Here is a 54,737-nt window from a genome sequence, read left to right on the forward strand (position 1 = left end):
CTCGCGACAGTTGCGCTCCCGGCCACCCATAAACATTGACCGGTTCACCGCACCATGGTGCGCTGATCGACAACGCCACAGGGAGGAAGACTGCCATGACAAGAAACACAAAACTCGATCGGTTTGCCGCAGGGGCGGCGCTGGTGATCGCGGTCGGAACGATGCCGCAAATTGCGGCGGCCGAAGTGACACTCAAGGTTGCAGATACCTTTCCGCCCGGCCACTACATCGTCGAGACCGGCACCACCTACTGGATGGACCGCGTAACCGAGCTGACCGATGGCGAGGTCAAGTTTCAGTATTTCGGTGCCGGTCAGTTGGGTTCGCTGCGCGATATGTTCTCGATGGTGCAGACAGGCGTGGTGGACATCGGCTATGTTCCGCCGGCCTATAACGGGGGCACGATGCCGCTGGCGGGCGTGCACACGCTTCCTGGCCTTTTCTCGCAGAGCGTTGTCGGGACGCCCGCTTTTTTTGAAACGGTGACGTCGGATCCGATCCTGCAAAACGACTTCCTGGCCAACGGGATGCGCCCAGTCTGGGGTGTAATGACCTCGACCTACAACCTGTTCACCCGCGACCAGGATGTTAGCGGCATTGATGACATCAAAGGGCTGAAACTGAAAACCATTGCCGGGAACATGGCGGAGTCGGTCAAGGCCCTAGGGGGCGCGCCGGTTGATATTCCCAGCCCGGAAACCTATCAGGCCATCCGCACCGGCACCGTCGACGGCACGATCTTTCCCACCACCAGCATCTATTCCTACAAGCTGGACGAGGTAATCGATACCGCCGTTCTGGGTCTGGATGTTTTTGTGTATTGGGCGCCCTACGCGATCCGCGAGGAGGTCTGGCAGGATCTGTCGCCAGAGCATCAACAGGCCATTCAACAGGCGTCGCAGGAGGCGATGCAGCGAGTTGCCGAAGAAACCGACCGATCGGCCGCCGAGCTTGAGGACAAGATGCGGGACAGCGGTATCGAGGTCATCGTTCTGGATGAAGCGCAGCGCGAAAAGGTCAAATCGGCCACAGCGCCGGTGTTCGATGCCTGGGTCTCTGGTCTGCAAGAGCGCGGACTGCCTGCGGGCGAAGTGCTGGAGATGTTTCGTGCGAACATCGAAAAGCACCAGACGCAGTAAGGCGCGCAACCGTGTCCCGTCACGATCTTGATCCCCGAGAGGACGCCGTGCCGTCGCCGAGAGTTGGATTGCACGGTCCTCTGGGCCGAGCGATGGACCGGGTGGATACCGGGATGAACTGGCTGTCGCGCGCTGCGATGATGGTCATGCTGGTGCTGATCCTCATACAGGTCTTTACGCGCTATATCCTGAATGACCCGATCGAAGGGGTCATTGGCGCTACAGAGCTATATCTGATGCCCATCATCGTGTTCGGAAGCCTGAGCTATCTGGAAATGTATGATGGCCACGTGCGAGTGGGGATAGTGTTTGATGCTCTGCCCGAAGGGCTGCGGGCCGGTTTCAATGTCGTCTTGCGATTGGCAGCGGCCGCGTTTTTTGCGCTGATCTGTTACGGTGCCTCGCGCGAGGCGCTTAAGGCGTGGGACTTCGGATATCGCACATCCGGCGACATCGACGCGCCTCTCGTCACCACGCTTGTGATTGCGCCGATTGGCTGCGTGCTGATCGTTCTGCGCCTTCTCGTAAATGCGGCGGGTGACGTTCAGCACCTTCGCGGCGCTTCGGATCGGATTGGCTGAGTATGGAATTTCTTGCACCTGTGTCGCTATTGCTGGCGGGGCTTCTCGTCGTCGGGATGCCGATAGGCTTCGCGATGGGCATCGCCGGCACCGTCGGCCTGTATCTGATCGGCGGGCTCAATCTGGCGCTCGGCATCCTGTCGGTGGCCCCGTATCGCAACACCGCCTCTTGGCTGTTGACCGCCATTCCCTTGTTCATCTTGATGGCCGAGATCCTGTCGGCCAGTCGGATTTCGTCGGACATGTTCCGCGCCGCCAACAGGTGGGTGGGCCATTTGCCCGGCGGACTGGCCGTGGCCACGGTCTTTACCAGCGCAGGCTTCGGGGCGGTTTCGGGCTCGTCCACCGCGGCGACGGCCACGATGGCGCGCACCGTCGCGCCCGAGGCTGAGAAATATGGCTATGACCGCGGCATGATCGTAGGCACGGTTGCGGCCGCCGGGACGTTGTCGATCATGATCCCGCCTTCGGTTGTGCTGATGGTTTACGGTATCATCACCGAAACCTCGATCGGCGGGCTGTTCATTGCCGGCATTCTGCCGGGTCTCATTACCGCGCTCAGCTTTGCCGGGATCACGATGGTCTGGGCGACGCTGAACCGCGATCTGGCGCCACCAGTGCAAAGCCATGGGTGGCGTGAGCGCTTCGCGTCACTGCGCGACATCTGGCCGGTGGTTCTGCTGTTCGTCTTTGTCGTGGCCGGGATTTATTCTGGCGCTGTCACCGTGACCGAAGCCGCCGCGGTCGGCTGCTTTGGCGCGATCATGATTGCCGCCGTGTTGCTCAGACGTATGGGCTGGCGCGAATTCATGGGGGCGCTCGAACGTACAACGCGCCCGACTGCAATGATCTTCACCATTATTATCGGGGCGCACATTTTCGGCTATTTTGTCACCCTGACCATGGCACCGCAGGCGCTGGTTTCGTACGTGCAAGGGCTTGAGATCGGGCCGGGCGTGGTGATTTTAATCCTGATCCTGATCTACATCCTGCTGGGCTGCGTGATGGATCAGCTGGCGATCCTGATCCTGACCATGCCGATCGTCTTTCCAATGGTCATGGAGCTTGGCTATTCGCCGATCTGGTTCGGCATCCTGGTGACCAAAACGGTCGAAATCGGGCTGATTACCCCCCCAATCGGAATGAACGTTTTCGTCGCCAGCTCGATCACCGGCGTACCTCTTAAACGGGTCTTTGTCGGGGTGCTGCCTTTCGTGCTGGCCGAGTTCGCGGTCTTGGCCCTGATCGCATTCTTTCCCGAGATCGTAACCGTGTTCTCGGGCGAATACTGACAACCTGAAGGAGCGTAACTTGGAACTGGGACTAAAGGACAAGGTGGCTATCGTCACCGGATCGGGTCGCGGGATCGGCGCAGTGACCGCCCGCGCGCTGGCCGAAGAGGGGGCGAAGGTGGTGATCACCGATATCGACCCCGAAACCACAGAAGCCACCCGCGCCGCTCTTGAGGCCGACGGATACGACGCGATCGGCGTGGTCTGCGATGTCACGAACGAGGCACAGGTCGAAGCCCTCGTCTCGCGCACGATCGAAGCATTTGGCGCCGTCCACATCCTGGTCAACAATGCCGGATTTCCGCGCGACAACTACATCACCAAGATGCCCGAACAGGACTGGGACGCTGTTGTGGGCGTGATCCTGAAGGGTGCCTATACCTGCTCGCGCGCCGTGGTGCCGTACTTCATGGAACAGAAGTGGGGCCGGGTGATCAACATCTCCTCTCGCGCCTATCTCGGCAATCCGGGACAGACCAACTATGCCGCCGCCAAGGCCGGCATCATCGGCTTCACCCGGGCGCTGGGGATGGAACAGGGGCGCTTCAATGTCACCGTAAATGCCATCGCGCCGGGGTTCATCGCCACCGAGATGATCGAGGCGCTTCCAAACTACGACCGGATAAAGTCGCGCGCTCTGGCAATGAATACCGTGCAGCGCCTTGGCAACGAACGCGACATCGCCAACGGCGTGGTGTTCCTCGCCTCGGATGCGGCGGAATACATCTCGGGCGAGACGCTTCACATCACCGGGGGGCGATATGGCTAAACATGTCCCGGCCTCCGCCTGTGTCGAGGATCAAGAGACGCGGATGCTGCGAGACAGCATCCGGGGCTTCATGGCGCGCGAGCTGACCGAAGAGCGCATCTCGCAATGCGAGGCGACGGGCGATCTGCCCTGGGCGATAATGGGCGAGCTACGCCAGTTCGGCTATCTTGGCGGGCTTCTCTCGGAAGAGGCCGGTGGCTACGGCCTCAGCTATCGCACCTGGGCGATGATGATGGAGGAAGCAGGATACCGCTGGCTTTCACTCCGGGTTCTGCTCAACACCGTGAACATCGTGATCGCACTGTTCCACCACCTGGGCGATGCGCGCCAGAAGGAAAAGTGGCTGAAACCCGTCATGGCTGGCCAGATGCCGGTCTGGGTGGGGATCACCGAACCCGACCACGGCTCTGATGTTGCCTCGGTGCAGACCCGCGCCGAGGACAAGGGCGACCACTGGCTGATCAATGGCGGCAAGCTGTGGACGACGAACGGCGTCAACGGCCGGGTCGGAATCCTGGTGGCACGGACATTCACGGAAGGCTGTGATGGCGATCTGAGTCTGTTCATCGTGGACCTCGAGGAGACCGATTTCGAAGCTTCGCGGGTGGGCACGATGTTCATCAAGGCCACCGCGACATCGCAGCTGGCCTTTCAAGACGCAAAGGTGCCAAAGGAAAACCTGTTGGGTCCTGCGGGAAAGGGCCTCAAGGCGATCCTTACGGGGTTGAATTATGGCCGGCTCAACGTGGCGGCGGGCGCGGTGGGCGCGGCGCAGCGGTCGTTGGACCTGTCCACCGATTACGTCAAGACGCGCAAGCAGTTCGGCAACGTGATCGGAAGCTATCAGCTGGTGCAGAAGCTGATCGTCGACATGACCATCCGCACCGAAGCGGCGCGCGCGTTGACTGACCGTGCCGCCCAAGCGCTGGACGCGGGTCTGCCTGGGCGCAAGGAATGCTCGATTGCCAAGCTCTATGCCAGCGAGGCGGCGCATGAGGTGGCCTCGATGGCGCTGCAGGCGCACGGCGGGCTGGGCTATTCGACCGACTACCCCGTCGAACGGTTGTTCCGCGACACGCGCGGCGGGCTGATCCCCGAAGGCACATCGGAAATCCAGACATTGATCATAGGGCGCGAGGTTCTCGGGATCTCGGCCTTCACCTGAGGAGGCGGCCATGCCGATGACCTTTCTCCAGGCCCTGAGGTTGAACGCGCGGCGGTTCCCCACGAAACCCTCGGTGGTGTTCGAGGGGAGGAGCCAGACCTATACGGATTTCCTTGACCGGGTGGAACGGATGATGACGGTGCTGGCGCGGCGCGGCATCGGACCGGGCGACAAGGTGGCGGTGATCTCGGAAAATCATCCCGATTTCCTTGCCGCCTATGTGGCGGTGACGGGGCTAGGCGCAATTCCCGCACCGATCAACTATCGCATCGCGCCCGAAGTCATGGCCGATGTGGTTGCCCGCTCGGACAGCAAAACCCTGCTGCTGGGCGATGCGGCGCTGGATCATGCCGATCTGTTCCGGACCGTGGTGGACGACATCGTCACCATCGGCGACGGGGCCCCGCAAGGACTGCCGCGCCTGTCGGACCTTCTGGCAGACACACCGCCCGATCCGCCGCAAGGGCAGGACGGCACCACGATCATGCTGCACACGTCGGGGACCACCGGCAAGCCCAAGGGCGCGCTGCGCAGTCTCTTCGGCATGGAGGAACGCGCCATCGAGCAGCGTTTCCGCCCCGACGACCGGGCGCTGTCGGCGCTGCCGATCTGCCTGTCGGCCGGCTGCACCTATACGCTGCTGCCGCTTTATCTGGGTGCCAGCGTCTATCTGATGCGCCGCTTCGACGGGGCCGCCGCGCTACGGCTGATCGAAGACGAGCGGCTGACCGCCACCATGCTGCTGCCCGCCATGCTCCAGCGGATGGTCGAGGCCGAGGGGTTCGCGAGCGCCGATCTGTCGTCGCTGGGGACTTTGCAATCTGGCGGCGGCGAGATGTATCTCGACCTCAAGCGTGCCGCGCTCGACAAGTTCGGCGATGCGCTGATGATCTATGCCGCCTCCAGCGAAGCAGGACCCTATGCCAACCTGACCGCTCGGGATCTGCGCCGCAACCTTGCGGGCAACTGCGTCGGCCGCCCCTTCTTCGGGGTGGAACTCAAACTGCTGGACGACGATGGAAACGAGGTGCCGCAGGGCGAGGTCGGCGAGATCTGCACCCGCAGCGAAAGCCGCTACGACGGGTATTACAAGGATGAGGCGCTGACCGCTGAAACCCGGCGCGGCGACTATCTGACCGTGGGCGATCTGGGCCGGATCGACGACGAAGGGCTGCTCTGGTTCACGGGTCGCAAGCGCGACATCATCAAGAGCGGCGGCATCAATGTCTACGCCCCCGAGATCGAGGAGGCGCTGGCCGGCCACCCGGCGATTGCCGAGGCGCATTGCATCGGCCTGCCCGATCCGCACTGGACCGAGGCGATCTGCGCAGTGATCGTGCCCGCGCCGGGCGCGCAGCTGACAGCGGCCGATGTGATCGCCCATGCCGAAACCCGGCTTGACCGATACAAGCGCCCGCGGCGCGTGGTCTTTATGACGGCGGTGCCGCGCAACCTGACCGGCCGCGTTCTCAAGGCTGAACTGAAAGAGGCAGTGCTAGCGCTGCCAGAGGAGGAAACCCAATGACACGGCCCGATCTTTCGGCCCTCAAGGGCCAGCAACTCTACTGGGAGGACCTGAACGAAGGCGACCAGTTCGATAGCCCCACCCGTACCATCACCGAGGCCGACGTGGCTAATTTCGCCTGCCTGTCAGGCGACTTCAACCGGCTGCACGTCGATGCCGAATATGCCGCCGATTCGGCCTTTGGCCAGCGTATCGCGCACGGGCTTCTGGTGGTGTCGGTGATGTCCGGGCTGACCACGCGGATGCTGATGAACACGTTCCTGGAACCCTCGCTTCTGGGGTTGCTCGACATGCAGTGCAGCTTTCCCAACCCCACCTTCATCGGCGACACGATTGGCGTGCGCGTTACCGTAGCCGAGAAGCGCGAGACTTCGAAACCCGAACGCGGCATCCTGTCGTTCCGGCGCGAGGTCATCAACCAGCGTGGCGAAACCGTGGTGGAAGGGGTCTGGAAACTGCTCGTCCGGCGGGCGCCGCAAGGTGGCTGAGCCGGTGGTCGCCCGCGACTTTCCCGATCTTTCGCGGCTCTTGTCGCCACGCAGCGTGGCGATCCTGGGCGCCAGTGAAAGGCCCCGTAGCGTGGGCAGCGACACCTTGCTGAACCTTGCCGAGCATTCCGACTTCGATGGGCAGATCTTTCCGGTCAACCCCGGGCGTGAAAGGGTGCATGGTTTGCGCGCCTATTCTGCAATGTCGGCCTTGCCTGGCCCCGTCGATGTGGCGGTGGTGTGCCTTCCAGCCGATGCGGTGGTGGGCGCCTTGCGCGATTGCGCGGCAGCAGGAACGGGGTTTGCGGTGGTCTTCACCTCTGGCTTTGGCGAAACCGGGGATGAGGGCCGTGCCGTCGAAGCCGAGATGGCTGAAATCGCCCGGCAAAGCGGGATGCGCATCTACGGGCCGAACTCGCCAGGGCTGAGCAACATCAACCGCCGCCTTGGGCTGACCTTTTCACCGGTATTCAAGAACGACACGCTGGGCGGCGGCATTGGGCTTGTCACCCAGGGCGGCGGACTTGGCCGCGCCTTCATCCAGGCAAGCGAACGGGGTATCGGCGTTGGCCTGTGGTGCTCTACCGGCAACGAAGCCGACCTGACCATGGCCGATGTCGTGTACCACATGGTGGGCGATCCCGACATAAAGGTAATCGCCCTTCTCGCCGAAGGCTTCCGCGACGGGCCGCGCTTTCTGGCAGCTGCCCGCGCCGCTGCTCGCGCCGGCAAGCCGGTGGTGGCGATGAAGGTGGGCAAGTCGGACTATGGCGTTGCTGCCACCCGTTCGCACACCGCCGCGCTTGCCGGATCGGCGGCGGTCACCTCGGCACTGTTTCGCCAGCATGGCATCGTCGAGGTGGAGGATCTGGACGAATTGATCGATACGGTGGCGCTGTTCGAGCGCGTCGGCATCGCCCCGCGGCGGGGGATCTGCGTCTATTCCTTCTCGGGTGGCACAGCGGCGCTGGCCGCCGATATGGTGGGCAGCGCCGGGCTGATCCTGTCCGAACTGGCCCCCGGCACCCGCGCGGGGTTGCGTGCGCTGGCCCCGTCTTATGCGGCGGTCGATAACCCGGTGGACCTGACCACCCAGGTCTTCACCCAAGACAAGCTCAACCGCGATTGCCTGTCGCTGGTGGCGCGGGACCCGGCCACCGATGTTGTGCTTCTGCCGATTCCCGCCGACTACGGCCCGATCACCGACCGGTCCGCCGACGACATGGTCGCGCTGGCGCCGGACAGCCCGGCTCTGCTCCTGCCGGTCTGGATGAGCGGGCATCGCGCCGCTGGCTATGCCACGCTGAACGCGGCAGGGCTGGCGCCTTTTCGCAGCCTCGGCAAGGCAGTGACGGCGTTGAAGCGGCTGATCTGGCGCGGCGACTGGAGCCCCTCGGGGACCTCCACGCTTGCTCTACCCGCATTTCCGCCCGGCGAGCTTGACGAGGCTGCCGCCAAGGCGGTGCTGGCCGACCTGGGTCTGACCGTGCCCGAAGGACGGGTCGTGACCAGTGCCAGACAGGCAGGCGAGGCGGCGCGCGGGATCGGCTTTCCGGTGGTGCTCAAGGCGCTGGTGCCCGGTCTTCTGCACAAGACCGAAGCCGGGGCCGTGGCCGTCGGGCTGATGGATGAGCAGGCGCTGGCGGCGGCCTGGGGCGCGATGATGACATCGCTTTCAGCACAGGGGCACAGGCTGGAGCGCGCTCTGGTTGAGCGCATGGAACAGGGGCCGGGCGTCGAGGTGATGGCGGGACTGCACCGCGATCCGGTGTTCGGCCCGGTGGTGAGCTTCGGCCTCGGCGGCGTGATGGTCGAGGCGCTTTCTGACGTCACGCACCGCGCCGCGCCCTTTGGGCGGGACGAGGCGCTGGCGATGATCGACGAGATCCGCGGACGCGCACTGCTGGGTCCGCTGCGCGGCCGCCCCGGCGCCGATCTGGGCGCGCTGGCCGATCTTCTCGTGATCCTGGCCGCCCTGGGTGCGCGCGGCGACATCGCGGAGATGGATCTCAATCCGGTGCGCGCCGGTCCGGCGGGTGCGACGGTGCTTGACGCGGTGATCCTGCGCGCTCCGACCGAGATAGAAGGAAAGGCAAGGCAATGACGGTAAAGACGGACATCGGTTTCACCACCCGCGACCGCATCTATGTGCGCGGGCGCGATCTGGCCGATGAGATCCTGGGCAAGATGGATTTCGTCGACATGATCTATTTCACCGCCACGGGGAAAGAGCCGGATGCCCGCACCCGCGCGATGACCAACGCGATCATCGTCACCGCCACCGATCACGGCCTTACCCCCAGCGCCATCGCCGCGCGGATGACCATTCTCGGCGCGCCGGAATCGCTTCAGGGTGCGGTGGCCGCGGGCTTGCTGGGCGCGGGGAACCATTTTCTCGGCACCATGCAGAACGCCGCGGCCTTTACCCGCGACGAGATCGGCGAGCTGTCCGACAGCGACGACGACGCAGCCTATGCCGCCCGCGCGCAAGAGGCCGTGCGCGCCTTTCGCGCGGCGCGCCGGATCGTGCCAGGCCTCGGTCATCCGATCCATGTCGACGGCGACCCCCGCACGCCGGTCCTGCGCCGGATCGCCGGCGAGAATGGGTTCGACGGGCGGCACTGGCGCTTCATGGCGGCCGTCGAGGCCGCCGCCCGCGAGGAATATGGACGTCTGCTGCCCATCAACGCCGCCGGCGCGGTCGGGGCCACCGTTTCGGACATGGGGCTTGCCCCGATCTGGGCGCGGGCCTTCGCCCTGATTGGCCGATCCGCCGGGCTTCTGGCGCATCTGATGGAAGAGCTCGAAAATCCGCAGGGTCAGAAGATCTGGGACATGATCCTGGAACAGGACGACTCGGCGGAATGCGCCGGGATTGCCGACCCGGACCGCGCAGACAGCACAGGAGAGCAAAAATGACCGGCACTGCACCGCTTTCGGGGCTTCGCGTTCTCGATCTGACCGAGCTTCTGCCTGGGCCCTATGCAACGCAGCAACTGGCCGAGATGGGGGCCGAGGTCATCAAGGTCGAACGTCCTGCGGGCGACGCCGCGCGCGCCATGTTCCCCGGCCTCTTTGCCGCCGTGAACCGCGGCAAGAAAAGCATCGCCCTGAACCTAAAGGATGACACAGACCGCGCGGCTTTCCTGCGGCTGGCCAAACGGGCGGACGTCGTGATCGAGGGTTATCGCCCGGGCGTGACCGCGCGGCTGGGCATCGACTATGAGACGCTTTCGGCGCTCAATCCCGGCCTCGTCTACTGTTCGGTCAGCGGCTATGGTCAGACCGGGCCGGCGCGCGACTGGCCGGGGCATGATCTGAACTACGCGGCGATGGCGGGCGCGGTGGCGATCTCGGGCGCGCCCGACGGACCGCCTGAATACACGACGGGCGTGCCGATCGGGGATCTCTCGGCAGCCATGTATGCCATCATCACCATTCTTGCTGCGTTGCACGGACGCGACGCCACGGGGCGGGGCCAGTATCTGGACGTGGCGATCACCGACGCGCTGGCCAGCTGGGTCGCCCCGCGCTACGGTGTGTGGGACGCCGGACGCCAGGCCGGGCGCGAGATCACAAAGGCCGATATCCTGCGCCGCGCCGCCTATGGTATCTTCGCGACCGCCGACGGTAAATACATCACCATCGGCGCGATCGAGACGCATTTCTTCCGCCGCCTGATCCGTGCCACCGGGATGACGGGCTTCGACGATCCTGCGCTTGACGACTTCGCCGCACGCACCGACCGCACGGATGATATCCGCGCCGCCCTGACCCCGCTGATCGCCGCGCGTCCCTATGCGCATTGGGCGGAGATCTTCGAGGCCGAGGATGTTCCCTTCGCCCCGGTCAACGGGCTGGAGGATCTGGCCCGGGACCCGCAGCTCAAGGCGCGCGGGATGGTGCGCTCAGCCGGCGCGGCCCAGGTGATGGCCTTCCCGGTGCCGATGGCTGGGATGAGTGATCCGGCGGGCCACGTCCCGGCAGTGGGCGAGCATCAGGCCGAAATTCTGGACCAAGCCGAAAAGCTGGAGTGAGGACCGATGCAGTTTGAGCTGGACGACTGGCAGGAAACGGCGCGGCGCAGCTTCCGCAAATACCTTGACGCCGAGGTGGCGCCCCTGGTCGAGGCGCACGAGGATGCCCACCGTCCGCCGCCGCCCGAAGTGTTGCAGAAGATGGGCGAGTTCGGCCTGCTGGGCGGTCTTTTGCCAGAGGCGCAAGGCGGTGCCGGGCTTGATTATCTGACATATTGCGCGCTGCTGTGCGAGCTGTCTCAGGTATGGCCGTCGCTGCGCAGCATCGTCAGCACGTCGAACCTTGTCCTGATGATCGTCGCGCAGCATGGAACGCCGGAGCAACAGGCAAGGTGGCTGGGCGATCTGGTTTCGGGTCGCAAGACAGCCTTTTTTGCGCTGACCGAGCCGAACGTCGGCTCGGACGCCAGCAACGTGGAAACACGGGCCCGGCGCGACGGTGATGGCTGGCGGCTGAACGGACGCAAACTGTATATCTCCAACGGGACCGGGGCCGATCTCGGGGTGGTTTTCGCGCGGTCGGGCGACGGCGAACGCGCGGAGGTATCGGCCTTCGTGGTCGAGGCGGGAACAGCAGGGTTTTCAACCCGAGAGGTCCGCAGCATGGGCATGAATTCATGCCCGCTAGGCGAGCTGCTGTTTGAGGACGTATTGCTGCCCGCAGACCACCTGATCGGCGCCGAGGGCGAGGCGTTCGCCATCGCCAAGCATTATCTGAACGTGGGGCGCTGTTTCGTTTCTTTCACCTGCCTGGGCCTGTCAATTGCCGCCTATGAGGCGGCGCTGCGATATGCGGGCGCGCGAGAACAGTTCGGACGCAAGATCGGCGGGTTTCAACTGGTCCAGCAGATGATCGCAGATATGTTGACTGGCGTGGAAACCTCGCGGTTGCTGGCGTGCCGGGCCGCTGACGCGCTGGATCGCGGGGCACCGGATCGCGGCCGGGCCTGTTCCATGGCCAAGCGTCACAACTCCGATACGGCTCTGCGGGTTTGCGAGACTGCCCTGCAAGTGCACGGCGGGGCCGGATACACCCGTGATTTCCCCGTCGAGCGCTATTATCGCGATGTGCGACATCTCACGATCGCTGAAGGCACCAACCAGCTTCAGGCGCTGCTTCTGGCACAGGGGGCCCTGGGCATCTCGGCGCTACGGGGCTGATCGGTCCGCAGTTTGCGCACGGTCTGTCGCCGCTGCCGGTCTGAATGGCAGGCGGAATGCGGGCACAGGGCGGGTCAGATTCCCAAATACGAACGGCGCACGTGATCGTCGTGGCGCAAGACGTCAGAGGCTGCGGCGAGGGCGATTGTCCCGTTTTCCAGAACATAGGCGCGGCTGGCGAAATCCAGCGCCATGTAGACATCCTGTTCCACCAGAAGAATGCTCAGGCCGGTGCGGCGCCGACCGTCGAGGGCCTCGTACATCTGCTCGACCATCAGAGGCGCGGGGCCGAGCGACGGCTCGTCGAGCATGATCATGCTGGGCCGGGCCATAAGCGCGCCCGATCGCCAGCATCTGCTGCTGACCGCCTGAGAGCCCTCCGGCAAGTTCGCGGGCCTTCTGGCTCAGCATCGGAAAGGGCGTCCTTTCGGTCTTTCGCGTCGAGTGCGGCGCTCGCACCCACGATCAGATTTTGCTCGACCGTGAGTGACCCGAAGACGTGCCGCGCCTCAGGAACATGGACGAGGCCGAGGCGCGGAATCTCGCTGGCGGCAAAACCGCCGATTTCCTTGCCATCGTGGCGGATCGCTCTGGAACGGGCGGCCACAAGGCCCGAAATCGTGCGCAGAAGGGTGGATTTGCCCGCGCCGTTCGGTCCGATCACAGCCACGACCTCGCCCTCGGCCGATCTCGATGCTGACGCCGTGGAGCGCGTCGAGCAGACCGTAACCGGAGACGAGAGACTCGATCGACAGCTTCATCTTGGGCCCCGGTTATAGTTTTCGCATCAGTTCAGAGGATTGGGCTCTTCCACAGCCACCTCTGGCGGCCAGATCGTGACCTTTTTCGTGCCGCCGTTCTTCCATTGCGCGATCAGGTTCTGCGATCCGACGTTCCTGCCGTGTTCGTCGAATTTGATCCGCGAGAACGGCGAGATCAGCTGATCGCCGGGGATGTCGATCTTAAGGATGGCGGCGCGAAGGTTCTCGGTCGTCAGTTTCTGGCCGGACTCAAGCGTCTTCTCCAGCACGGCCTTCAGCGTGTAGACACCGCGGTTGCACATCGACGCATAGCTTGACGGCACGATGCCGTGCCGTTACTCGTAAGCCTTCACAAAACGCTGGGCGCGGTCCATGTCGGGATTTAAGTAGTCCACCGTGCTGAGATTGACGTCCTCGACGAAGCCCCTGTCCACCAGTTGCGGGGTGCGCACATCAACCGGACCGCCACTGATTCCGACAATGTAGGGCTTGAAGTCATGCTGCTGCATTGCCTGGAGCTTGGTCACCACATCTTCGGTGTAGCCGGCCCAGATCACCATGTTGGCACTCGATGTCTGCACCCGCTTGACCGGCGGCAGAAGGTTGCGATCGCTGCGCGAATACGGCGCGCTGGCGGCGATCTCGATGCCCCGCTCCTCCAGCAGAACTTCGATCCGCTCGATGGTTCCGGCGCCGCGCGGGCTGTCTTCATAAAGCAACGCCGGGACGACGTCGCCTTGCGTCATCAGGTGTTCGAAGAATTCCACGACCGTGGCCGCCTCGGTATCGGCTGTGATCTGATCGGAGAAATACCATTTGTAACCGCGCTCGAGGAGCTCGGCCGACACCGCCGGCGAGTTCAGGTGAGGAACCCGCGCCTGCTCGGCGAACTGCGCCGCAGCCGATGTGCCTGCGCTGATCTCGCAGCCAAGGATGACCGGAGCCCGCTCGAGGCGGGTCAACCGCTCCATCACCTGGCGCACCACCCCGGGATTGCCCTGTGTGTCGTAAAGTTGGATCTTCAGCGGCCGACCGGCGACGCCGCCATCGGCGTTGATGTGCTCAAGGGCAACTGCGATCCCCTTTTGCGCATCCTGTCCGGTCACGGCGATCGCTCCCGACATGGCGACGATCGCCGGCATCACGATTTCTTCGGCTTAGGTGTTTGATCCCACGGTTTAATGGTGTGATCCTTTCGCAGGAATGGAAGGAGGCCCTATGGGACAAGTTCGTCACGGAAGCGCCACGACCACGCACGCCGTCAGAACAGCAATACAGCGATCGCAAGCTTCGCTCGCGGCGCTGCGCCCTTGGGTCGCGGGTCGACTGACCGCCAGACTACGGCGCGCATTGCTGACTCGAAGGGTGCGATACCGCAAAGGGAAAAGAAAATGGACAGTCAGCCGCAGCAGCCAGCCGAGGGGGACGGACCGCTTGCGGGTTACAGGGTGCTTGATCTTTCGGTCAACGTGCTTGGACCGGTGGCGATCCAGATCCTCGGCGACATGGGGGCCGACGTCATCAAGATCGAGTCACCCGACGGCAACTACACACGCCAGGTGGGACCGTCGCGCAACCCGAAGATGGGGGCACTGTTCCTCAATACAAACCGCAACAAACGCTCGGTCGTGCTCGACCTGAAGAAACCCGACGCGCGGGCCGCGCTCCTTGATCTGGTGCGTTCCGCGGACGTGCTGGTGCATTCGATACGCCCCGGCGCCGCCGAACGGCTGGGCGTCGACTACGAGGCGATCCGCGCGGTCAATTCCCGCATCATTCATGCCTCGTCTTCTGGCTTCCGGCTGGATGGTGAGCGCCGCGACTGGCTTGCTTTCGACGATGTGATCCAGGGCGCCAGCGGCGTAGCCGGGATGATGGCCCGGGCCACCGATGAGCCGCGCTATTACCCACGGTAATCGCCGACAACTATGCGGTTACATCCAGGCATCGTCCATCGCGATGGCCTTCGTCTGGCGCGAGCGCACCGGCCACGGGCAGCAGGTAAACGTGCCGATGATGGATGCGATGGTCAACTTCAATCTGATCGAGCATCTCTGGGGCGCAACGCTCGACCGGCCCGATCTGGGCATGGGTTACAGCCGGGTATTCTCGCCCCATCATCGGCCTTATCCAACGCAGGACGGGCACATCTGTGTGATGGCGGCGATGGACAACCAGTGGCTGCGTCTCTTCGACGCCATAGGCCGGCCCGAGCTGCGCGACGATCCACGATTTGCCACAGCAGAGTTGCGCACCGATCACATTGACTAGTTATATTGGTTCCTCGCCGAGGCAATCGCGGGGAATACAACCGCCGAGTGGCGCCGCCGGTTCGACGCGGCCGACGTGCCGAATGGACCGGCCAACAGCCTGGAGGATCTGCTGGTTGATCCCTATCTGGTTCAAACCGGGTATTTCGAGCGCCACGAGCACCCGACAGAGGGCGCCGTCGTGACGCTCCGGATACCGGTCCAGTTCTCGGACAGCCCCGGCCGGGTGCGCCGGCTGCCACCGCGGCTGGGCGAGCACACGGAGGAGGTTCTGTCCGAAATCCGCCTTCCGCGCGCCGACGCCTGACGGAACCAGGCCAGGCGGGCAGCCGGTGCCCGGCTGGCCAGGATCGGTTCGCGGCCAACCGGACCCGCCTGTCCCAAGCTTCCGGCTCCGCCCATTTTACTGCGCGGTATAGCCGCCATCGACCACCATTTCGGATCCGGTCATATAGGATGCCTCGTCGGACGCCAGAAACGGCACCGCCCCGGCTACTTCTTCCGGTTGGGCCGGGCGCTGCATGATCGTTGTCCCAAGTATATCCTTCTGACCGTCCGGGTCAGCCAGTCTGAAAGGAACCATCGCCGGAATCAAATGTGCGGAAGATCCTGTACGTTATCCATCCAGGATTTCTTTCGAGATGGTCATTCATGCGTCCTTTCGATGAAGCATGGACCGGATCAGTCATACACAAAAGGTCGGACACTCTCGCTGCCGCCCATCTGCGCCATATCGCCGAAACCCAATTCGCCCGCGCCGTTCGCGCATCAACTCGTCGCCGAGATCGGGACCGGCGAGGCGCATCTACGCCAGATCAATGTGGCCGAACGTATGCACGGCTCGCCCGGACTTCAGCTGCATAACGGACGACCAGGCTGAGTGTCGAAGGGCAGGATTCAGATGCACCCACCGGCTGACTTCTGCGCGTTTTTGGTGGCCTGGCCCGACACAGGAGCCGGGCCGACCACGATCTGGTATCAGTTCCTTTTCAGCGCGGACCGGAAGGCTTCCAGGATCTCGGTTCCGGGCTTGCCTTGGGCATCGAGTTGCTCGGCCCATTCGGACCCAACCGTCGACAGGATCTGGTTCAGCTTTTCGACATCTCCGGCGGGCAGGTCAACGAAGGTCACGCCCGCCTCGGCGATCTGCTGCTTGACTTCAAGGTTCTGGCGGTCGGCAGTTTCGCATCCTTCCCTAGTCAAATCTTCGCCGATCTCGGTGATCGCCTGCTGGACGTCTTCGGGCAGACTGTCCCACTTTTCCTGCCTGATCACGTAGGTCGCGACAAAGGAACCAAAGTTCATCCCCTGCGTACCCCAGTCAAGGAATGTTTCCATTCCGTAAGGGGTGACACTGGGATAGGGGAAGAGCCCGGCGTCGATCGTCCCGCGCGACAGCGCCTCGCGCACTTCGGGCGCCGGCATCTGCACCGGCACGCCGCCGATTTTCTGGACGGTCAGGTCAAGCGCGCCGCCAGTGCTGCGGATCTTCAGGCCGTCCATGCTGTCCAAACCGGTGATCTCACGGCTCGACGTCAGCAGGTTGTAGGGCGGCAGCACCATCGCCATCAGCAGGCGCACGCCGTTCGGCGCGAATTCGGCCTGGTCTAGCGCGCCGCCGGGCTTGGCGATCTCCCAATAGGCCATCGTGCCCTCACACGACGTCGAAAACGCCTCGGGCAACTGCCCGACCGCCGAAAGGGGCATCTTGTCGCTGACATAGGAGGGGCCGACATAGCCGATATCGGTCACGCCGGTCTGGGTCAGCGAGAGCAGGTCCTTGGCCTTGCCGAGTTGCTGAGCCGGGAAGTACGCGAACTCGGTTTTCCCGGTCCGCTCGCTCACCCGTTCCATGAAAGGTTCGATCAGGCTCTGGGCAATGTAATGGCCGGTGGGCAGGCTGTCGGCCGCGCGCAGTTCGATCTCCTGCGCTGCAACCGGCTGCACGGCGAGCGGTAGCAAGGCAACGCTCAGGGCCCAGCCCGCTGTCCGTAAGGGCGATGGGAATTTGGATATTCTGGTCATGATTTCATTCTCCTCCTGTCTTTTAGGGTTATGGACTGGCGCTATTGCGCAGGCCGACGTCGTCAGTTCATTGTCGAGGGCAGCCACAGCACCAGCACGGGAAATGCAGTGAGCAACGCGATCACCAGCAAATGCGCCAGAACATGCGGAAACGTCCCGCGAAAGATTTCGCCCAAGGGTCGCCGGGTATATCGGGCCACCACAAAGACATTCATGCCCAGCGGCGGAGTGACCATGCCGACCTCGGCCGTCACCACGACGATCACCCCGAACCAGATCGGGTCGAAGCCCAGCGACAGGACCAGCGGCAAAAGCACCGGCACCGTCAGGATGAGGATGGCGATCTGGTCCATGAAGGCACCCAGAAAGACGTAGATGATCAGGATCACCACCATCACCCCCATCGGCGAAATACCAAGGCCGCCGATCCATTGGGTCAAATCGTTGGTCACCCGCGTGAGGGTGAAGAAATAGCCAAAGATATGCGCGCCGAGGATCACGAAAAGGATCATGCAGGTGGTCTGCGCCGCCCGTCTCAGGCAACCCCAGGCTTGGCTGAATCCCAGTTTGCGCTCGTGCAGCGCCAGCAGCATCGCGCCGAAGGCGCCGATCCCCGATGCCTCGGTCGGCGTGGCAATGCCCGAGTAGATCGTGCCGGTGACGGCCAGGAACAGCAGCAGCATTGGCCCGACACGCGACAGCGACGCAAATTTATCGCGAAAGCTGTAAGGCTGGCCGGCAGGCGCGACCGAGGGATCAATCCGCACCAGAACCGCGACCGTGGCCATGATGGTCAGAGCGACCAGAATCCCCGGTATCACCCCCGCCACCAGCAGCTGTCCGACCGAGACATCGGCAATGATCCCATAGAGAATCAGCGCCACAGATGGCGGAATCAACATCGCCAGTGTGCCCGAAATCGCCACGACGCCGCTGGCCAGCTTGGGGTCGTAGCCTTCGTCGATCATCGCCGGGATCGAAGTGGATGCCAGCGTTGCCGCCGCTGCCGTGCTCGACCCCGAGATCGCGCCAAAGCCCGCCCCGGCTACCGCGGTAGCCATGGCCAGGCCGCCGCGGAGACGGCCGACCCAAATGGTTGCAGCGCGAAAGAGATCTTGCGCCACGCCCGAGATGATCACGAATTCGGCCATCAGGATGAACATCGGGATGGTGATGATTTCGTAGGAATTCGCGGTACTTAGGGGTGCAGTCTTCAGGATGCCGCCCAGTACCGCCATGCCGCCGAACAGATAGAGCCCTACAGACCCCGAAATCGCCATTGCCAAGGCCACCGGCAGCCCGATCACAAGCAGCCCGGCCAGAAGCGCAATTACCAGAGCCACCGTCACAGGACGTCCTCCCCTTGGAGCGCGGTGGTCTCGGGCGGGGGCGGCATTTCAACCAGATCGTGGCGCGAGAAGATGGAAAACGCGTGCCCGACCACCCGGTAGATCAGGCGCAGCGTCAGCAGCGCGGTGCCAATCAGGACGACCAGATAGGCCGGCCAGGTCAGCCATGGGACCAGCGCGGCGATCCGGTCCTGCCCGGCATAGGCGCTCTGGAAGCGGCCCCAGGCCTCGAACGCGATCAGCGCCATGACAACTGCCCCTGCAGCATAGCCCACCGCCTGCCCCAGATGGCGAACCCGTCGCGGAAGTATGTTTTGGAACAGATCGATTGCCACGTGCCCGTGATGATGGAGTGTGTCGGGCAGCATCAGGAAGAATACCGTGACCACAAGGTAGAGACCGATCAGGTCGTAGGACCAGCCCAGTGGCATCGAAAGCGCGTAGCGCATCGCAACATCCACGACCACGATCAGCATGATCACCGCCAGTGCGACACAGGCCAGCGCCGCAAACCCGGTCTCTAGCACGGCCAGCCCCCGCGAAACGGCCAACAGGCCGCGCGCGCCCCCCCTTTTCTTCGGCGGTTCCATTGCGGCCACCCCCCCCCTTTTTTTTGGCGCTATTTCGGGCCATTTCCATCGGCGATTTCCACGCCGGAAACGAGCCGCCTTAGCCTCATTGTGGCGCCAAACTTAGCAAGGCCCCCTTGCATGTCAACGCTCCCCGTGCAAAAAAACTAGCAATACAGTCTTTTAGTCTTTTGTAGCGTGCGGTCGGTGCAGCCGATCCGGTGCCGGGGGGGGGAATCATGTTTCAAATGCTCGACGGGGTGCGCGTGGTAGAGCTGGGCCATATTCTCCTGGCCCCCTACGCCACCCAGTTCCTGGGCGATTTCGGCGCTGATGTGATCAAGGTCGAAGCGCCGGAAGGCGACTATTATCGGCGCCTCGGCGCCTCGCGCGTGCCGGGTATGACCGCTCAGTGGATGGCGGTGAACCGGAACAAACGCAGCATTGCGCTTGATCTCAAATCCCCCGAAGGGCGTGCGGCGCTGCTGGAGATGCTGAGTCAGGCGGACATCGTGGTTCACAATATGCGAGTGCCTGCGATCGAGCGGCTGGGTCTTGGATATGACGCCGTGCGGGAGGTCAATCCGCGCATCGTCTACTGCGCCGCGATCGGGTTCGGGCAGGACGGGCCCTATGCCGACTTGCCCGCCTTCGATGACCTGATTCAGGCCCGGTCGGGTCTGGCCGAGGCCAACGGGCGCAACGCAGGTGCCCCCGCCTTTGTGCCGATGGTGGCCGCCGACAAGATCACCGGGCTGGCGCTGGGTCAGGCGATGCTGGCCGGCCTGTTCCGGCAGCGCACCACCGGCGAAGGGTGCTACATCGAAACGCCGATGTTCGAAACGATGATATCGGTGATGTTGAGCCAGCATTTCAACGGGGCGGCCTTCCGGCCTCCGGAAGGCGGGTTCGGCTATGCGCGGGTCATGAGTCCATTCCGCAAACCAGCGCAAACCAGCGACGGTTTCATCGCGCACGGGATCTACAAATTCGATCAATGGCAGCGGTTTCTGCGTGCTGTGGGTCGCGACGACGTGGCCGACGGCCCCATGATGACCGACGCGGCGACCGCACAGCGGCATTTTCCCGAACTCTATGAACTTGTTGTAACGCATATCCTGCCGCAGCGGACCACCGCAGAGTGGCAGGCGCTGTTCGATGCCCTCGATATTCCCAATGCCCCAGTGATGGCGATGGAGGACCTGCCCGACGATCCGCATGTCCGCGCCGTTGGCCTGATAGAAGATTATGACCATCCCCAGCAGGGGCCGATGCGCCGGGTCCGAAGCCCTTATACGATGCGCGGCGTCGAGATGGGCCCCGATCTTCCGGCACCTGCCCTTGGCGCACAGGGCACGGCGATCCTGGAAGAGTTCGGCTTCTCACCGGAAAGGGTTGCTCAACTGATAAAGGCCGGTGTCGTTGTGCAACCCGAGCAGGACTCGTCGGTAAACGACGGTCTGACAGGAGCGGTGCCTCGGTCCGGCGACCAGCCTTGAGCGGCACCCGGACCACCGGCGTCGGCCACTGTCCCCGCCCGGAGGAAGGCTCGGCCAGGGAACTGCTTCGGCAGCGTGACGGCATCCCCTTGTATCTCAAGCTCGCAAGCCTATTTCGCGAAAAGATTCGCTGCGGCGATTGGCCCATACACAGCCAGTTGCCAACCCTTCCGGCCCTGCGCGACGAATACGGCCTGGCGCGCGAAACCGTCCGCCAGGCTCTTGGGGTTCTGCGCAATGAGGGCATGATCGACAGCACGCGCGGACTGGGCACCTTCGTGACTGCGGCGGCCGAGGAGAGCGAGCCACGTGCGCCCGCCTACGATCCGCTGACGCTCGGGGCACAGGTGCGTATAGATATATTGTCGCGTGCGCCCTGTAAGGAGCTTCCCGATCTTGGCCGCGACCTGACGGGGATGGAAACGCCGCTGGTTCATGTGCGCAAGCGCCATCACGCCGGGCAGCAGCCGTATTCGCTGGTCGATCTGTGGCTGCCGCAACGCTATTTCGAGATGCTGCCCGAGGGCGCTGACGAAACGCAGCTATATTCGCAACTGCTGCGCGACCACACCGGCATGACGGATCTGTCGGGCGACCAGATCATCACCATCGTTCGGGCCGACATCGCCACCGCGCACCTGTTGGGCATCACCCTCAGCGAGCCGGTGGCCCATGTGGTCTCGCGCTTGTTCGATCCCGAAGGCCGCCCGGTCATGGCTCACCTCGTGCAGATCCGCAGCGACGTCTTTTCCGCCGAGCGCCAGTTCGGCAATCTCGCCACAGGAGATCCCGGCTCCTGGCGCCCGCATATGGCGGAACCCGCCCCGCCCGAGCATTCGGGCGAACCACACCCACGTCAGAAGAAGGAGTGATCGCATGGATTTCGATCTCACCGAAGAGCAACGGGCCATCCGCGACGCGGTGGCCAGGATCTGCTCGCGTTTCGACGATGCCTACTGGCTGGAACGCGAACGAACCGGGACCTTCCCCGAAGATTTTGCGGCCGAGATCGCAAAGGGCGGTTTCTATGGCGTCACGATGGAAGAGCAGTATGGCGGATCGGGCCTGGGTATCACAGAGGCATCGCTGGTCATGCAGGAGATCGGGCGTTACGGCGCGGCGGCCAGTTCCGCGGTGCATATCAATATCTTTGGGCTGCAACCGGTGGTCGGCTTCGGCACCGACGAACAGAAGGCTCGAATGCTGCCGCCTCTGATCCGCGGAGAGCACCGCTCCTGCTTCGGCGTAACCGAACCGGACGCCGGCCTTGATACCACGCATATCTCGACCTTTGCGCGCCGACGCGAAGACGGTGGGTATGTGGTCAACGGGCGCAAGGTCTGGACCTCGACCGCACAGCGCGCAGATCACATCCTGCTGGTGACCCGGACCACGCCCATCGAGGACTGCGAGCGACCGACCGACGGCATGTCAGTGTTCTACACCGATTTCGACCGCAGCAAGATCGACGTGCATGAAATTGCCAAGATGGGCCGCAAGGCGGTCGACTCCAACGCTATCTTCATTGATGGGCTGGAGGTGCCCGAAGAGGACCGCATCGGCGCGGAAGGTGAGGGTTTCAAGGTCCTGCTCCACGGGCTGAATGCCGAGCGGATCATTGTCGCCGCGGCTGCGGTCGGGTTTGGGATGTACGTACTGGAAAAGGCGGCCGCCTATGCGCGCGAACGCGTCGTCTTCGACCGTCCAATCGGCCAGAACCAGGCGATCCAGCATCCGCTGGCCTCGGTGTGGATGCGCCTTCAGGCGGCGGAACTGATGACCTACAAAGCCGCCACGCTTTACGATCAGGGCAAGCCCTGCGGGCTGGAGGCCAATACCGCGCGCAACCTCGCCGGCTCGGCGGCCTACGAAGCGGCATTCCGCGCGGTGCGCACCCACGGCGGCTTTGGCTTCGCGCAGGAATACCACGTCGAGCGTTACTTTCGCGAAAGCGTACTGAACTTCATCGCGCCGGTCAGCGAGGAGTTGATCCTCTCCTACGTGGCCGAGAAGGCATTGGGGATGCCCAAGTCCTACTGACTCTTCGCCCGTATCGCGATCACTCCGGGTCGTGCCCACCCTCGACGCTGACGAGCGCCGACGGTGGGGCGGCCAAGGCCCTTTTCAGAACGCGTTAAGCCCGGTCAGGTTGCGCCCGATGACCAGTTTTTGGATTTCGGTGGTGCCATCGGGAATCGGCATGACCTTTGCATTGCGGAAGTGCCGTTCAACGGGGAACTCTTTGGTGATGCCGTTGCCGCCGTGGATCTGCACCGCTTTGCCGGCGATTTCGACGGCCATTTCGGTTGCATACCATTTCGCCATCGAGGTCTGGGTGTCACAGCGCACGCCCAGGTCCAGAAGTTGCAGCCCGCGCTGGCACAACAGGCGCGCGGCATCCAGGTGCGTGGCCATGTCGGCCAGGTAGCCTTGAATCAACTGGTGCCCGCCGATCGGCTTACCATGTTGTTGGCGATCCTGCGCATATTTGACGGCACATTCCAACGCCGCCTGCGCTATGCCAATGCTCGTCAGGCCGACAAACACGCGAGCGCTCTCAAACAGTTTCAATGTCTGGAACAGGCCGCCGCCTGCATTACCCAGAACATGGTCAGCGCTGGTTTCGGCACGGTCGAAAAACAATTCGCAGGTCGATGCACCGACAAGCCCCAGCTTGCGCAATTCGCGGCTCTCGTAGTTGCCGGTATCGCGGTCGACGATGACCATGGAAATACCGTCGTCCAGATTGCAGACAACGATGGCGAAATCCGACTGGGCCCCATTGGAAATCCAGAGCTTCTGGCCAGTGACGAAAATCTTATCGCCCTCGCGGTCCGCACGTGTCTTGACCTCGCGTACGTTCGAACCGACCTCTGGTTCGGAAATACAGGTGGCACAGATCCGTTCGCTGCGCAGGAGCGGCTTCAGATAGGCCTCTTTCTGCGCCACATTTCCCAAGAGGTTGACCGCGAACACGGCATGACCCTGAATCAGCACCGCGATTGCCAGATCGGCCCATATCCGGGCCAGTTCCTCGTATAGGATGCCATAGGTCATGCGGTCGATTCCGGCACCGCCGTCCTCTTCGGGGATCAGGCCGCTGATCAGCCCGAATTCCTCGACCTTGGCGAACAGGGACTTCAGGGTTTTCGCATCGGGGGGGTGGCCGAGGTTCTCGTATTTCTCGGCCAGCGGCGCGAACTCTGCCTCGGCCATCTTGCGGAAGTTTTCCAGCAACATGCGTTGCTCATCTGTATAGATTGCCTGAGCGGCGGCGATCACGTTTTCCATGGTTCGTCTCCTTGTTTCAACGGCCCAGAATGGTGACGCAGGCGGCCGCTTCTTCTACCCCGTGCAACCCCCCGCCGTTTTCGGCGATGGCGTTCTTTGCCCCTTCGACCTGACGCGCGCCAGCTTCGCCGCGTAGTTGCGTGACCAGTTCGAAAACCTGCCCTATCCCTGTGGCACCGACCGGGTGGCCCTTGGATTCCAACCCGCCCGAGGGGTTCACCGGAATGCGTCCACCGATCTTTGTCTCGCCGCGCAGACTGGCGGGACCGCCCTCGCCGAATTCGACAAATCCGAGGTTCTCGATCTGGATCACTTCGCCCACGGCCGTGGCGTCATGCACTTCGGCCACCGATATATCCTCGGGGCCGATCCCGGCCTGTTCATAGGCCTCAAGCGCGGCAAGCCGGGTCAGGTGGTTCTTGTAATCTTCCGGCGGACGATCGGTGCCCGAGCGCAGGATCGCGGCCTTGACCTTGATCGCGCGCGCGGGATCTAGGCCCAGACGTTTTATCCCCTCGCCGGTGCATAAAACGGCCGCAGCGGCCCCGTCCGAGATCGGGGCGCACATCGGCAGGGTCAGCGGATAGGTGATCGGCGGCGCGGCCAATACCCGATCGACGCTCATGGCTTCTCGGTATTGCGCCAGTGGATTATGCACGGAATGCGCATGGTTCTTGGCGGCGACGGCGGCGAACTGTTCCTGAGTTGTGCCAAAGGTCTTCATGTGCAGCCGGGCGAAGCCTGCGTAGACATCCATGAACACGCTGTAGGGCTTGGGCGATTTCGATCCTTCGGGTTCCTCGACCCCTGCACCCAGATCGGCCAGCCGTTGCGCGACCTCTTCGCTGTTGCTGACGTCCCAGCCGCTGTCGAAGGCCGAAAACATCAACGCACGGTCGTCAGAATACATCTTTTCGGCGCCCACGGCGAGACAGCAGTCGCCATTGCCGGCCTTGAGGAAATCGACTGCCAGTTTGAACCCGGTCGAGGCGCTGGCGCAGGCGTTTTCGACATTCACCACCGGAATGCCCTGAATGCCCATTTCACGCAGCGCGATTTCGCCGCGGATCATGTGCTGGCCCTCCATGTGGCCCTGCACCGCGTTCGAGAAGAATGCGCCGTCGATACGATCTGCCGTCACTCGGGCATCGGAAAGCGCGGCGGCGACGGCCTCGCCGGTCATGTCCTTGATGGTTTTGTCCCGGAACTTTCCGAACGGCGTCATCCCGATGCCAACGATGTAAATGTCCTGCATCGTTTGTCCTCCTGACCTAGTATCCGCGAAACTGCGGTTTTCGTTTTTCATTGAACGCCGACAGACCCTCGTGCATGTCCCAGGATCGCATGTGCGCGCGCAGGTTCAGCATCTCTTCGGAAAGCGCGGCGGTTTCGTCCACGTCCAGCGACCGATTGGAAACCGTCTTCATGCGGCGTAAGACCGCCGGGCTTTTTTCTGCCAGCCTGTCGGTAAAGGCCTGCACCGCTTGTCGCAGGTCTTCGTCCGCGACGACCTTGTTCACCAGTCCCCAGTCCATCATGTCCCGTGCCGAAACGTTCTCGCCCGAGAACAGCAGGTATTTCGCGCGGTTCAGGCCAATCCTACGCGGCAGGATCGCCGCACCGCCGGCCCCGGGAAAGACGCCAAAGTTGGAATGTGCGTCGCCCAGTTGCGCGCTTTCGGCGGCAAAGACCAGATCGCAGGCCATCACCATTTCCAAACCGCCCGCCATCGCCAGCCCGTTCACTGCGGCGATCACCGGTTTCGGGCCATGTCGCATAAGCCCAAACGTGTGATCGACAAGATCCAGAAGATCCGGCTCGCCTGGTGCATGTTTGGCGCCAGCAACTTCTTTCAGATCGGCACCGGCGCAGAATGCCCGGCCAGAGCCGGTCAGGACAATTGTACGCACCCCATCGTCGGCCAGCGCCGATTCCAGTGCTGCCGCCATCTCGCGCAGCATCTGCGTTGACATTGCGTTGAGCTGTTCGGTGCGCTGGAAGGTAATCCATTCAGTTTTTGCGACCCGCTCAACGAATAGCGTCTGCTTTGCCTCACTCATGCTAAGCTCCTGATAATTATACATATTATTGGTTTTTCGCCTTGTCTTTTGCGGCGATTTACGCTGCACTCGGGCGGACCCGCACGTGGAAAACAAAAGAACTGGAGATTGATATGAGCACTGCACCCCTGGCCGGCCTGAAAATCCTCAGCCTTGCCGAACAGTTTCCCGGTCCCTATGCCACAATGCTGTTGTCCGACATGGGAGCCGAGGTGATCATGATTGAACGCCCGGGCATCGGTGATCCGGCCCGGCAATTTCCGCCCTTGTTCCGGGCACTGAACCGAGGCAAGCGCAGCGTTGCGTTGGATCTGAAATCGGCCGAGGGGCTGGCACGGTTTCGCGAACTGGCCAAGGAATCGGATGTCATCGTCGAAGGGTTCCGCCCTGGCAAGCTTGCGGCCTTGGGTGCCGGTTTCGAGGACATGCGTAGTGTCAACTCGCGGCTGGTTTATGTATCGATTTCGGGTTACGGGCAGGACGGCCCCTATCGTGACAGGGCTGGCCATGACCTGAGCTATGAAGGGGTTGGCGGTTTGCTGGCCGATCAGGCCGATGCAAAGCAGCCCGGCCCTGTGCCGCCGATCCCCCTTGCGGATGTTGGCGCGGCGTTGTTCGCGGCGATCGCAATCCTGTCGGCGGTGGTGTCGAGCCAGCGCACAGGGCAGGGGCGTTACGTGGACGTGTCCATGTCGGATGCGGTGGTTTCGATGTTGACCGCATTCCTCGTTCCCGCCGCCAATGGAACACCGCTGGGCGAATTTATCGCCGAGCCGGGCTATGGCGTGTTCACCTGCAAAGACGGCAAGCTCTTGACCTTGTCCATCGCGCATGAGGACTGGTTCTGGAAACCGTTCTGCGATGTGATCGACAGGGCGGATCTTGCGCCGTTGACAGGCCGCGACCGTGTCGCCCGCAAGGCCGCGCTGCGCGAAGAAATCGCGGCGATTCTGGTTGGCAAGACGCGCGCCGAATGGGGCGACCTTCTGGATAAGGCGGGGGTGCCATGGGGTCCGGTCAATTCCCTGGTCGAAACGTTGGACGACCCCCATGTGCGTGCGCGCCAGCTGCTGCGCAAGATTACGCATGACGGCGGCAAGGCCGAGACTTTTATTGTCCAGCCGTTGAAATTTGATGGCTTCGAAACCGCAACACCGAATCTGCCCCCTGAACTCGGGGCAGATAATGACAGCGTTTTTTCGGACGACGCCACCTAGAGGCGGCGGTTGGTCGATGTCTACTCTAGCAGGCAAACGAATACCCACCATTCACTGGATAGGTCTGTCCGGTGATCCAGCTGGCAGCATCCGAGCAGAGGAACAGGATCATTCCGGCGGGGTCTTCCGGCTCGCCCAGACGGCGGATCACGTATTGCGACAATGCCCGCTTCTCGGTCTCTGCATCCGGGATCAGGTCGGCGACAGCCGGAGTTCTTGTGCCCCCCAAGGCGACGCAATTCGCGGTGATCCCGAACCGGCCGCCGGCCTTTGCAATTGCCCGCATGAAGCCGGCCGCACCGGCCTTGGCCCCGGAATAAACCGCCAGATGCGGTTCACCGACACGGCCGGCGTCGGAAATGACGGTCACAATGCGCCCATAGCCACTGTTAACCATCAACGGCATGGCGTGACGGGTGCAGTTCAGCACCCCATCGAAATTGGTGGCCATCCAGCGGCGCCATTCATCGGGATCGGATTCCCAAAAAGGGACCAGATCGTCGAGCCGCGATGTCGGCCCGGCGTTGCCCGCATTGTTGACCAGAATATCCACGCCGCCAAATGTGGTCTGCGTTTCGGCAAACGCCGCGCCAACCGCGTCGAAATCCGAGACGTCGAAGGCGAGCGGCAGAGCCTTTGCACCCGCTGCCTCCACTTCCGCGGCAACGCTTTCGGCCCGTTCGGCGTGAAAATCGTTGACAACGATGGCACCGGCTCCGTGTTCCGCCAGATAAAGCGCGACTTGCCGACCAACGCCTTGCCCCGCTCCGGTTACAAATGCGGTACGACCTTTGATGGAAAGCAGGTTACTCATCTTCGCTCCTTTCTATCCCAGCCATCTCTTCCGGCGGCGATAGTGTTTGATATCTCGATAGCTTTTGCGCTCGCCCGATGCGGTTACGCCGAGATAGAATTCCTTGATGTCCTCGTTGTCAGCGAGCTTGTCGGCAGGGCCGTCCATCACGATCCGGCCGTTCTCCATCACATAGGCATAGTCGGCGATCGATAGCGCCGCGGCGCTGTTTTGTTCGACCAGGAAGAAGGTCGTGCCTTCTGACTTGAGCTGCTTGAGCACTTCATAAACATCCCGGACCATCATCGGGGCCAATCCCAACGACGGTTCGTCGATCGCGATGATCTTGGGGCTGGCCATCATGGCCCGGCCGATCAGCAGCAGTTGTTGTTCGCCACCAGACATGAAGCCAGAGGTGCGGTTGCGCAGGTCCGCAAGCCGGGGCATCAAGGTGTAAACATGGTCCAGGCGCTTTTTCAGCTCGGCGGAGTTGGGCACCATGTGCCCGCCGACGATCAGGTTTTGCTCTGACGTCAGATGCCGCAAAACGCGCCGCCCTTCCATCACATGGATGAGACCGTTCTTCACGACTTCCGAGGCTTCCATGTTCTGAATGGGAGTTCCGTCCAGAACGATGGACCCCGCCGAAACGGTTCCATCCTCGGATTTGAGCGTTCCCGAGATGGCTTTAAGCGTCGTGCTTTTTCCTGCGCCATTGCCACCGAGCAGAGCAACACATTGTCCCGCACGGACTGTCATGGACACGCCTTTGAGCGCCAGGATGACGTCGGAATATGTCACCTCTACGTTGTTGAGTTCCAGCATGGTCATATTGCCCGGGGCTAAGGATCAGAACGGGCGCCGCGACTGCGGCGCCCGGATTAATTCACCATTTCTCAACTTGCGGAACGTCGACACCCGTTGCCGCGATGGTGATTTTCCCATCTTTGACGGTGCCCACATTCACTTTGAGGCCTTCCAATGGGAACGGTGCTTCTGGCGTAAAGGACAAGGTCGGCAGGAACCCATGGGTTTCTTCGGTGGTGATCGGTTTGGCAAAAAGCGCCTCACGTACCATCTCTCCGGTCAGGCCCTCGGCGCCGTTCGCCTCGATCGCGTGATCGATCACGGTCACGGTATAGAGACCCTGAGATACGCCCATTGCGGTCACGACGTTCCAAGGTGCTTCGAGTCCGTAATCGGCAACCAATGTCTCGTAGAATTGTCGCGCGGGAGTGTCCTCATCGGCCGCAATCACCATGCCGTAGGCTTCAAAGTCCCCCTCCATTTGCTCAAGCCCGCCAAGCGCGCTACCCGAGGCTGGAAGCCCGTTATGCGAACTCATCATGATCGGGATGTTCGCCCCGTTGGCCTGCAGCCCACGTTTCGCGGCAACCACGATAGAGGTGTTCGTTTGGATTACCAGCACCTCGGCCCCGGCTCGTACAACGCGGCGCATTTGCCCCGTCAGATCGGTGGGTTGAACTTCGGTATAGATGACCTCGACGAGGTCGATCTCCTCGGGGTGCTCTTCGGCATAGAGTTCAATGCCCTTTGCCATGTCGACATAGGCAGGCGATGCTTCTGAGGCGAGGATCGCAACCTTGAGCGGTTCGTCTCCGCCGCGCTGTTCACGCATCCAGTTCAGAAAGCCGACACTTTCGTGCGAATAGGTCGGGCGTGGGTTGAAAATCCAGGCATCCGGTTGCCAGGCAAAACCGTAGGCCGCTGTGGCCATGAACATCGGGATTTTGTCTTCCGGCAGGCGTTCGGAAAGGGCCGCGACGTCGGGCCCGCCGAGGCCGACAACCGCAATCGGGTCCAGTTCCGATTTGATCCCGGGCCAGAGACTTGCCACCTGTGCCGCGTCATAGCGGGTTTCGTAGTTTTTGTAGTTCAGCGTGACGCCAAGTTCCTTGCCGCGGGTTTCATTCCACCAGGTGAACACAGCCTCACGTCCGCCGGCCAGAATGGGCATGATGTCAGCATAAGGGCCGGAAAAGTCCGACAGCAGGGCCAGATTATAGGTCTCTTCGGCCTGCGCCTTCAAAGGCATGGTCGCCGCGGCCGCCAAGGCAGCCGCAGCCAGAAAGCCGCGAAGACCTCGATTCGATTGGTAAGTCATATTCTTCCTCCCAGGTTTAGAGCCGCTCTATTTCTCAGTAAGGAAACGGCCAGATACGGTATGACGACTTCAGGATGTTCCAGCGGTGCATCAGCCCCTTGGGTTCGAGGATCATAAACAATGCGATCACGCCGCCAAGAACGACATTCATGCCAGCGAACACGATGTCACCGCCAAGGAATGATACCGAGTCGGCGATATTGGGGCCGACCGTCGCGATAATTTCCTGGATGATGCGGATAATGAAGACGCCGATCAGGGCCCCCACGATTGAACCCATCCCGCCGACGATGATCATCGCGACGAAGAAGATCGAGTGAAACAGGGTGAACTGGTCTACCCCCACGAAGCGGATCAGATAGGCCCAAAGCGCCCCGCCGACGCCCGCATAGAAAGCGCCGATCAGGAAGGCATTTGCCTTTGTGGCCGCGACATTGATCCCCATTATACCCGCGGCCACGTCATCATCCCTGACCGCCACGAAGGCACGGCCGAAGCGTGACCGAACGATCCCGAACGCGCCCGCCACCATGATCGCGGTGACCGCGAAATTCAGATAGAACTGCGAAGATTCGCTGACAAATCGCAGCCCGAAAAGCTCGGCCGGGGGCACGGTGATACCGTTCGATCCACCCAGCCAGGTAGACGGCAGGTTCAATACGGCAAAGTGGAACAGGAACTGAGCTGCAATCGTGGTCAGTGCCAGATAGAACCCCTTGATCCGCGCCGCGGTCAAGCCAAAGAGAAAGCCGAACAGCGCAGCCGAGAGCCCGGCCAGAGGAATGGTCAGCAGAAACGTAAGGCCGGTCTTCGAGGCCAGTATCGAGGCCGTATAGGCCCCGACCCCCATGAAAGCCGCCTGACCCAGGTTGATCTGGCCCGCATAGCCGGTGCAGATCTGAAGCCCGACGGCGATGACGGCGCTGATCATCATCATATTCAGGATAGCGATGATACGGCTGCTCACCAGGTAAGGCGCCAACAGCAGTAGAGCCATGAATACGACGAGGGCCAGAAACTGCCAGCGCGTTCGGATCAAACGTCTGTCACTGCGATAGCTTGTCGGGAATACGCCGGAAGGGTCCATGGATTACACCCGTTCAATTGTGCGCCAGCCGAACAGGCCGGTCGGTCGGATCAGCAGAATGGCAAGCATGATGATATAGGGGACAACGCTGCCCAGTGACCCTCCGATCAGCGGGTCAAGATAGTTGGTTGTCAGGCTCTGGACGATGCCGATAATCACGCCCGCAAGGATCAGCCCGCCGATGGATTCCAGCCCGGCAAACAGCGCCACCGGCAGGGCCGCGAACCCGATATCCGAGGCCAGGAAGGTCAGCGATTTGCCGCTGAGAAAGATCATCGCACCAATTGTGGACAGGATTGCCCCGAGAACCCAGGCAAAGGCAATCGAGCCTTTCACCGAAATGCCCATCGAGGAGGCCACGACGTGGTCTTCCGCCACGGCGGTCATCCGCAGGCCGGACCGGGTCCGGTTGAAGAACCACGACAGGCCGACGGCGGCGACAATGGTGATGATCCCGCCTATCAGGAGGTTCATCGGGATCAACATGTCGCCGAGGAACAAGGGTTTCAGCGGGAAAATGATCGGGAAGGGCCGCACGGCGGGACCGAACACAAGCAGCACCAGACCGCGCAGCAGGATCAGAAGACCGACGGTGACCATGACCATCGAGAAAACCGATTCACCGATCAGCTTTGTCAGGAAAATCCGTTCGATTGCGTACCCGACCAGCCCGGCCAGAACCAGCGAAAGGGGTATCGACAACCAAAGGCTAAGCCCCGCTTGCATCGTTGTGAACCAGACGATGAACCCGCCGATGATCACAAGCTCGCCCTGCGCGAAGTTGAACACCTTGCTGGCGCGATAAATCACAACAAAGCCCATGGCCACCAGCGAATACAGAAGGCCGATCAAAGCCCCGGTAATGATGTCATTGATGAAATAGACCATTGTCGCCGACCTCCTTTAAGATTTGGACTGCCGCTTGGCAGCCTTCGATGCGTTTTCAACATCCGACACGCGAACCGTGGTCTTGAGAACGCCTTGACGACCGTCCTGATAGGTCACAGCGATTTCGAGATCTGTCTCGTCATCGCCAGCATAGATCGCCTCGACGAGCTTGGCATACCGTTCCTCCAGAAAGGCCCGGCGAAGCTTTCGGCTGCGGGTCAACTCGCCTTCATCCGGGTCGAGTTCCTTGGGAAAATTCGCAAAACGTGCCACGCGCGAGCCTTCGGGCAGGAGCGCATTGATGCGCGCCACTTCGCCTTTGATAAGGTCCAGAACTTCGGGTTTCTGCGACAGATCGGTGTAGGTCGAAAAGCTGATCTTGTTCTCTTCCGCCCAACGCCCGAGAACTTCCATATCGATATTGATAAGCGCGCTGACGAAATTCCGGCGTTCGTCGCCCAATGTCATGAGGTCCTTGATGAAGGGGCTATACCGCAACCGCGTTTCGATGAACTGCGGCGGATAGCTGTGACCGTTTGCCAGGCGGCGCATGTCCTTGACACGGTCAAAGAACAATAGCTCGCCGTCGTCGGTCATCGAGACCGCATCACCGGTCTTGTACCAACCGTCTTCGGTCAGCACCTCTGCGGTCTTTTCGGGCTTGCCGTGATAGCCGCCGAAGCCCGATCCGCCACGCACCTGAAGCTCCCCTTCGTCCGAGACCCTGTATTCCAGCGGTTCGCCGTAGTTCGTGTTGCTTTGCATCCAGCTGCCGCTGGTTTCCAGCTGATAGCTTTCGCCGACATGCGCGGTCAGAAGGCCGATTTCGGTCGCGCCATACACGTTGCGCAGCTTAACCCCCATCGCGTGGAACATACGAAAGACGTCAGGTGCCATCAGGGCGCCGCCGCTCATTGCGTTTTTGGCCTTACCAAGGCCAAGATTGTCGCGCAGGTGATGCAGCACCAGAGCTTCGGCAAAGGGAAGCTGCAGGCGTGCGGCAAGGCTGGGGCTACGCCCTTCCAGCCGCTCGACGTAAACGTTGCGGCCAACCTTCATGCCCCAATTGTACATCGCATTGCGGAACTTGCCCGCGCCCAGCATCCGGGCCTGAACGATGGAGGCGAGGTTTTCCCACTGGCGCGGACTGAACACCAGTGCATCAACCGCCAGTTCGCGAATGTTGGTCAGTACGTCTTCAGGGCCTTCGGGAAAATTGACGACCATGGGCGCGATCAAACCGATCGACAGGCCGAAAATCTGTTCCGTGACCCAGGCAGGCGAAATGTAGGTCAGGTATTCGGTGCCCGGCGCGATTTCGATTGCCCCCATCACCCGCGAGCAATTGTCGAACAGGTAGCGATGGCTGATGACAACGCCCTTGGGTTTTCCCGTGGTCCCCGAAGTATAGGACAGCAAGGCGGTATCGTCCGCCCGTCCACGTTTTACGTGTTCTTCAAATCTGGCGGGTTCCTTGGCGTGGATCTGACGCCCTGCCGCGCTCACACTTTCAAACGAATGCAACAGGGGATGATCATAGCCCCACAGACCGGAATCGTCCCAGTAAACGACCGCCAGGGCGCCCGAGTACTTGCCCGCAATCTCGATGCATTTATCGACCTGCTCCTGATCCTGCGCCAGAAAAACCCGCGTTTGCGAGTCTTCGGCCAGATACAGAATCTCTTCAGCGTTTTGATCCGGATAGACAGACAGGACTTTGCCGCCTAACGACTGGACGGCGTATTCAGCCCAGAAATGTTCGGGTTCGTTTTCGCCAATCATCATGACGGATTCGCCAGCCGACAAGCCCAGGTTCTCCAACCCGAGAGCCAGGGCGCGAACCCTGTCAAGAACATCGGCCCAGGTGAATTCACGCCAGATGCCCAGGCGCTTGTGCCGTTCGGCGAGGTTGGTCGGTGTGGATGTCGCTCGCGCGAGCAAAACCTGCGGCAGGGTTTCGCTATGTGTCACTGCTGGGTCCGAAAAGACCATTGCTGTCCGTTGTTTGACCATGCCGCTACCCCAGATATGCCTTTATGACAGCCGGGTCCTTCTGGATTTCTTCCGGGGTGCCTTCGGCGATGACCCGCCCGAAATCCAGCACCACGATCCGGTCGGCAAGGTCCATCACGACGCCCATGTCGTGCTCCACCAGAACTACCGGAATCTTGCGCGCCTCGCGCACATCGAGAATGAAGCGCGCCAGGTCTTCTTTTTCCTCCGAGTTCATGCCGGCCATCGGTTCATCCATCAGCAGGATCGACGGTTCCTGCGCCAATGCACGGCCCAGATCGACACGCTTGCGCAACCCATACCCCAACGTGCCCACGGGCCGGTTGCGGATTGCCTCGATCTCGAGAAAATCGATGATCTCCTCTGCGGCTTCACGATGTTCCGATTCCTCGCGCATCACGGGACCGAACTGGAAAAAGGCCTGGACTACATTCGATTTCATCAGCATGTGGCGGCCGATCATAATGTTTTCCACCACCGTCTGCCCGGCAAAAAGATGGGTGCCCTGAAACGTCCGCGCCAGACCGCGCCGGGCGATCTGGTCAACACGCAGGCCGGTCACGTCCTGCCCGGACAATTCGACACGGCCCTTCTGCGGACGGTAGAAGCCCGCAGTCACGTTCAGAAGTGATGTTTTTCCGGCACCATTCGGACCGATAATTGCAAGCAATTCATCGTCGGCCACGGAGATGCTCACATCGTCGAGCGCGGTCACACCGCCAAATTTCAAAGTTGCGCCACGCACCGCAAGCGGTGACGATACGTGCCCGTTATTCGTGGTCATGTTACAACCCGTGCTTTTCCCCAACACCTCATGGAGGCACGCATAGCCTGACCGCACGGTTTTCCGTTGGTTACGAGTTTTCCTCGCATCGTTCCTCCTCCCACCTCTTAATTCAGAGGTTTGCCTGGTCTATTTTACCAAGTCTCTCCGCGCAGCCTAACAGATGTTAGAAAAATTGGTCAACAACTGAATCCGCTACCAAAGGAAACCGATCAGACAGCCGCGTACTCTGCGGAAAAGCTTCGAAGACCGTTTTGATCCTGACACCAGACTGTCCCGGAGGTGCCGGTCTCTTCATTGTGCAGTTGCAATTCGCAGGGCAGGGTGAGTGGCGCGAGGCCGCGGAACGAAAACCGGTGGGGCGATGTTTTCAACGCATCCGCCGCCAGATTCAGAAGCAGCGTGGCCTGCAATGGGCCATGCACAACAAGCCCGGAATAGGCTTCGGTTTCGGTGGCGTAGACGTAATCATAGTGAATGCGATGGGCATTGAACGTCAGCGCCGAATAGCGAAACAGAAGAACAGGATCCGGTGTCAGCGTCGATCTAAGCGTGGTGGGGTCACCCGCGTCAGCTGCGCTCTCGCCCGTGCGGGGGGTGGAAATCTCACGATAAACGATCGTTTGCTGCTCCCGGATACAAAGCCGGTTGCCACTCAGATACTCATGTTCGACGGTCACAAACACCAATGGTCCACTACGGCCCTGCTTGGCCACAATATCCCTGATCGAAGAGCGCCGGGTGATGGTTTCGCCGATTTTCAGCGGCGCGATATGTTTAACATCGCCGCCGGCCCACATCCGGGCGGGCAGCGGGACAGGGGGTAGGAATCCACCCCTTGCGGCATGGCCGTCTTCTGACAGGGCGGTCGCTGGCACGGTATCAAGGGAAATGCACCAATGAATTCCCAGCGGGACATCGCCTGATCCGTCCCAAAGATGCGGACCGAGCGTGGCGCGGAATTTGTCGATCAGCCCCTCCGTCAGAACGTCTTCTTTAGTCTCGGTGCGTCCCAGCCAGGGCGCCAGCGCGTCAAGGTCGATCTCACCCATAATCCTGGCCTTCAGAACGATCTTGGCATGCCGAGGATATGTTCTCCGACATATGACAGGATCAGGTTGGTCGAGATCGGGGCGACCTGATAGAGGCGCGCCTCGCGGAACTTGCGCTCGACATCGTATTCCCGTGCGAAACCGAAGCCGCCATGGGTCTGGATGCAGGCATTGGCCGCTTCCCAGCTGGCCTCCGAAGCCAGCAGCTTGGCCATATTCGCCTGTGCTCCGCAATCCAGCCCAGCATCGAACCGCCTGCAGGCTTCAAAGCGCATCAGATTGGCGGCCTCGATGTTCACATAGGACCTGGCGATAGGGAATTGCACGCCCTGGTTCTGGCCGATGGGGCGGTCAAAGACCATGCGGTCGCCGGCATAGGTGCGGGCCTTGTCGACGAACCAGTATCCATCACCGATACATTCCGCCGCAATCAGGGTACGTTCGGCGTTCAGCCCGTCAAGAATATGGTAAAATCCGCGCCCCTCGGTCCCGATCAGGTTCTCGGCGGGGATTTCCAGGTTGTCGAAAAACACTTCATTGGTTTCGTGGCCGGGCATATTGGCGATGGGGCGGACCTCCATGCCGTTGCCGATCGCCTCTTTCAGATCGACCATGAAGATCGACAGGCCCTGCGATTTCTTCTTGACCTCGGCCAGCGGCGTGGTGCGTGCCAGCAGGATCATCAGGTCGGAATGCTGGATACGGCTGATCCAGACCTTCTGGCCATTGATCTCATACCGGTCGCCCTTTTTCACCGCCGTGGTCTTCAGTTTGGTGGTGTCGGTGCCGGTGGTCGGTTCGGTCACGGCCATGGATTGCAGGCGCAATTCGCCGCTGGCGATGCCGGGCAGATATTTCTGTTTCTGCTCCTCCGAACCATGCCGCAGCAGCGTGCCCATATTGTACATCTGCCCGTGGCAATGGCCCGCGTTGCCGCCGCAGCGGTTCACCTCCTCCATGATGATCGAGGCTTCCGTCAGGCCCAGACCCGAGCCGCCGTATTCTTCTGGGATCATCGCGGCGAGCCAGCCCTCGCGGGTCAGCGCATCGACGAATTCCTCGGGGTAGGTTTCATCCTCGCCGAACTTGCGATGATATTCTGGCGGAAACTGCGCGCAAAGTGCGCGCAAGGCGTCGCGCAGATCGGTGTGAGTGTCTGGGGCTGACGTCTGCATCGGTTACTTCGCTCCTGAACCCGACGTTTCAAGAATTTCCTGCTCGGCACGCTGCCAAAGCTCATAGGAAATCGGGTTTTCGCTCTCTTCGAGGATATGACCGACCAGACCGATGGCGCGTGCCATGACGCCAAAGCCCCGCACGATCTTCCAGGGGAAGCCAAATTCACAGCAGATTGCTCCGATCGCCCCGGTGGCGTTAATCGGCAGCATCTTACCCGATTTTTCTTCGGCAACGGCCTGAATTTTCTGGATCAACTCGATGTATTCACCGGACTTGCCGTTCTCGGCAGCGATCTGGAACAGGCGAGGTGTGCGCGGATCGACCGGCTTGTGCACCGGATGTCCGAGCCCCGGCACGATCATCTTGCGGGCGCGGAATTTTTCCACCGTCTCGACGGCCAGCGCATCCAGATCGACACCGGTGCCCAACTTGTCCTGTGGCAGTGCCTCGTAAAGCATTTTCGAGGCACCTTCCATAGAACCGACAAAGACGGTGCCCAGCCCACACAAGCCAGCCGCCACAGCCGCCTGAAGCGATTCCGGCGCCCCCATATAGGTCATCCGCGCCGCCAGGGCCGATGGCGTGATGCCATGTTCGACAAGGGTGATGATGATGGCGTTGAAGACGCGGCTTTCCTCGAGCGTGGCCTTGCGGCCCGTCAATTGCAGAAAGGCCAGATCGCCCAGGTTCATGTGGCCGAGGATTTCGTTCGGCAAGTCGAGCCCGCGCACGCAGATCTTGTCGGGGGTGCTCCAGGCAATGTCGGAGCTGATTTTTTCTTTGCGTTTTCCCATTAGACCGGATCCCACGAAAAGACATCCGCCGAAACTTCGAGCGGTGTGAATTGCGATTTGAGCGCGGGAATGGCGCGCTCGGCGATTTCATCGGCGGTCCAGCCGTCACCGGAGTGGACGGACCGGAGCGGGCGGGGCTGGTTGAACAGGAATATCTCGTTCATCCGCACTGCAAAGATTTGCCCCGACACATCCGCCGCGCGGTCGCTCATCAGGTAACAGGCCATCGGCGCGACCTTGGCGGGGGTCATCTTCTTGACCTTCTCGACCCGCGCCTTCTGTTCCTCCGTGTCGGTCTTGATCGACGATATCATCCGGCTCCAGGCGAAGGGCGCGATGCAGTTTGACCGCACGTTCCAGCGTTTCAGGTCGAGCGCTACCGATTTCGAGAAGGCCGCGATGCCCAGCTTTGCCGCCGAATAATTCGCCTGCGCCAGATTGCCGATCAGCCCCGAGGTCGAGGTCATGTGCACGAGCGCGCCGCTTTCCTGTTCGCGGAAATAGTCGGCGGCCGCGCGGCTGGTATTGAAGGCACCATAAAGATGGACCTTCACCACCGCGTCGAAATCCTCATAGGTCATCTTGTGGAAGTAACCGTCGCGCAGAATGCCGGCGTTGTTTACCACCGCGTCGATGCGACCGAATTCCTTGACCCCGGCTTCGATCATCGCGCGCGCGGCATCGGGATCGGTGACAGAGCCGCCATCGGCAATGGCATCGCCCCCAGCGGCCCTGATCTCTTCGACGACTTTCTGCGCCGCAGTTTCTGTCTGACCGGTGCCTTTCAGGGATGCGCCCAGATCATTGACCACCACGGCGGCGCCTTCGGTAGCTGCCATCAAGGCGATATCACGCCCGATCCCACCGCCGGCCCCGGTGACCAGAACGACCTTTCCGTCAAGTGCTTTTGTCATCTTCTTGCTCCCTCAGCGTGACTTGCGGTATTTGTCCAACCCGCCGGTGTGCATGACCCGGCCCATGAGCGGCACACCGATGATCTCTTCTGCTTTGACCGCCGCTGCGATCAGCTTGTCCAGATCAATGCCGGTTTCGATGCCGAGCTCGTGACACAGGAACACTGCATCCTCGGTGCAGACATTTCCTGCGGCGCGCGCGTGGCCGTGGCCCGCGAAAGGACAGCCGCCAAGACCGGCGACGGAGCTTTCGAACATGTCCACGCCCATCGACAGGGCCGCATAAACGTTGGCGATCCCCAGCCCACGTGTGTCATGGATGTGCATACCGATGCGCGCCTCGGGCGCCAATTCGCGCAGGGCGCCGATCATCCGTTTGACCGCCTCGGGGTTTCCCCAACCCATGGTGTCGGCGACCACGAGGATCGGCACGGGGATGTTCTCTTCTTCGCATAGCTGAAGGATAAAGCGGAAATCGTCCAAGATGCGTTCTTGGGGGATGGGGCCCTCGAGGTTGCAGCCGAAAGCGGTCATCACATAGGCCGCGTCGACGGTATATCCCTCTTCCTTGTAAAGACGGACCCAGTCACGTTGTTTTTCCCGCATCTCGGCCGAGGAACAATTGTTGTTCGATTGGGCGAATGCTTCGGAAGGATAGAACAGCAGACGCGGGTCGATATCGACCTCATGCGCGGTCAGGGCCTTGCGAAACCCTTTGTCGTTCAGCCACAGCGATGTGTAGTTCACGCCCGGTTTGCGCTTGATACGCTGGAACAACTCGCCGGTGTCCGCCATCTGAGGAACGTATTTCGGGCTGACAAAGCTGCCGACCTGAATGCGTTTCAAGCCGGTTTCGCTGAGCATGTCGATCAGTTCGATCCGCTCTTCGATCGGGTAAATCTTCTTTTCGATCTGAAAACCCTCACGCGGGCCTTCTTCACGAAATTCTACGAATTTGGGAAAGTCGCTCATTTCATCACTCCTCGGATGGCAGGATCTCGGCGATGACCTGGCCGCGATCGACCATGTCCCCATTCGAGACGGATATATTGCTGGCGATCCCGGCCGCGGCCGCCCGGATCGAGATTTCGAGTTTCATGGATTCCATGACCGCGACCACGTCGCCTTCGGCCACGCTCTGACCGTCGGAGACCTTGATTTCGACAATCATGCCGGTCAGCGGAGAGGTCACGGCGCGATCCGCCGCGGCATCGCCGCCGGCAAAGGCAAGGGGCGCGGCGGGCCGAAAGACCAGGCGGCCTTCGGGCGTATCCAGTTCGATCACGCCCGCGTGCAGGCGCGCGTCGATCAGATGGACGGTGTCGCCTTCGCCGACACGCCAACGGCCCGGGGTCAGTTCACGTGCCGACAGTATCAGCGCCTCGCCTTTCTCCGAACGGATGGTGTACTTGGCACCCGGTTTGACAGGACTGACGCGCAGTTCTTCGGATACCTCGTCAGAATCGGTAAGCGTCACGCGCTGCCCCGCTTCAATCGCATCGCCGCCCAGTCCAAGCCGCCAGCCGGTAAAGGCATCACGGTTGGTCCAGGGATTGGCGTCTGTGTCGCTGCGCGACTGGGTCACGAAGAGAATGGCAGCGGTCGCCTTCCACAGATCTGGGCGGGTCAGGCCGGGTGCCTGTGTCAGCTCATCCAGCCTGCCGTCGATCCAGCGGGTATGCACCTGCATCCGTTCGAATTCATGGTTTCGCGCCAGCGCCGTCAGAAAGGCGCGATTGGTTTCGACACCTTCGACCGCGACATGATCAAGCGCCGTGGCTAGACGTGCCAATGCGGTTTCCCGGTCGGGCGCGTGCACGATCAGCTTGGCGATCATCGGGTCGTAGTAGGGCGTGACGGCATCGCCTTCTTCGACGCCGCTGTCGATGCGCAGGCCCGATGGCAGGCTGAGCGTGGAGAGCGTGCCCGTCGACGGGGCGAATTGCATCGCCGGATCTTCGGCGTAAAGCCGCGCCTCGACCGCGTGGCCGTTGATCGTCAGATCGTCCTGCACCAGTCCAAGGCCCGCGCCTTCGGCAATCCGCAGGTGAAGCGCGACAAGGTCCAGCCCGGTGATCGCTTCGGTGACGGGATGTTCCACCTGAATGCGCGGGTTCACCTCAAGGAAGAAATACTCGCCACCCGCGACCAGAAATTCGACCGTGCCCAGCCCGCGATAGTCCAGCGTTTCGCCCAAGCGCACCGCGTCGCGTGCGATGTCGTCCAGAAGCGTTCGGGGCAGACCCCAGGCCGGGGCTTCCTCGATGACCTTCTGGTGGCGGCGCTGAAGCGTGCAATCGCGTTCGAACAGATGCACCACATGGCCCTTGCCGTCACCTGCGATCTGCACTTCAACATGGCGCGCCTCGGGCAGGAAACGCTCCAACAGCAGCCCTTCGGAGCCGAAGGTGGATTTTGCTTCGCGCAGCGCGCCTTCGATGTCCTCGACCAGCGTGGTCTCGTCAGTGACGAGCCGTTGTCCGCGCCCACCACCGCCGCCGACCGCCTTGAGCAGCACCGGCAGGCCCATTTGGCGCACCTCCTCGGCAATCTGCTCGGGATCGGACCGCGCACCTTCGGCGCCCGAAATCACCGGGACGCTGGCCGCCACGGCGGCCTCTTTGGCGCTGGCCTTGTCGCCGAAACGTTCAAGCGTTTCCGGCGTCGGCCCCATGAAGATCATGCCGGCGGCTTCGACCGAACGAGCAAAATCGGGGTTTTCGGCCAGAAAGCCATAACCGGGATGGATCGCATCCGCGCCCACTGATTGCGCAGCGGCAATCACCGCGTCGATTTTCAGATAGCTCTGGGATGCAGGTCCGGCGCCGATACAGACAGATTTGCCAATCTCGCGGACATGCAGGGCATTGACGTCGGCCTGCGAATGCACGCCGACGGGAATGATACCGCTTGCCCGCGCAGTGCGCGCGATCCGGCAGGCAATTTCGCCGCGGTTGGCGATCAGAAGCGTCTTGATTTTCACGGTTCGCTCCTCACATCCTGAACACGCCGAAGTTGGTTTCGACCTTGGGTCTGCGCGATGTTACATCCAGCATCAGCGCCATGACGTCACGGGTCTCACAGGGCTCGATCACGCTGTCGATCCAAAGGTTGGAAGCAAAATTATAGGCCCCCTGAAAATCTTCGTATTCCTTGCGGATCGGTGCCTTGAAGGCTTCCTCCTCCTCGGGGGTCCAGTTTCTGCCTTCGCGTTCGTTGATCTGCGCGCGGACCTGAGCCAGCACGCTGGCGGCCTGTTCCGGCCCCATGATTGCCGACCGTCCCGTCGGCCAGGCGAACATTGCGTCCGGCTGGAACGGGCGGCCCAGCATCGCCAGGTATCCCGCGCCGTAAGAGCCACCGGTGATGATTGTGAATTTCGGCACCCGGGCCGAAGACATGGCCGTGATCATTTTAGCACCGGCCTTGGCAATGCCCATCTGCTCGACCTCGCGGCCCACCATGAAGCCGTTCACATCGGCCAGGAACAGCAGCGGAATATCACGCTGGACGCAGAGATTGATGAAATGCGTCGCCTTCAGCGCGGCTTCGACGAAAAGCACGCCTGTATTGGCGATGATCCCGACCTCGTGGCCGTGGATGCGCCCCCAGCCGGTCATGATCGTGTCGCCATAAAGCGGCTTGAATTCGTGAAAATCGCTGCCGTCCACCAGCCGCGCGACGATCTCGCGGTTGTCTGTCGGCACCCTGGGATCGCGGCTGACAATGCCGTAGATTTCCTCGACCGGATAGGCCGGCGGGCGCGGCGCGGCGGGCGTCTTGCGGGGCCGGGGCTTTTCGCCCAGATGGCTGACGATCTCGCGGGTGATGGCCAGGGCGTGGGCGTCATCCTCGGCCAGATGGTCGGTCACGCCCGACACCGACGAATGCATCTTGCCGCCACCCAGTTCTTCGGCTTCGACCTTTTCGCCGGTTGCGGCAAAGGTCAATTCCGGTCCGCCCAGATACATAAAGCCCTGACCGCGCACGATCACCACTTCGTCACAGAGCGCGGGAATATATGCGCCACCCGCGGTGCAGGGCCCCATGACCACGGCGATTTGCGGCACACCATCGCCCGACATGCCGATCTGTTGGTGAAAGATGGACCCGAACTGGCCTTCGTCAGGAAAGATGTTTTCCTGATCCGGCAGGAAGGCACCGCCGGAATCCACGAGGGTGATGACGGGCAGACGGTTCTTCCATGCGATCTTCTGGGCGCGCACATGCTTGCGGGAAGTCATGCCGAAATAGGTGCCGCCCTTTACGGTGGCATCATTGGCGATGATCATGCACTGACGGCCTTCGATCACACCGATGCCCGTGATGATGCCCGCGCCCGGTGGCACGCCTTCATATTTGTTCAACCCGGCCAGCTCGCCGAGTTCCAGGAATGGTGTACCCGGGTCGATCAGCCTTTCAATTCTTTCGCGCGGCAGGATTTTGCCTTTGTCCACATGACGTTTGCGCGCCTTTTCGGGGCCGCCGACGCGCTGTTTGAGCCGGAGGGCATGTAGTTCATCGACCTTTTCGCGGTAAGACACGTCGTTGGCGCGGAAGTCGTCGGACCCGGTGTCGAGAAGGGATTTCATTCTTGTCATGGCAGGTCCGGATATTCTCTCAGAACGAAGGCGACCTTGGCGGCACCGGGTTTCTCAAAGGTGTCGGGCGCGACAAGGTGAACGTCGGCCTTGAAGACAAGGGCATCGCGCAGGCGCTGCTCGATTTTCTTCTTGAGCGCCTGGTCATCCGCGGCGTCGCGGTCGGGACCGCGTTCGACGATCACCGTCAGCGCGCCCTGCGTGGTGTGACCCTCGAAATCGGCCACGATGCGCATGACGCCGTTGGTCTCCGGCACCATCTCGGTGATCACGCTGTTGATGGCCGAGGGAAAGACATTGGCCCCGCGCACGATCAGCATGTCGTCGGTCCGGCCGGTGCAGCGGATCTTGGGCCCGGTGCGCCCGCAGGTGCAGTCGGTGTCGAGAACCTCGATGTAATCGCCCGACCGGAATCGCACGAGCGGGCTCGCCCGACGGCCGAGCGCGGTATAGATCATCTCGCCCTCGGCACCCTTTTCCCAAGGGATGATTTCTCCGCTTTCGGGGTCGAGCAATTCGGTAATGATGTAGTCCATGTTGACCATATGCATCCCCGACTGGGCATCGCATTCAGCCCAATAGGTCACACCCAGATCGGTGCCGCCCAGCATCTCACAGCATTTCGCGCCCCAGGCCGCTTCGATCTTGGCCCGGATGGCGGGAATGCCGCCGCCGGGTTCGCCACCGACGATGATCTGTTCGACGCCCAGTTCACTGGCTTTGCAGCCGAGCACTTCGGGCGCTTTGTCAGCCAGGTGCAGCACGAAATTCGGCGCGCCGACGATGCAACGCGGGCGCGTGTCGGCGCAGGCGCGCAGCAGCCGTTCCACGCCACCATCCGCCCCCACAGGCACGTCGATTGCGCCCATGTACTGCAACCCCTGCATCACCGGAATGCCGCCGACAAAACCCTTGGCCAGCGAAAACGCATGCAGCACCATATCGCCGGACCGCACGCCATTGGCAAAGAAACAGCGCGCCGTCATCTCGTGCCACATCTCGGTATCGGCTTCGGTCAGCGCCACGTAAGACGGGCTTCCGGTGGTGCCGGACGAGGCCTGCATCTGGATGATATCGGCCATCGGCGCGGCCCGGTGTTTGCCGAACGGCGGTTCGGCGGCCAGGCTTTCGCGGATCTCGGTCTTGTAGGTATAGGGCAGTTTCTGGAGGTCTTCGATGGTGCGGATATCGTCGAATTCCACACCGGCTTTCGCGAACTTCTCCTGATAGAAAGTCGAGTTTGCCTTGAGATAGGCCATCTGATCGCGCAGCCGCTCTTCCTGAATACGGCGCACCTCGTCGAGCGGCGTGCCCTCGATCGCGTGCCAGAAGCGATCATTTACCTTGTCGGCGGCATCTTCCCGCCGGAAGCGCATTCCAAATTGCATGTCGTTCTCCGTTCCAAGCCGTGGCGATCAATAGGATCGTGGCAGCCCCATGACCTTTTCGCCGATAAAGCTCAGGCACAGTTCGCGGTTCACCGGCGCTGTGCGCAGCAGGCGGACCAGCGGGTACATCTCATAAAGCCCCGTATCTTCGGTAAAGCCCGATCCACCATGCGCCTGAAGCGCCGCGTCGACCGCTTCGATCCCGGCTTCGGCGGCGGCATATTTCGCCATGTTCGACGACGCACCGGCAGGCAGCTTGTTGTCGAACTCCCATGCCGCGCGCCGGGTCATCAGGCTGGCCATCTCGACCGCTGTGTGCGCCTTGGCCATCGGGTGCTGCACGCCCTGGTGCGCACCGATGGGTTGGCCGAACACATTGCGCTCGGAGGCATAGGCCACGCCCTTGTTCAGGGCGAACCGGCCGATGCCGCAGCACAAGGCGGCCAGGATGATACGCTCGGGGTTGAGGCTGTCGAACAGGATCGAGAACCCTTCGTCCACCTCGCCGACCACATCCTCGGGGCCGAGATCCACATCGTCGAAGAACAGTGTCCACTGCTCCTCGGGCAGGGGGATCGAGATCTTCACCCGCTGCTTGTCGACGCCTTTTTTCTTCAGATCCACGGCGAACAGGGTAAAGCCGTCGGTCTTGCGGCTGACCTCGGTATGCGGTTTGGTCCGCGCCACCACGAGGCAGTAGTCGGCCACTTCGGCCCCGGTGATGAAGGTCTTTTCGCCCGACAGGCTGAACCGGTTGCCTCGACGCTTGGCCAGCGTAGTGGCCTTCATCGTGTTCGACCCGGCCCCCGGTTCAGTGATCGCGAAACAGAACTGGATATCACCGCGGCAGGCAGCCGGCAGCAGTTCTTTCTTGTGGAACTCGCTTCCGTGGCTGGCGATATGGGCCAGCGACATGGTCGGCCCGACCACCATCATCAAAAGCGGAATGCCGTGATTGGCGGTGCCCTCCATGAACAGGGCCATTTCGGTCATACCAAGGCCCGCGCCGCCATATTCCTCGGGCACCATGATGCCGAGGAAGCCGTCATCGGCGATCTGGCGGAACATTTCGTGCGGAAACTCGTGCTTGCGTGCGTGTCTCAGCCAGTAATCGTTGTCGAACTTCTGCGCCAGCTGGCCGCCATAGTCGTAAATCTGGCGTTGTTCGTCGTTCAAAATGAAATCCATGTTTCGTCCTCAAGCCTTGAATTCGGGGGCGCGCCGGTTCTCGAATGCATCGAGGCCCTCCGCCACGTCATCGCTGGGCAGTGCGCGCACGGCGGCATCGCGCTCAAGCCGCATCTGCTGGTCGATACCAAGGTCCGCGCCTTCGCGCGCCAACCGCTTCATCTCGGCGATGCCGGGACGTGAACGGGTGGCGATTTTCTCGCAGTATTCCAGCGCAGACTTGTGCAGGTCCGCATCCGGCACGATGTAGTTGACCAATCCGGCCTCTTTGGCCTCGTCCGACTTGAGCCAGCGGGCCGAGAACATCAGGTCGAGCGCCCTGCGCTGCCCCATCAACCGTGTCAACCGCTGCGAGCCACCCCAACCGGGAATCAGCCCGAATTGCGCGTGCTGATCGCCAAACTGGGCGCTTTCGGCCGCGAAACACACATCGCATGCCAGCATCAGTTCGATCCCGCCGGCCAGACACAACCCCTGCACTGCCACCACGACAGGGAGGGAGGAGGTTTCAAGCGCACGCAGGTTGTTCATGCCAAAGGCGATGAAATGGTCCAGCGCGGCGGGATCGTTCAATTTACCTTTCACTTCCACCAGATCGGCACCGGTGCAAAAGTGCTTGCCCTGCGCCCGGATGAGGATCGCCCGAATAGCGGGGTTCGCCTCGAATTCCGCACGCGCGACAGAAATACGCTCATGCACCTCAAGTGATAGGCAATTGAATTTCTCGGGGCGGGCCAGTTCGATGATGCCGGTGTTGCCCTCGGAAGTGACGAGGATGGGGTCGCTCATTTCGAGGCTCCCTTCGCCTTCTTGTCATACTGCAGCGCCATGCGACCGACCTTCTCGCGGGCGATCACCAGCTTCTGAATCTGCGCGGTGCCGTCGCCGATCTGAAGGCCGAGAACGTCGTTGTAACGCTGGTGGTGGGGCAGGTCGGTGGTGTAGCCGTAATGTCCGTGCAGGATCAGGCACTGGTGCAGGATCTCGCAGGCGGTTTTGGGCAGGTACCATTTGCACATGGCAGCCTGAGAGGTGTGGGGCAGGCCACAGTCGCGCAGGTCCAGCGTGTAATAGCAAAGCTGGCGCATCATGGTCAGTTGGGTCTCGGCCTCGGCCAAGGGAAAGCTGACACCCTGATACTGCACGATCGGGGCTCCGAATGCCTCGCGCTCCTGAACGTAGGCCCAGGTTTCATCCACCGACGCTTGCGCGGCCCCCAGGCACTCCAGCCCGATCAGTGCGCGGGAATAGTCGAAGCCCGCCATGATCGTGCCAAAAGCACGGTCCTGTTCCGCCATCATGTTTTCAGCCGGCACGAAAACATCGTCAAAGAAAACCGAGCCGCGCCCGACAGGCTTGGTGCCGATGTCGTCAAAATGGGTGCGCTTGATGCCTTCCTGGTTCAGATCGACGAAAAAGGCGCTGACCCCGCGTGAGCCGCCGTCAGGATCGCCGGTACGGGCAAAGACGACCGCCGCATCCGCCTGACTGGCAAAACTCATGGATGTCTTTTCACCGTTCAGCCGCCAGCCGTTGCCGGATTTCTCGGCCCTCAGAATCAGGTTCGCCGCATCCGAACCGCCACGCGGCTCTGTCAGGCCCAGACCAATGACGGCATCACCCGAAACAACCTTGGGCACCCATTCCGACGCGATGTTCTTGGAGGCATGTTTGGCAACCATTCCGCCCATGAGAGAGCCCAGAAGCTGCACGTAACTTGCGTTGAAATCGGCATAGGCGATCTCTTCGACGATCAGCCCTGACGTGACAGAGCTTTCGCCGAGTCCCCCGAATTCCTCGGGCAGATCGGCCCCGATCAGCCCCAGTGCGCCCATCTCCTTGATCAGCGCACGGTCGAATGTATGGCCGCTGGCGCGTTCTTGATATGTGGGCGCAAGCCTTTCAGTTGCGAAGCGCTTTGCGGTCTCGCGAAACGCCTTCTGATCGTCTGTAGGCTGGAATTGCATCGGTGCTCCTCCCCATGAGCGAAAATCTTCTTTCCAAAAAAATCTAACAAATGTTAGAATGTAGATCAAGTGCAGTTTTGAGGAGGAGAACCAAAGTGAAAAATAGACCAGATGGAAGCTTTGAAACCATGCTCTCGCCCATCCGCGCAGGCCAGCATACGTTGCGAAATCGTGTCATCATGGGGTCGATGCACACGCGGTTGGAAACCGAGCCCGACGGCATAGCCAAACAGATCGCATTTTACGCCGAGCGTGCGCGGGGGGAGGCGGCGATTCTGGTCACCGGCGGGTTTTCGCCCAATGCCGAGGGCATATTCGATCCAGAAGGTCCGAGAATCGATGACCCGGAAGAAGCGCTTGACCTGCGCCCGATCTGCGAGGCGGTGCAGGCCGAAGGCAGCCTGATCTGCGCACAACTCCTCCACGCCGGGCGCTATGCCAAGATCGAAGGGTGTGTGGCCCCGTCGCCGATCCGCGCTCCGATCAACCGTTTCATCCCGCGTGAAATGACCGAAGCCGACATTCTCCGTACCATCGAGGATTTTGCCGTGGCGGCCGCCAATGCGCAGGCCGCAGGCTTTGATGGCGTCGAGATCATGGGGTCCGAAGGATACCTGATCAACGAATTCACCGTCACCCACACCAACAAGCGCCAAGACGACTGGGGCGGCAGCGCCGCGAACCGCCACCGATTCCCGGTCGAGATCGTGCGCGCGGTGCGCGAACGTTGCGGCCCCGACTTTCTGGTCATCTACCGGATTTCGGCGGCCGATCTGGTCGAGGGCGGCGCGCCCGCCGATGAAATTGCCGCACTGGCCCGCAAGATCGAGGCTGCGGGTGCGGATATCCTGAACACCGGCATCGGCTGGCATGAGGCCCGCGTGCCGACGATCGCCTACCCGGTGCCGCGCGGTGCCTGGCGCAAGGCGGCAGCCAACGTCAAAGCGGCGGTGTCGATCCCGGTAGTCGCCTCGAACCGGATCAACACACCCCAGCTTGCAGAAGACATACTTGCCTCTGGCGATGCGGACATGATCTCGATGGCGCGCCCGTTTCTGGCCGATCCGCATTTCGTGAAAAAGACGCGCGAGGGCCGCGCAGACGAGATCAACACCTGCATTGCCTGCAACCAGGCCTGCCTGGATTTCATTTTTTCGGACCGGCCGGTCGGATGTCTGGTCAATCCAAGGGCCGGGCGTGAAACGGAATTCCGGGATACGCCAACCGACACGCCAAAGAAAGTGGCCGTCGTTGGCGGTGGTGCCGCGGGCATGGCCACAGCCGCCGAGGCGGCGCGGCTGGGCCACGATGTCACCCTGTTCGAAGCGCAGGACAAATTGGGCGGTCAGCTGAATCTGGCCCGCGCCGCACCAGGCAAGGACGAATTCGACGAAACCCTGCGGTATTATGCCGGTCAGATGCAGAAACACGGGGTCACGCAGCGTCTGGGACAGCGGGCAGAGGCGAGCGATCTTGAGGGATTTGACCATGTGGTCATCGCCACCGGGGTCACGCCGCGCATTCCCGACCTGCCGGGTATCGACCATCCCAGCGTCGCGACCTACGCCGAAATTCTGTCCGGTGACCGCGAGGCGGGCGACCGTGTCGTGGTGATGGGGGCGGGGGGCATCGGTCATGATGTGGCCGAGTTCCTAGTGACCAAACCCGCCGAGACCGCGAATTCCGACGTCTTTTGCGAAACCTGGGGTGTGGACCCCGAATTTGTCTCCTCGGGTGCCCTGGCGGGCGACCCTCTGGCACCGAAGCCGTCGCGCCGCAAGGTCGTCATGCTGCAGCGCAAGACCGCTAAACCGGGCGCGGGGCTTGGTGTTTCGACAGGGTGGATCCTGCGCAACGCGCTGCGCAAACATGGGGTCGAGGCAATGGGCGGGGTGACCTATGAACATATCGACGATGCGGGGCTGCACATCGTCGCGGACGGAAACCCGACGGTCATCGCAGCCGATACAATTGTGCTGTGCACCGGTCAGGAACCGGAACGAGCCCTGGCCAAAGAGGTTGTAGCGCGCGGCGTCCCGGTTACGATGATCGGCGGGGCAAAGGAGGCCGCCGAACTGGATGCGCTGCGCGCCATTGATGAGGGCGTGCGCCTGGCGCAGGATCTCTGAACCGAGGCTCGGGCAAGGGGGAAACTATGCTGACCGACGTCATCCGCGCGGGGCGCGCTGATCTGTATTCGATCTTTCGAACCCGCGCACATGACTGCGCCCGCGCCCTCGCCATCGAGGACGGCAGCAGGAAACTGACCTATGCAGAACTGCTGGAGCGGGTCGATCGTCTGGCGGCTGTCTTTCTGGCACGAGGCGTGGCGCCCGGAGACAGGATCGCGATCCTGTCGCATAACCGCTCAGAATACCTGGAGGTCGAACTTGCAGCAGCGGGAATCGGCGCGATCGTCGCCTGTCTGAACTGGCGGCTTGCCCCCGATGAACTGCGGCACTGCATCGATCTGGTCGAGCCGGTTCTCGCGGTTGTCGAACCGGAACTTTCAGAAGCTTACCGCGCCGTCGCGTCGACACCCTGTCTAACCGTCGGGCCAGACCTGGAAACGGCCATTGCCGGGGTCGAGCCGGACCCGCGCACCGGAACCATGGTTGACGACCCCGAGGCCGGTCTGACGATCCTCTATACCTCGGGGACCACGGGCCTGCCCAAGGGGGCGCATATCAGCCACCGCGCGCATATCGCCCGATCCATGGTTTTTGCGGCCCAGCTGGCGCTGGATCCCGGCGACGGGTTCATCGCCTGGGCGCCGATGTTCCACATGGCCTCCACCGATCATGCGCTGGCAACGATCCTGCGGGGCGGGACCGTGGTGATGGTGGACGGGCTGCAGCCCGCCGTCATCAACGAGGCGCTGTCACGCCACAGGATCGGCTGGTTCGTGATGATGCCCGGGGCACTGGAGGCTTTTATTAACGAACGGCACGCCAACCCTTTGCCGCTGAAGGGGATCAAGGTTTGCGGCGCAATGGCTGATCTGGTGCCGCCGCATCAGATCGCGGAACTGACCGGTCTTCTGGACACGCCCTATCTGAATTCCTTCGGGGCGACCGAAACCGGCCTGCCGCCGGGAACCGCCGATCTGATCGCGCCGGGTGTGACCCCGGACCGGCTGTCCAAGCGCATCAGCGCCTTTTGCGAGGTGCGGCTGGTCGATCCCGACGACCGCGAAGTCCCCGATGGAACGCCGGGCGAAATGGCGCTTCGGGGTTCGACGCTGTTTTCCGGGTACTGGAACGCCGACGACACCAATGCCCGTGACTTTCGCAACGGCTTTTTCCACATGGGCGATCTGTTCCGGCGCAATGCGGACGGCACCGTCGACTTTGTGGATCGGGCGAAATACCTGATCAAGACCGGAGGTGAAAACGTCTATCCGGCGGAAATCGAACGTGTGCTTCTTTCCCATCCCGATGTGATCGATGCTGCCGTGGTCAGGGCCTTCGACGCGAAATGGGGGGAAAGCCCGGTGGCCTTTGTCGCCTGTGACGATGACGGGCCGGATGCCGAGGCGCTGCTGAACTTGTGCCGCGAAAGCCTGGCTGGCTATAAGCGACCGCGCGAAATTCGCTTCATCGCGTTCGAGGACTTTCCCAGATCGACCAGCGGAAAGGTCCAGCGGCATATCCTCGAAGCCCGGCTCGCAGATTAATTTTCGCTCTGACCCGATCGTCACCCCGCCACGCCCGTTCGCCCCACTAGCGATATAAGCGTTCCTTTCATCGTTGCGATGAGCTTCTCATCCCCGCCCTTTGGAGTAGCCCCCTGAAAGAGGTCCACCAACTGGGATAGATTGACCCGCGATTGATGTGCTGCCCTCTGTCGGACCACAGGGCTGCGGGTATTCCGGGGGATTGAGCTCAGGAGGATTCTTCGATCCCTAAGCCATTAATCAGCGCGATCGGTGGTTTGTTCCAGGTTGCGCTGTGGGAGCAGCAGGTAACCCGGCGCTTCGCACGGACGGGCATGGAATGCCGGCAAGTGCCGGTTGACGCTGCTGCGGGCCTTCAAGGGAAAGTCGGCGACTATCCGATGTGCGGGACAAAGCGGACATTCGCCAAGCGACCTCAAACGTCCGGTTCTGTACTGCGGCCCGACAAAACGATATCAAGTGATCAGCGGTCAGCCGATCGCACCTGTGTAACTGTCTTCTTCGGCCCTCCTGTCTGCATGATCTGGGACAGGTAAGAATTGCGCCGTCTGATGAAGTCACGCAGAAGGGTCGGGTAATCTTCACTGACGGCATTCTTCACAGAAACCCGACGCTCCAGTTCATGTCGCCAGGCCCTTACACGGGCAAGCCCTGTGAAGACGCCAAACTCTCCGATGGTGTCAAAAACGTCGAAATAGCGGAAGACCGGGCCGAATACGACATCGACGAGGCTGAACCGGTGGCCATCGAACCATGGTCCCTCCCCAAGCTCCGCGTCCAGCCGAAGGAACTTTGAGCGGAGCGCCGCCACTTTTTCTTCCAACGCTTTCTCGTTCGGCGCCGAGTAGAACCCCGCAATGTCGTTCAAGACAGCAGATCCAAATTCAATCCAGGCACGGTGGCGGGCGCGATCGAGAGCGTCGTGCGGATGGAGCGCGTGGGGTTGTGTATCCTCAAGATATTCGAGGATAACCGCAGATTCGAAAATCGGCGTCCCGTTCACAACCAGGACAGGCGTCTTGCCCAGCGGAGATATGGCAAGAAACCAGTCGGGCTTGTTCGAAAGATCGATGTGAGTTCTCTCGAACGTGACACCTTTCTCAGTGAGCGAGATCGCTGCGCGCTGCACATATGGGCAGAGCGCATGGCTAATGAGGTGGAGGCTCATGTTGTCTCTCCCTCCATCTGCACGTTGCCGGGCGCGAAGGAGGGGCTGAGGGCGAAACGGCCGTCGCCCAGAAGTCCTTGCACGACGGCAAGCAGCGTCAGATAGGCCGGGTATTCCCACCCGCCGTTCTCGTATCCGAACATCCAGCCGTTTCCTGAGTGAGCCCAGGTTGCTCCGGCCAAGATGGGCACGGTCGCCGACGCGACCCACCGAGCCTGTACGCCGAGGACCAAAAGGGCACCGGCAATCGCCTCGACTGCAAAGATCATATAGGCAAACCAGCCGGGCAGCCCGATCGAAACGAAGAACTGCGCCGTTCCGGGAAGTGTGAAAATGAAGAGCTTGAGAAACAGGCTGTGCGCCAGGAACATGATACCGAGTGCTATACGGAGCAGGAATATCCCAAATTCTGTGAGGTGCGATTGTGACATGATATGATCCCATATGTCGATGCATTTGCATCTATATATAGCGCGTCACATGCGACGTCAAGGTTGATGCACTTACATGTACATGATAGGTGCTGGGTATGAACGAGATTGACCATGCTACTGAGGCCGCCTGGACAGCCCTCATGACTAAAAGCCGCGTTTTGCTTGAGGCTGTCGAAACGTCTCTGAAATCGGCAGGATACCCGCCACTTGCATGGTATGACGCGCTTCTGGAACTCGAGAAGGCAGGCCCAGACGGACTCCGGCCATTCGAACTCAAAGACCGGATTTTGTTACCCCAATACGGTACATCGCGGTTGCTGAACCGTATGGTGAAAGCAGGGCTGGTGGACCGACAGGACTGCTTGGAAGATGGGCGAGGTCAAAACATTTCTATCTCTGAAAAGGGTAAATCTGTCAGGAGGGCGATGTGGCCGATCTATGAACGGGTTCTGTCGGAAAGGATCGGCGCAAAGCTGAAACCCAAAGACGCCGCTCAATTGGCCACGCTACTCTCAAGGCTCTGAAGTCTCGGTCGACTGACGCGAAACCTGTCTGTGACTTTCCACGCTAAGTGGCCCTGAATTTTTTTTCACGTTAATTGGCCGACAGTTGCCTATGTCGGTGTGCGAAGGGTGTTTCGGGCTGTTTCGACGTCCTTTCGCATCCAACAGACTTCTGCGTGATCGTTGATAAATCCCATGGCCTGCATGAATGCATATACGGTGGTCGGTCCCACGAATTTGAAGCCAAGCTTTCGTAGGTCTTTGGAAAGGGTCTCGGACGCTGGTGATTTGGACCGCATTTGTGGCAGTGCGTCGTCCTTGGCAGGTTCATATAGCCAGATGAATGGGTCACGTCCCTTGGAGAGGTGTAACTCTGGGTCGCGCCCTTGATGGCGTCCGCGTTCCGCATGAGGCGCTGTAGGACGGCATCAAGGGCGCGGTGGTCATCGGAAAATTTTCGGTAGGGTCGGGTTGCTGAACCAACCTGAACCGAAGGAAGACCCCGATGACCAAACCCATGATGGACCTGCGAGAGCTTGTGGAGAAGAGCGCAGACGCCGATCTTCTTCGAGATATGATCGGTTTTGCCGCCGAGCGGCTGATGGAACTCGAGGTTGGCGCGAAGACAGGCGCCGACTATGGCGAGAAGAATCCGGCACGGCTTGTGCAGCGGAACGGTTACCGAGATCGGGACTGGCAGACGCGGGCCGGGAACGTGGAGTTGCGCATCCCAAAGCTGCGCAGCGGCAGCTATTTCCCGTCCTTTCTCGAGCCGCGCCGGGCCACCGAGAAGGCCCTGACGGCGGTCATTCAGGAGGCCTATGTCCACGGCGTCTCGACCCGATCCATGGACGATCTGGTCCAGGCGATGGGCGGGACCGGCATCTCGAAGAGCCGAGAGTGTCAGATCTTCTGTGTATGAGTGATCCGGTCCATGCTTCTTCGAAAGGAAGCATGCATGACGATTTCCAAGGAACTGCTGGAC

Annotated in this window: 51 protein-coding genes and 2 pseudogenes; 21 read left to right on the forward strand and 32 right to left on the reverse strand. The window is 61.6% G+C overall.

Annotated features, from left to right (window positions below; all coding sequences use genetic code 11):
* Nucleotides 1–95: 95 nt before the first annotated feature.
* The 11 genes from M4578_RS21690 to M4578_RS21740 all read left to right on the forward strand — a co-directional run bounded on the left by M4578_RS21690 (nucleotide 96) and on the right by M4578_RS21740 (nucleotide 12,157).
* Nucleotides 96–1,139: a TRAP transporter substrate-binding protein gene (locus tag M4578_RS21690; RefSeq protein ID WP_027264365.1), complete on the forward strand. Its 1,044-nt coding sequence runs from the start codon at nucleotides 96–98 to the stop codon at nucleotides 1,137–1,139.
* Between the two features lie 113 nt (nucleotides 1,140–1,252).
* A complete protein-coding gene (locus tag M4578_RS21695) occupies nucleotides 1,253–1,720 on the forward strand; it encodes a TRAP transporter small permease (RefSeq protein WP_157815108.1) in 468 nt (155 codons plus the stop codon).
* A gap of 2 nt (nucleotides 1,721–1,722) precedes the next feature.
* On the forward strand, nucleotides 1,723–3,012 hold the full coding sequence (locus tag M4578_RS21700) for a TRAP transporter large permease (RefSeq protein WP_027264367.1): 1,290 nt from the start codon (nucleotides 1,723–1,725) through the stop codon (nucleotides 3,010–3,012).
* A 19-nt stretch (nucleotides 3,013–3,031) separates the two neighbouring features.
* On the forward strand, nucleotides 3,032–3,781 hold the full coding sequence (locus M4578_RS21705; protein ID WP_027264368.1) for an SDR family NAD(P)-dependent oxidoreductase: 750 nt from the start codon (nucleotides 3,032–3,034) through the stop codon (nucleotides 3,779–3,781).
* A 43-nt stretch (nucleotides 3,782–3,824) separates the two neighbouring features.
* Nucleotides 3,825–4,946, forward strand: coding sequence for an acyl-CoA dehydrogenase family protein (locus tag M4578_RS21710; RefSeq protein WP_027264369.1), 1,122 nt, complete (start codon nucleotides 3,825–3,827; stop codon nucleotides 4,944–4,946).
* Nucleotides 4,947–4,956: 10 nt separating this feature from the next.
* Entirely contained in the window at nucleotides 4,957–6,471 is a 1,515-nt protein-coding gene (locus M4578_RS21715; RefSeq protein ID WP_027264370.1) for a class I adenylate-forming enzyme family protein, read from the forward strand.
* Nucleotides 6,468–6,959: a MaoC family dehydratase gene (locus M4578_RS21720; RefSeq protein WP_027264371.1), complete on the forward strand. Its 492-nt coding sequence runs from the start codon at nucleotides 6,468–6,470 to the stop codon at nucleotides 6,957–6,959. Before M4578_RS21715 ends, M4578_RS21720 begins: the two co-directional genes overlap by 4 nt.
* The gene (locus tag M4578_RS21725; RefSeq protein WP_198952314.1) at nucleotides 6,952–9,063 is read left to right on the forward strand and encodes an acetate--CoA ligase family protein; all 2,112 of its coding nucleotides are present in this window, start codon (nucleotides 6,952–6,954) and stop codon (nucleotides 9,061–9,063) included. The genes M4578_RS21720 and M4578_RS21725 overlap by 8 nt, the downstream gene beginning before the upstream one ends.
* Nucleotides 9,060–9,878 carry a citryl-CoA lyase gene (locus M4578_RS21730; RefSeq protein WP_036051583.1) on the forward strand — a complete coding sequence of 273 codons (819 nt, stop codon included), beginning with the start codon at nucleotides 9,060–9,062 and terminating at the stop codon, nucleotides 9,876–9,878. The genes M4578_RS21725 and M4578_RS21730 overlap by 4 nt, the downstream gene beginning before the upstream one ends.
* Nucleotides 9,875–10,996, forward strand: a complete 1,122-nt coding sequence (locus M4578_RS21735) for a CaiB/BaiF CoA transferase family protein (RefSeq protein ID WP_027264373.1) — start codon at nucleotides 9,875–9,877, stop codon at nucleotides 10,994–10,996. Before M4578_RS21730 ends, M4578_RS21735 begins: the two co-directional genes overlap by 4 nt.
* Nucleotides 10,997–11,002: 6 nt before the next feature.
* Nucleotides 11,003–12,157 carry an acyl-CoA dehydrogenase family protein gene (locus tag M4578_RS21740; protein ID WP_027264374.1) on the forward strand — a complete coding sequence of 385 codons (1,155 nt, stop codon included), beginning with the start codon at nucleotides 11,003–11,005 and terminating at the stop codon, nucleotides 12,155–12,157.
* 74 nt (nucleotides 12,158–12,231) lie between these two features.
* On the opposite strand, the gene M4578_RS21745 is transcribed toward M4578_RS21740, so the two are convergent.
* From M4578_RS21745 to M4578_RS21760, 4 genes are all read right to left on the reverse strand, one after another.
* Complete coding sequence (locus M4578_RS21745) at nucleotides 12,232–12,474, reverse strand: ATP-binding cassette domain-containing protein (protein WP_205964847.1); 243 nt, start codon at nucleotides 12,472–12,474, stop codon at nucleotides 12,232–12,234.
* Nucleotides 12,471–12,827, reverse strand: coding sequence for an ATP-binding cassette domain-containing protein (locus M4578_RS21750; RefSeq protein ID WP_198952313.1), 357 nt, complete (start codon nucleotides 12,825–12,827; stop codon nucleotides 12,471–12,473). Before M4578_RS21750 ends, M4578_RS21745 begins: the two co-directional genes overlap by 4 nt.
* Before the next feature lie 117 nt (nucleotides 12,828–12,944).
* Nucleotides 12,945–13,220 carry a hypothetical protein gene (locus tag M4578_RS21755; protein ID WP_027264375.1) on the reverse strand — a complete coding sequence of 92 codons (276 nt, stop codon included), beginning with the start codon at nucleotides 13,218–13,220 and terminating at the stop codon, nucleotides 12,945–12,947.
* A gap of 33 nt (nucleotides 13,221–13,253) precedes the next feature.
* On the reverse strand, nucleotides 13,254–14,060 hold the full coding sequence (locus tag M4578_RS21760; protein WP_071974356.1) for an ABC transporter substrate-binding protein: 807 nt from the start codon (nucleotides 14,058–14,060) through the stop codon (nucleotides 13,254–13,256).
* A gap of 249 nt (nucleotides 14,061–14,309) precedes the next feature.
* Between M4578_RS21760 and M4578_RS21765 the strand changes: the two genes are divergently transcribed.
* Together M4578_RS21765 and M4578_RS21770 are read left to right on the forward strand one after the other, a co-directional pair.
* On the forward strand, nucleotides 14,310–14,834 hold the full coding sequence (locus M4578_RS21765) for a CoA transferase (protein WP_250637868.1): 525 nt from the start codon (nucleotides 14,310–14,312) through the stop codon (nucleotides 14,832–14,834).
* 43 nt (nucleotides 14,835–14,877) lie between these two features.
* A pseudogene (locus M4578_RS21770) lies at nucleotides 14,878–15,495 on the forward strand (CoA transferase).
* 96 nt (nucleotides 15,496–15,591) lie between these two features.
* Here M4578_RS21770 and M4578_RS21775 read toward each other — a convergent pair.
* From M4578_RS21775 to M4578_RS21790, 4 genes are all read right to left on the reverse strand, one after another.
* Nucleotides 15,592–15,771, reverse strand: coding sequence for an SDR family oxidoreductase (locus tag M4578_RS21775; RefSeq protein ID WP_027264377.1), 180 nt, complete (start codon nucleotides 15,769–15,771; stop codon nucleotides 15,592–15,594).
* 395 nt (nucleotides 15,772–16,166) lie between these two features.
* The gene (locus tag M4578_RS21780) at nucleotides 16,167–17,213 is read right to left on the reverse strand and encodes a TRAP transporter substrate-binding protein (protein WP_036051585.1); all 1,047 of its coding nucleotides are present in this window, start codon (nucleotides 17,211–17,213) and stop codon (nucleotides 16,167–16,169) included.
* A 62-nt stretch (nucleotides 17,214–17,275) separates the two neighbouring features.
* Nucleotides 17,276–18,556 carry a TRAP transporter large permease gene (locus M4578_RS21785; RefSeq protein ID WP_223228101.1) on the reverse strand — a complete coding sequence of 427 codons (1,281 nt, stop codon included), beginning with the start codon at nucleotides 18,554–18,556 and terminating at the stop codon, nucleotides 17,276–17,278.
* A 2-nt stretch (nucleotides 18,557–18,558) separates the two neighbouring features.
* Complete coding sequence (locus M4578_RS21790; protein WP_223228832.1) at nucleotides 18,559–19,089, reverse strand: TRAP transporter small permease; 531 nt, start codon at nucleotides 19,087–19,089, stop codon at nucleotides 18,559–18,561.
* Nucleotides 19,090–19,370: 281 nt separating this feature from the next.
* On the opposite strand from M4578_RS21790, the gene M4578_RS21795 reads away from it, so the two are divergent.
* Genes M4578_RS21795 through M4578_RS21805 form a run of 3 tightly spaced genes read left to right on the forward strand, consistent with a single transcriptional unit; the run spans nucleotide 19,371 to nucleotide 22,670 of the window.
* Nucleotides 19,371–20,630, forward strand: a complete 1,260-nt coding sequence (locus tag M4578_RS21795; RefSeq protein ID WP_071974357.1) for a CaiB/BaiF CoA transferase family protein — start codon at nucleotides 19,371–19,373, stop codon at nucleotides 20,628–20,630.
* Nucleotides 20,627–21,502 carry a GntR family transcriptional regulator gene (locus M4578_RS21800; protein ID WP_027264381.1) on the forward strand — a complete coding sequence of 292 codons (876 nt, stop codon included), beginning with the start codon at nucleotides 20,627–20,629 and terminating at the stop codon, nucleotides 21,500–21,502. Before M4578_RS21795 ends, M4578_RS21800 begins: the two co-directional genes overlap by 4 nt.
* Before the next feature lie 4 nt (nucleotides 21,503–21,506).
* Complete coding sequence (locus M4578_RS21805; protein WP_027264382.1) at nucleotides 21,507–22,670, forward strand: acyl-CoA dehydrogenase family protein; 1,164 nt, start codon at nucleotides 21,507–21,509, stop codon at nucleotides 22,668–22,670.
* An 84-nt stretch (nucleotides 22,671–22,754) separates the two neighbouring features.
* Here M4578_RS21805 and M4578_RS21810 read toward each other — a convergent pair whose 3' ends face one another.
* Genes M4578_RS21810 through M4578_RS21820 form a run of 3 tightly spaced genes read right to left on the reverse strand, consistent with a single transcriptional unit; the run spans nucleotide 22,755 to nucleotide 25,981 of the window.
* Nucleotides 22,755–23,921, reverse strand: a complete 1,167-nt coding sequence (locus M4578_RS21810; RefSeq protein WP_036051588.1) for an acyl-CoA dehydrogenase family protein — start codon at nucleotides 23,919–23,921, stop codon at nucleotides 22,755–22,757.
* 16 nt (nucleotides 23,922–23,937) lie between these two features.
* On the reverse strand, nucleotides 23,938–25,176 hold the full coding sequence (locus M4578_RS21815; protein WP_027264384.1) for a thiolase family protein: 1,239 nt from the start codon (nucleotides 25,174–25,176) through the stop codon (nucleotides 23,938–23,940).
* Nucleotides 25,177–25,192: 16 nt separating this feature from the next.
* Entirely contained in the window at nucleotides 25,193–25,981 is a 789-nt protein-coding gene (locus tag M4578_RS21820; RefSeq protein WP_027264385.1) for an enoyl-CoA hydratase/isomerase family protein, read from the reverse strand.
* 113 nt (nucleotides 25,982–26,094) lie between these two features.
* On the opposite strand from M4578_RS21820, the gene M4578_RS21825 reads away from it, so the two are divergent.
* Nucleotides 26,095–27,198: a CaiB/BaiF CoA transferase family protein gene (locus M4578_RS21825; protein ID WP_036051655.1), complete on the forward strand. Its 1,104-nt coding sequence runs from the start codon at nucleotides 26,095–26,097 to the stop codon at nucleotides 27,196–27,198.
* Between the two features lie 25 nt (nucleotides 27,199–27,223).
* Here M4578_RS21825 and M4578_RS21830 read toward each other — a convergent pair whose 3' ends face one another.
* The 18 genes from M4578_RS21830 to M4578_RS21915 all read right to left on the reverse strand — a co-directional run bounded on the left by M4578_RS21830 (nucleotide 27,224) and on the right by M4578_RS21915 (nucleotide 48,040).
* Entirely contained in the window at nucleotides 27,224–28,012 is a 789-nt protein-coding gene (locus M4578_RS21830; RefSeq protein WP_027264387.1) for an SDR family NAD(P)-dependent oxidoreductase, read from the reverse strand.
* A gap of 12 nt (nucleotides 28,013–28,024) precedes the next feature.
* A complete protein-coding gene (locus M4578_RS21835; protein ID WP_027264388.1) occupies nucleotides 28,025–28,816 on the reverse strand; it encodes an ABC transporter ATP-binding protein in 792 nt (263 codons plus the stop codon).
* A 61-nt stretch (nucleotides 28,817–28,877) separates the two neighbouring features.
* Nucleotides 28,878–30,116 (reverse strand): ABC transporter substrate-binding protein, encoded by a 1,239-nt coding sequence (locus M4578_RS21840; RefSeq protein WP_027264389.1) that lies wholly within the window; start codon nucleotides 30,114–30,116, stop codon nucleotides 28,878–28,880.
* Between the two features lie 34 nt (nucleotides 30,117–30,150).
* Nucleotides 30,151–31,203 carry a branched-chain amino acid ABC transporter permease gene (locus M4578_RS21845; protein WP_027264390.1) on the reverse strand — a complete coding sequence of 351 codons (1,053 nt, stop codon included), beginning with the start codon at nucleotides 31,201–31,203 and terminating at the stop codon, nucleotides 30,151–30,153.
* A gap of 3 nt (nucleotides 31,204–31,206) precedes the next feature.
* On the reverse strand, nucleotides 31,207–32,091 hold the full coding sequence (locus tag M4578_RS21850; protein WP_027264391.1) for a branched-chain amino acid ABC transporter permease: 885 nt from the start codon (nucleotides 32,089–32,091) through the stop codon (nucleotides 31,207–31,209).
* Nucleotides 32,092–32,106: 15 nt separating this feature from the next.
* Nucleotides 32,107–34,104: an AMP-binding protein gene (locus M4578_RS21855; protein WP_223228100.1), complete on the reverse strand. Its 1,998-nt coding sequence runs from the start codon at nucleotides 34,102–34,104 to the stop codon at nucleotides 32,107–32,109.
* Between the two features lie 4 nt (nucleotides 34,105–34,108).
* Nucleotides 34,109–34,888: an ABC transporter ATP-binding protein gene (locus tag M4578_RS21860; RefSeq protein ID WP_028288584.1), complete on the reverse strand. Its 780-nt coding sequence runs from the start codon at nucleotides 34,886–34,888 to the stop codon at nucleotides 34,109–34,111.
* 212 nt (nucleotides 34,889–35,100) lie between these two features.
* Complete coding sequence (locus M4578_RS21865; RefSeq protein ID WP_027264394.1) at nucleotides 35,101–35,940, reverse strand: HTD2 family dehydratase; 840 nt, start codon at nucleotides 35,938–35,940, stop codon at nucleotides 35,101–35,103.
* 11 nt (nucleotides 35,941–35,951) lie between these two features.
* Nucleotides 35,952–37,115: an acyl-CoA dehydrogenase family protein gene (locus tag M4578_RS21870; RefSeq protein WP_027264395.1), complete on the reverse strand. Its 1,164-nt coding sequence runs from the start codon at nucleotides 37,113–37,115 to the stop codon at nucleotides 35,952–35,954.
* A gap of 3 nt (nucleotides 37,116–37,118) precedes the next feature.
* A complete protein-coding gene (locus M4578_RS21875) occupies nucleotides 37,119–37,913 on the reverse strand; it encodes a citryl-CoA lyase (RefSeq protein ID WP_027264396.1) in 795 nt (264 codons plus the stop codon).
* On the reverse strand, nucleotides 37,913–38,827 hold the full coding sequence (locus tag M4578_RS21880) for an SDR family NAD(P)-dependent oxidoreductase (protein WP_027264397.1): 915 nt from the start codon (nucleotides 38,825–38,827) through the stop codon (nucleotides 37,913–37,915). Before M4578_RS21880 ends, M4578_RS21875 begins: the two co-directional genes overlap by 1 nt.
* A gap of 12 nt (nucleotides 38,828–38,839) precedes the next feature.
* Nucleotides 38,840–39,799 (reverse strand): hydroxymethylglutaryl-CoA lyase, encoded by a 960-nt coding sequence (locus M4578_RS21885; RefSeq protein ID WP_027264398.1) that lies wholly within the window; start codon nucleotides 39,797–39,799, stop codon nucleotides 38,840–38,842.
* A 4-nt stretch (nucleotides 39,800–39,803) separates the two neighbouring features.
* Nucleotides 39,804–41,810 carry an acetyl/propionyl/methylcrotonyl-CoA carboxylase subunit alpha gene (locus tag M4578_RS21890; protein WP_027264399.1) on the reverse strand — a complete coding sequence of 669 codons (2,007 nt, stop codon included), beginning with the start codon at nucleotides 41,808–41,810 and terminating at the stop codon, nucleotides 39,804–39,806.
* Between the two features lie 10 nt (nucleotides 41,811–41,820).
* Nucleotides 41,821–43,428: an acyl-CoA carboxylase subunit beta gene (locus M4578_RS21895; protein ID WP_258095273.1), complete on the reverse strand. Its 1,608-nt coding sequence runs from the start codon at nucleotides 43,426–43,428 to the stop codon at nucleotides 41,821–41,823.
* Nucleotides 43,425–44,816: a phenylacetate--CoA ligase family protein gene (locus M4578_RS21900; protein WP_027264401.1), complete on the reverse strand. Its 1,392-nt coding sequence runs from the start codon at nucleotides 44,814–44,816 to the stop codon at nucleotides 43,425–43,427. Before M4578_RS21900 ends, M4578_RS21895 begins: the two co-directional genes overlap by 4 nt.
* Nucleotides 44,817–44,843: 27 nt before the next feature.
* A complete protein-coding gene (locus M4578_RS21905; protein ID WP_027264402.1) occupies nucleotides 44,844–46,004 on the reverse strand; it encodes an acyl-CoA dehydrogenase family protein in 1,161 nt (386 codons plus the stop codon).
* Between the two features lie 9 nt (nucleotides 46,005–46,013).
* A complete protein-coding gene (locus M4578_RS21910) occupies nucleotides 46,014–46,793 on the reverse strand; it encodes an enoyl-CoA hydratase/isomerase family protein (RefSeq protein ID WP_027264403.1) in 780 nt (259 codons plus the stop codon).
* The gene (locus M4578_RS21915; protein WP_223228099.1) at nucleotides 46,790–48,040 is read right to left on the reverse strand and encodes an acyl-CoA dehydrogenase family protein; all 1,251 of its coding nucleotides are present in this window, start codon (nucleotides 48,038–48,040) and stop codon (nucleotides 46,790–46,792) included. The genes M4578_RS21910 and M4578_RS21915 overlap by 4 nt, the downstream gene beginning before the upstream one ends.
* A 59-nt stretch (nucleotides 48,041–48,099) precedes the next feature.
* On the opposite strand from M4578_RS21915, the gene M4578_RS21920 reads away from it, so the two are divergent.
* Nucleotides 48,100–50,100, forward strand: a complete 2,001-nt coding sequence (locus tag M4578_RS21920) for an NADPH-dependent 2,4-dienoyl-CoA reductase (RefSeq protein ID WP_036051597.1) — start codon at nucleotides 48,100–48,102, stop codon at nucleotides 50,098–50,100.
* A gap of 26 nt (nucleotides 50,101–50,126) precedes the next feature.
* Entirely contained in the window at nucleotides 50,127–51,647 is a 1,521-nt protein-coding gene (locus M4578_RS21925; RefSeq protein ID WP_027264406.1) for a class I adenylate-forming enzyme family protein, read from the forward strand.
* A 463-nt stretch (nucleotides 51,648–52,110) separates the two neighbouring features.
* Here M4578_RS21925 and M4578_RS21930 read toward each other — a convergent pair whose 3' ends face one another.
* Together M4578_RS21930 and M4578_RS21935 are read right to left on the reverse strand one after the other, a co-directional pair.
* A complete protein-coding gene (locus M4578_RS21930; RefSeq protein WP_258095274.1) occupies nucleotides 52,111–52,815 on the reverse strand; it encodes a glutathione S-transferase family protein in 705 nt (234 codons plus the stop codon).
* The gene (locus M4578_RS21935; protein ID WP_040608736.1) at nucleotides 52,812–53,246 is read right to left on the reverse strand and encodes a DoxX family protein; all 435 of its coding nucleotides are present in this window, start codon (nucleotides 53,244–53,246) and stop codon (nucleotides 52,812–52,814) included. The genes M4578_RS21930 and M4578_RS21935 overlap by 4 nt, the downstream gene beginning before the upstream one ends.
* Nucleotides 53,247–53,344: 98 nt before the next feature.
* Here M4578_RS21935 and M4578_RS21940 point away from each other — a divergent pair, with 98 nt between their 5' ends.
* A complete protein-coding gene (locus M4578_RS21940; RefSeq protein ID WP_036051603.1) occupies nucleotides 53,345–53,773 on the forward strand; it encodes a MarR family winged helix-turn-helix transcriptional regulator in 429 nt (142 codons plus the stop codon).
* 89 nt (nucleotides 53,774–53,862) lie between these two features.
* Here the strand turns inward: M4578_RS21940 and M4578_RS21945 are convergent, their stop codons facing one another.
* Complete coding sequence (locus M4578_RS21945; protein ID WP_317512639.1) at nucleotides 53,863–54,093, reverse strand: DNA-3-methyladenine glycosylase I; 231 nt, start codon at nucleotides 54,091–54,093, stop codon at nucleotides 53,863–53,865.
* Nucleotides 54,094–54,257: 164 nt separating this feature from the next.
* On the opposite strand from M4578_RS21945, the pseudogene M4578_RS21950 reads away from it, so the two are divergent.
* Nucleotides 54,258–54,650 (forward strand): annotated as a pseudogene (locus M4578_RS21950) (transposase); the annotation flags it as partial.
* Nucleotides 54,651–54,737: the final 87 nt, after the last annotated feature.

Origin of the sequence: Salipiger pentaromativorans, from assembly GCF_024721115.1 — a bacterium.
GTDB lineage: Bacteria > Pseudomonadota > Alphaproteobacteria > Rhodobacterales > Rhodobacteraceae > Salipiger > Salipiger pentaromativorans.

Bases quoted from the DNA above. Each gene is read 5' to 3' on its own strand.
- M4578_RS21875 (WP_027264396.1), bottom strand. From the start codon at position 37,913: ATGGGAAAACGCAAAGAAAAAATCAGCTCCGACATTGCCTGGAGCACC.
- M4578_RS21810 (WP_036051588.1), bottom strand. From the start codon at position 23,921: ATGGAAAACGTGATCGCCGCCGCTCAGGCAATCTATACAGATGAGCAA.
- M4578_RS21760 (WP_071974356.1), bottom strand. From the start codon at position 14,060: ATGCCGGCGATCGTCGCCATGTCGGGAGCGATCGCCGTGACCGGACAG.
- M4578_RS21805 (WP_027264382.1), top strand. From the start codon at position 21,507: ATGGATTTCGATCTCACCGAAGAGCAACGGGCCATCCGCGACGCGGTG.
- M4578_RS21700 (WP_027264367.1), top strand. From the start codon at position 1,723: ATGGAATTTCTTGCACCTGTGTCGCTATTGCTGGCGGGGCTTCTCGTC.
- M4578_RS21855 (WP_223228100.1), bottom strand. From the start codon at position 34,104: ATGGTCAAACAACGGACAGCAATGGTCTTTTCGGACCCAGCAGTGACA.
- M4578_RS21795 (WP_071974357.1), top strand. From the start codon at position 19,371: ATGTTTCAAATGCTCGACGGGGTGCGCGTGGTAGAGCTGGGCCATATT.
- M4578_RS21910 (WP_027264403.1), bottom strand. From the start codon at position 46,793: ATGAGCGACCCCATCCTCGTCACTTCCGAGGGCAACACCGGCATCATC.
- M4578_RS21745 (WP_205964847.1), bottom strand. From the start codon at position 12,474: ATGATCATGCTCGACGAGCCGTCGCTCGGCCCCGCGCCTCTGATGGTC.
- M4578_RS21730 (WP_036051583.1), top strand. From the start codon at position 9,060: ATGACGGTAAAGACGGACATCGGTTTCACCACCCGCGACCGCATCTAT.
- M4578_RS21780 (WP_036051585.1), bottom strand. From the start codon at position 17,213: ATGACCAGAATATCCAAATTCCCATCGCCCTTACGGACAGCGGGCTGG.
- M4578_RS21720 (WP_027264371.1), top strand. From the start codon at position 6,468: ATGACACGGCCCGATCTTTCGGCCCTCAAGGGCCAGCAACTCTACTGG.
- M4578_RS21925 (WP_027264406.1), top strand. From the start codon at position 50,127: ATGCTGACCGACGTCATCCGCGCGGGGCGCGCTGATCTGTATTCGATC.
- M4578_RS21865 (WP_027264394.1), bottom strand. From the start codon at position 35,940: ATGGGTGAGATCGACCTTGACGCGCTGGCGCCCTGGCTGGGACGCACC.
- M4578_RS21860 (WP_028288584.1), bottom strand. From the start codon at position 34,888: ATGACCACGAATAACGGGCACGTATCGTCACCGCTTGCGGTGCGTGGC.
- M4578_RS21845 (WP_027264390.1), bottom strand. From the start codon at position 31,203: ATGGACCCTTCCGGCGTATTCCCGACAAGCTATCGCAGTGACAGACGT.
- M4578_RS21735 (WP_027264373.1), top strand. From the start codon at position 9,875: ATGACCGGCACTGCACCGCTTTCGGGGCTTCGCGTTCTCGATCTGACC.
- M4578_RS21690 (WP_027264365.1), top strand. From the start codon at position 96: ATGACAAGAAACACAAAACTCGATCGGTTTGCCGCAGGGGCGGCGCTG.
- M4578_RS21850 (WP_027264391.1), bottom strand. From the start codon at position 32,091: ATGGTCTATTTCATCAATGACATCATTACCGGGGCTTTGATCGGCCTT.
- M4578_RS21825 (WP_036051655.1), top strand. From the start codon at position 26,095: ATGAGCACTGCACCCCTGGCCGGCCTGAAAATCCTCAGCCTTGCCGAA.
- M4578_RS21930 (WP_258095274.1), bottom strand. From the start codon at position 52,815: ATGAGCCTCCACCTCATTAGCCATGCGCTCTGCCCATATGTGCAGCGC.
- M4578_RS21880 (WP_027264397.1), bottom strand. From the start codon at position 38,827: ATGACAAAAGCACTTGACGGAAAGGTCGTTCTGGTCACCGGGGCCGGC.
- M4578_RS21820 (WP_027264385.1), bottom strand. From the start codon at position 25,981: ATGAGTGAGGCAAAGCAGACGCTATTCGTTGAGCGGGTCGCAAAAACT.
- M4578_RS21840 (WP_027264389.1), bottom strand. From the start codon at position 30,116: ATGACTTACCAATCGAATCGAGGTCTTCGCGGCTTTCTGGCTGCGGCT.
- M4578_RS21835 (WP_027264388.1), bottom strand. From the start codon at position 28,816: ATGCTGGAACTCAACAACGTAGAGGTGACATATTCCGACGTCATCCTG.
- M4578_RS21900 (WP_027264401.1), bottom strand. From the start codon at position 44,816: ATGCAATTTGGAATGCGCTTCCGGCGGGAAGATGCCGCCGACAAGGTA.
- M4578_RS21830 (WP_027264387.1), bottom strand. From the start codon at position 28,012: ATGAGTAACCTGCTTTCCATCAAAGGTCGTACCGCATTTGTAACCGGA.
- M4578_RS21815 (WP_027264384.1), bottom strand. From the start codon at position 25,176: ATGCAGGACATTTACATCGTTGGCATCGGGATGACGCCGTTCGGAAAG.
- M4578_RS21935 (WP_040608736.1), bottom strand. From the start codon at position 53,246: ATGTCACAATCGCACCTCACAGAATTTGGGATATTCCTGCTCCGTATA.
- M4578_RS21895 (WP_258095273.1), bottom strand. From the start codon at position 43,428: ATGACAAGAATGAAATCCCTTCTCGACACCGGGTCCGACGACTTCCGC.
- M4578_RS21940 (WP_036051603.1), top strand. From the start codon at position 53,345: ATGAACGAGATTGACCATGCTACTGAGGCCGCCTGGACAGCCCTCATG.
- M4578_RS21905 (WP_027264402.1), bottom strand. From the start codon at position 46,004: ATGGATTTCATTTTGAACGACGAACAACGCCAGATTTACGACTATGGC.
- M4578_RS21885 (WP_027264398.1), bottom strand. From the start codon at position 39,799: ATGAGCGACTTTCCCAAATTCGTAGAATTTCGTGAAGAAGGCCCGCGT.
- M4578_RS21755 (WP_027264375.1), bottom strand. From the start codon at position 13,220: ATGTGCAACCGCGGTGTCTACACGCTGAAGGCCGTGCTGGAGAAGACG.
- M4578_RS21775 (WP_027264377.1), bottom strand. From the start codon at position 15,771: ATGGTTCCTTTCAGACTGGCTGACCCGGACGGTCAGAAGGATATACTT.
- M4578_RS21740 (WP_027264374.1), top strand. From the start codon at position 11,003: ATGCAGTTTGAGCTGGACGACTGGCAGGAAACGGCGCGGCGCAGCTTC.
- M4578_RS21870 (WP_027264395.1), bottom strand. From the start codon at position 37,115: ATGCAGACGTCAGCCCCAGACACTCACACCGATCTGCGCGACGCCTTG.
- M4578_RS21920 (WP_036051597.1), top strand. From the start codon at position 48,100: ATGCTCTCGCCCATCCGCGCAGGCCAGCATACGTTGCGAAATCGTGTC.
- M4578_RS21710 (WP_027264369.1), top strand. From the start codon at position 3,825: ATGCTGCGAGACAGCATCCGGGGCTTCATGGCGCGCGAGCTGACCGAA.
- M4578_RS21715 (WP_027264370.1), top strand. From the start codon at position 4,957: ATGCCGATGACCTTTCTCCAGGCCCTGAGGTTGAACGCGCGGCGGTTC.
- M4578_RS21695 (WP_157815108.1), top strand. From the start codon at position 1,253: ATGAACTGGCTGTCGCGCGCTGCGATGATGGTCATGCTGGTGCTGATC.
- M4578_RS21765 (WP_250637868.1), top strand. From the start codon at position 14,310: ATGGACAGTCAGCCGCAGCAGCCAGCCGAGGGGGACGGACCGCTTGCG.